The sequence below is a fragment of the Roseospira navarrensis genome, assembly GCF_009601025.1.
Taxonomy (GTDB): domain Bacteria; phylum Pseudomonadota; class Alphaproteobacteria; order Rhodospirillales; family Rhodospirillaceae; genus Rhodospira; species Rhodospira navarrensis.
On sequence record NZ_WIVE01000009.1, the window covers coordinates 1 to 54005 of the forward strand.

Annotated in this window: 56 protein-coding genes and 1 riboswitch (1 of these 57 running past the window's edge); of the genes, 23 read left to right on the forward strand and 33 right to left on the reverse strand. The window is 71.0% G+C overall.

Annotated elements, in window-relative coordinates:
- Positions 1 to 374: 374 nt before the first annotated feature.
- The gene (locus GHC57_RS04610) at positions 375 to 986 is read left to right on the forward strand and encodes a nucleoside 2-deoxyribosyltransferase (protein WP_153341667.1); all 612 of its coding nucleotides are present in this window, start codon (positions 375 to 377) and stop codon (positions 984 to 986) included.
- A gap of 84 nt (positions 987 to 1070) precedes the next feature.
- Here the strand turns inward: GHC57_RS04610 and GHC57_RS04615 are convergent, their stop codons facing one another.
- The 3 genes from GHC57_RS04615 to GHC57_RS04625 all read right to left on the reverse strand — a co-directional run bounded on the left by GHC57_RS04615 (position 1071) and on the right by GHC57_RS04625 (position 2430).
- Entirely contained in the window at positions 1071 to 1316 is a 246-nt protein-coding gene (locus GHC57_RS04615; RefSeq protein ID WP_153341669.1) for a succinate dehydrogenase assembly factor 4, read from the reverse strand.
- An 89-nt stretch (positions 1317 to 1405) separates the two neighbouring features.
- Positions 1406 to 2206 (reverse strand): tRNA1(Val) (adenine(37)-N6)-methyltransferase, encoded by an 801-nt coding sequence (locus tag GHC57_RS04620; protein WP_343031106.1) that lies wholly within the window; start codon positions 2204 to 2206, stop codon positions 1406 to 1408.
- On the reverse strand, positions 2203 to 2430 hold the full coding sequence (locus GHC57_RS04625) for a putative signal transducing protein (RefSeq protein WP_153341671.1): 228 nt from the start codon (positions 2428 to 2430) through the stop codon (positions 2203 to 2205). The genes GHC57_RS04620 and GHC57_RS04625 overlap by 4 nt, the downstream gene beginning before the upstream one ends.
- Positions 2431 to 2829: 399 nt before the next feature.
- Here GHC57_RS04625 and GHC57_RS04630 point away from each other — a divergent pair, with 399 nt between their 5' ends.
- Positions 2830 to 3798, forward strand: coding sequence for a polyprenyl synthetase family protein (locus GHC57_RS04630; RefSeq protein ID WP_153341823.1), 969 nt, complete (start codon positions 2830 to 2832; stop codon positions 3796 to 3798).
- 201 nt (positions 3799 to 3999) lie between these two features.
- Here the strand turns inward: GHC57_RS04630 and GHC57_RS04635 are convergent, their stop codons facing one another.
- From GHC57_RS04635 to GHC57_RS04645, 3 genes are read right to left on the reverse strand one after another with little or no spacing between them, the layout of a single operon-like run.
- Positions 4000 to 4260 (reverse strand): hypothetical protein, encoded by a 261-nt coding sequence (locus tag GHC57_RS04635; RefSeq protein WP_153341673.1) that lies wholly within the window; start codon positions 4258 to 4260, stop codon positions 4000 to 4002.
- Positions 4260 to 4952, reverse strand: a complete 693-nt coding sequence (locus tag GHC57_RS04640; protein WP_153341675.1) for a hypothetical protein — start codon at positions 4950 to 4952, stop codon at positions 4260 to 4262. Before GHC57_RS04640 ends, GHC57_RS04635 begins: the two co-directional genes overlap by 1 nt.
- Before the next feature lies 1 nt (position 4953).
- Positions 4954 to 5712: a tetratricopeptide repeat protein gene (locus GHC57_RS04645; protein WP_153341677.1), complete on the reverse strand. Its 759-nt coding sequence runs from the start codon at positions 5710 to 5712 to the stop codon at positions 4954 to 4956.
- Between the two features lie 145 nt (positions 5713 to 5857).
- Between GHC57_RS04645 and GHC57_RS04650 the strand changes: the two genes are divergently transcribed.
- A complete protein-coding gene (locus tag GHC57_RS04650; RefSeq protein WP_153341679.1) occupies positions 5858 to 7423 on the forward strand; it encodes a cryptochrome/photolyase family protein in 1566 nt (521 codons plus the stop codon).
- Between the two features lie 10 nt (positions 7424 to 7433).
- On the opposite strand, the gene GHC57_RS04655 is transcribed toward GHC57_RS04650, so the two are convergent.
- Positions 7434 to 7892 (reverse strand): hypothetical protein, encoded by a 459-nt coding sequence (locus tag GHC57_RS04655; protein WP_153341681.1) that lies wholly within the window; start codon positions 7890 to 7892, stop codon positions 7434 to 7436.
- Positions 7893 to 8098: 206 nt separating this feature from the next.
- Positions 8099 to 8956, reverse strand: coding sequence for a pyridoxal kinase (gene pdxY / locus GHC57_RS04660; protein ID WP_153341683.1), 858 nt, complete (start codon positions 8954 to 8956; stop codon positions 8099 to 8101).
- A 179-nt stretch (positions 8957 to 9135) separates the two neighbouring features.
- Between pdxY and GHC57_RS04665 the strand changes: the two genes are divergently transcribed.
- On the forward strand, positions 9136 to 10032 hold the full coding sequence (locus tag GHC57_RS04665) for an HpcH/HpaI aldolase/citrate lyase family protein (RefSeq protein ID WP_153341685.1): 897 nt from the start codon (positions 9136 to 9138) through the stop codon (positions 10030 to 10032).
- Positions 10033 to 10118: 86 nt separating this feature from the next.
- Positions 10119 to 11198: a MaoC family dehydratase gene (locus GHC57_RS04670; protein WP_153341687.1), complete on the forward strand. Its 1080-nt coding sequence runs from the start codon at positions 10119 to 10121 to the stop codon at positions 11196 to 11198.
- A gap of 103 nt (positions 11199 to 11301) precedes the next feature.
- Here GHC57_RS04670 and GHC57_RS20220 read toward each other — a convergent pair whose 3' ends face one another.
- Positions 11302 to 12291, reverse strand: coding sequence for a DUF3426 domain-containing protein (locus GHC57_RS20220; protein WP_153341689.1), 990 nt, complete (start codon positions 12289 to 12291; stop codon positions 11302 to 11304).
- 151 nt (positions 12292 to 12442) lie between these two features.
- On the opposite strand from GHC57_RS20220, the gene ftsE reads away from it, so the two are divergent.
- From ftsE to GHC57_RS04700, 5 genes are all read left to right on the forward strand, one after another.
- On the forward strand, positions 12443 to 13243 hold the full coding sequence (gene ftsE, locus GHC57_RS04680; protein WP_170294684.1) for a cell division ATP-binding protein FtsE: 801 nt from the start codon (positions 12443 to 12445) through the stop codon (positions 13241 to 13243).
- A gap of 36 nt (positions 13244 to 13279) precedes the next feature.
- The gene (locus GHC57_RS04685; RefSeq protein WP_153341691.1) at positions 13280 to 14173 is read left to right on the forward strand and encodes a cell division protein FtsX; all 894 of its coding nucleotides are present in this window, start codon (positions 13280 to 13282) and stop codon (positions 14171 to 14173) included.
- A gap of 23 nt (positions 14174 to 14196) precedes the next feature.
- Positions 14197 to 14901: an ElyC/SanA/YdcF family protein gene (locus tag GHC57_RS04690; protein WP_153341693.1), complete on the forward strand. Its 705-nt coding sequence runs from the start codon at positions 14197 to 14199 to the stop codon at positions 14899 to 14901.
- The gene (locus tag GHC57_RS04695) at positions 14898 to 15620 is read left to right on the forward strand and encodes a lysophospholipid acyltransferase family protein (protein ID WP_153341695.1); all 723 of its coding nucleotides are present in this window, start codon (positions 14898 to 14900) and stop codon (positions 15618 to 15620) included. The genes GHC57_RS04690 and GHC57_RS04695 overlap by 4 nt, the downstream gene beginning before the upstream one ends.
- 253 nt (positions 15621 to 15873) lie before the next feature.
- Positions 15874 to 18279, forward strand: coding sequence for an adenosylcobalamin-dependent ribonucleoside-diphosphate reductase (locus tag GHC57_RS04700; protein ID WP_153341826.1), 2406 nt, complete (start codon positions 15874 to 15876; stop codon positions 18277 to 18279).
- A gap of 313 nt (positions 18280 to 18592) precedes the next feature.
- Here GHC57_RS04700 and hflC read toward each other — a convergent pair whose 3' ends face one another.
- Complete coding sequence (gene hflC / locus GHC57_RS04705) at positions 18593 to 19486, reverse strand: protease modulator HflC (protein ID WP_153341697.1); 894 nt, start codon at positions 19484 to 19486, stop codon at positions 18593 to 18595.
- Complete coding sequence (hflK, locus tag GHC57_RS04710) at positions 19483 to 20700, reverse strand: FtsH protease activity modulator HflK (protein WP_153341699.1); 1218 nt, start codon at positions 20698 to 20700, stop codon at positions 19483 to 19485. Before hflK ends, hflC begins: the two co-directional genes overlap by 4 nt.
- A gap of 223 nt (positions 20701 to 20923) precedes the next feature.
- Here hflK and apbC point away from each other — a divergent pair, with 223 nt between their 5' ends.
- On the forward strand, positions 20924 to 22039 hold the full coding sequence (gene apbC, locus GHC57_RS04715) for an iron-sulfur cluster carrier protein ApbC (RefSeq protein ID WP_153341701.1): 1116 nt from the start codon (positions 20924 to 20926) through the stop codon (positions 22037 to 22039).
- Here the strand turns inward: apbC and GHC57_RS04720 are convergent.
- The 6 genes from GHC57_RS04720 to GHC57_RS04745 form a co-directional block, all read right to left on the reverse strand.
- Complete coding sequence (locus tag GHC57_RS04720; protein WP_153341703.1) at positions 22032 to 22763, reverse strand: DUF72 domain-containing protein; 732 nt, start codon at positions 22761 to 22763, stop codon at positions 22032 to 22034. The genes apbC and GHC57_RS04720 overlap by 8 nt on opposite strands.
- 12 nt (positions 22764 to 22775) lie before the next feature.
- Entirely contained in the window at positions 22776 to 23792 is a 1017-nt protein-coding gene (locus GHC57_RS04725; RefSeq protein WP_211369119.1) for a class I fructose-bisphosphate aldolase, read from the reverse strand.
- A 76-nt stretch (positions 23793 to 23868) separates the two neighbouring features.
- The gene (locus tag GHC57_RS04730) at positions 23869 to 24567 is read right to left on the reverse strand and encodes a hypothetical protein (RefSeq protein ID WP_153341707.1); all 699 of its coding nucleotides are present in this window, start codon (positions 24565 to 24567) and stop codon (positions 23869 to 23871) included.
- Positions 24568 to 24698: 131 nt separating this feature from the next.
- Positions 24699 to 26024: an MFS transporter gene (locus GHC57_RS04735; protein WP_170294685.1), complete on the reverse strand. Its 1326-nt coding sequence runs from the start codon at positions 26022 to 26024 to the stop codon at positions 24699 to 24701.
- 126 nt (positions 26025 to 26150) lie between these two features.
- Complete coding sequence (locus GHC57_RS04740; RefSeq protein ID WP_153341711.1) at positions 26151 to 26729, reverse strand: DUF6064 family protein; 579 nt, start codon at positions 26727 to 26729, stop codon at positions 26151 to 26153.
- Between the two features lie 3 nt (positions 26730 to 26732).
- Positions 26733 to 27701, reverse strand: a complete 969-nt coding sequence (locus tag GHC57_RS04745) for an aldo/keto reductase (protein WP_211369120.1) — start codon at positions 27699 to 27701, stop codon at positions 26733 to 26735.
- A 171-nt stretch (positions 27702 to 27872) separates the two neighbouring features.
- Here GHC57_RS04745 and pfkB point away from each other — a divergent pair, with 171 nt between their 5' ends.
- The gene (gene pfkB / locus GHC57_RS04750; protein WP_153341713.1) at positions 27873 to 28847 is read left to right on the forward strand and encodes a 1-phosphofructokinase; all 975 of its coding nucleotides are present in this window, start codon (positions 27873 to 27875) and stop codon (positions 28845 to 28847) included.
- Here the strand turns inward: pfkB and ureG are convergent.
- The 7 genes from ureG to GHC57_RS04785 are packed head-to-tail and all read right to left on the reverse strand — an operon-like array spanning position 28807 to position 33904.
- Positions 28807 to 29448, reverse strand: coding sequence for an urease accessory protein UreG (gene ureG, locus GHC57_RS04755; protein ID WP_153341715.1), 642 nt, complete (start codon positions 29446 to 29448; stop codon positions 28807 to 28809). The two genes, pfkB and ureG, sit on opposite strands and share 41 nt — an antisense overlap.
- Positions 29445 to 30194, reverse strand: coding sequence for an urease accessory protein UreF (locus GHC57_RS04760; RefSeq protein WP_343031109.1), 750 nt, complete (start codon positions 30192 to 30194; stop codon positions 29445 to 29447). The genes ureG and GHC57_RS04760 overlap by 4 nt, the downstream gene beginning before the upstream one ends.
- Positions 30151 to 30657, reverse strand: a complete 507-nt coding sequence (locus tag GHC57_RS04765) for an urease accessory protein UreE (RefSeq protein WP_343031110.1) — start codon at positions 30655 to 30657, stop codon at positions 30151 to 30153. Before GHC57_RS04765 ends, GHC57_RS04760 begins: the two co-directional genes overlap by 44 nt.
- Before the next feature lie 12 nt (positions 30658 to 30669).
- Positions 30670 to 32379, reverse strand: coding sequence for an urease subunit alpha (gene ureC / locus GHC57_RS04770; RefSeq protein ID WP_153341721.1), 1710 nt, complete (start codon positions 32377 to 32379; stop codon positions 30670 to 30672).
- 43 nt (positions 32380 to 32422) lie between these two features.
- Positions 32423 to 32695 (reverse strand): urease subunit beta, encoded by a 273-nt coding sequence (locus GHC57_RS04775; RefSeq protein WP_153341723.1) that lies wholly within the window; start codon positions 32693 to 32695, stop codon positions 32423 to 32425.
- A 13-nt stretch (positions 32696 to 32708) separates the two neighbouring features.
- Positions 32709 to 33011: an urease subunit gamma gene (locus GHC57_RS04780; RefSeq protein WP_153341725.1), complete on the reverse strand. Its 303-nt coding sequence runs from the start codon at positions 33009 to 33011 to the stop codon at positions 32709 to 32711.
- A gap of 26 nt (positions 33012 to 33037) precedes the next feature.
- On the reverse strand, positions 33038 to 33904 hold the full coding sequence (locus GHC57_RS04785; protein WP_153341728.1) for an urease accessory protein UreD: 867 nt from the start codon (positions 33902 to 33904) through the stop codon (positions 33038 to 33040).
- A 207-nt stretch (positions 33905 to 34111) separates the two neighbouring features.
- On the opposite strand from GHC57_RS04785, the gene GHC57_RS04790 reads away from it, so the two are divergent.
- On the forward strand, positions 34112 to 35347 hold the full coding sequence (locus GHC57_RS04790; protein ID WP_343031111.1) for a diaminopropionate ammonia-lyase: 1236 nt from the start codon (positions 34112 to 34114) through the stop codon (positions 35345 to 35347).
- Entirely contained in the window at positions 35344 to 36612 is a 1269-nt protein-coding gene (locus GHC57_RS04795) for a M20 family metallo-hydrolase (RefSeq protein ID WP_153341733.1), read from the forward strand. Before GHC57_RS04790 ends, GHC57_RS04795 begins: the two co-directional genes overlap by 4 nt.
- 38 nt (positions 36613 to 36650) lie before the next feature.
- Here the strand turns inward: GHC57_RS04795 and GHC57_RS04800 are convergent, their stop codons facing one another.
- A complete protein-coding gene (locus tag GHC57_RS04800) occupies positions 36651 to 36956 on the reverse strand; it encodes a HigA family addiction module antitoxin (RefSeq protein ID WP_153341735.1) in 306 nt (101 codons plus the stop codon).
- Positions 36957 to 37321: 365 nt separating this feature from the next.
- On the opposite strand from GHC57_RS04800, the gene GHC57_RS04805 reads away from it, so the two are divergent.
- Both GHC57_RS04805 and GHC57_RS04810 read left to right on the forward strand, forming a co-directional pair.
- Complete coding sequence (locus GHC57_RS04805) at positions 37322 to 39637, forward strand: ATP-dependent helicase (RefSeq protein ID WP_153341736.1); 2316 nt, start codon at positions 37322 to 37324, stop codon at positions 39635 to 39637.
- Between the two features lie 370 nt (positions 39638 to 40007).
- Positions 40008 to 41309, forward strand: a complete 1302-nt coding sequence (locus GHC57_RS04810) for an alpha/beta hydrolase (protein WP_246152137.1) — start codon at positions 40008 to 40010, stop codon at positions 41307 to 41309.
- Between the two features lie 25 nt (positions 41310 to 41334).
- Here the strand turns inward: GHC57_RS04810 and GHC57_RS04815 are convergent, their stop codons facing one another.
- Genes GHC57_RS04815 through GHC57_RS04835 form a run of 5 tightly spaced genes read right to left on the reverse strand, consistent with a single transcriptional unit; the run spans position 41335 to position 44383 of the window.
- A complete protein-coding gene (locus tag GHC57_RS04815) occupies positions 41335 to 42021 on the reverse strand; it encodes an energy-coupling factor ABC transporter ATP-binding protein (RefSeq protein ID WP_153341738.1) in 687 nt (228 codons plus the stop codon).
- The gene (gene cbiQ, locus GHC57_RS04820; RefSeq protein WP_153341740.1) at positions 42005 to 42799 is read right to left on the reverse strand and encodes a cobalt ECF transporter T component CbiQ; all 795 of its coding nucleotides are present in this window, start codon (positions 42797 to 42799) and stop codon (positions 42005 to 42007) included. Before cbiQ ends, GHC57_RS04815 begins: the two co-directional genes overlap by 17 nt.
- On the reverse strand, positions 42796 to 43413 hold the full coding sequence (locus tag GHC57_RS04825) for a cobalt ABC transporter permease (RefSeq protein ID WP_153341742.1): 618 nt from the start codon (positions 43411 to 43413) through the stop codon (positions 42796 to 42798). The genes cbiQ and GHC57_RS04825 overlap by 4 nt, the downstream gene beginning before the upstream one ends.
- A gap of 14 nt (positions 43414 to 43427) precedes the next feature.
- On the reverse strand, positions 43428 to 44057 hold the full coding sequence (cbiM, locus tag GHC57_RS04830; protein WP_153341744.1) for a cobalt transporter CbiM: 630 nt from the start codon (positions 44055 to 44057) through the stop codon (positions 43428 to 43430).
- A gap of 23 nt (positions 44058 to 44080) precedes the next feature.
- Positions 44081 to 44383 (reverse strand): hypothetical protein, encoded by a 303-nt coding sequence (locus GHC57_RS04835; protein ID WP_153341746.1) that lies wholly within the window; start codon positions 44381 to 44383, stop codon positions 44081 to 44083.
- 194 nt (positions 44384 to 44577) lie between these two features.
- Positions 44578 to 44807: riboswitch (cobalamin riboswitch) on the reverse strand.
- 92 nt (positions 44808 to 44899) lie between these two features.
- Between GHC57_RS04835 and GHC57_RS04840 the strand changes: the two genes are divergently transcribed.
- Positions 44900 to 45226, forward strand: coding sequence for a metal-sensing transcriptional repressor (locus GHC57_RS04840; protein ID WP_153341748.1), 327 nt, complete (start codon positions 44900 to 44902; stop codon positions 45224 to 45226).
- Positions 45227 to 45244: 18 nt separating this feature from the next.
- Positions 45245 to 46078, forward strand: coding sequence for a nickel/cobalt efflux transporter (locus tag GHC57_RS04845; RefSeq protein WP_153341750.1), 834 nt, complete (start codon positions 45245 to 45247; stop codon positions 46076 to 46078).
- Positions 46079 to 46148: 70 nt separating this feature from the next.
- Here GHC57_RS04845 and GHC57_RS04850 read toward each other — a convergent pair whose 3' ends face one another.
- Positions 46149 to 47060: a LysR family transcriptional regulator gene (locus GHC57_RS04850; RefSeq protein ID WP_153341752.1), complete on the reverse strand. Its 912-nt coding sequence runs from the start codon at positions 47058 to 47060 to the stop codon at positions 46149 to 46151.
- 110 nt (positions 47061 to 47170) lie between these two features.
- Between GHC57_RS04850 and GHC57_RS04855 the strand changes: the two genes are divergently transcribed.
- The gene (locus tag GHC57_RS04855; RefSeq protein WP_153341754.1) at positions 47171 to 48808 is read left to right on the forward strand and encodes an NADH-quinone oxidoreductase subunit L; all 1638 of its coding nucleotides are present in this window, start codon (positions 47171 to 47173) and stop codon (positions 48806 to 48808) included.
- On the forward strand, positions 48805 to 51363 hold the full coding sequence (locus GHC57_RS04860) for a YbcC family protein (protein WP_153341756.1): 2559 nt from the start codon (positions 48805 to 48807) through the stop codon (positions 51361 to 51363). Before GHC57_RS04855 ends, GHC57_RS04860 begins: the two co-directional genes overlap by 4 nt.
- A gap of 61 nt (positions 51364 to 51424) precedes the next feature.
- Here GHC57_RS04860 and GHC57_RS04865 read toward each other — a convergent pair whose 3' ends face one another.
- A complete protein-coding gene (locus tag GHC57_RS04865; protein WP_153341759.1) occupies positions 51425 to 51658 on the reverse strand; it encodes a hypothetical protein in 234 nt (77 codons plus the stop codon).
- A gap of 186 nt (positions 51659 to 51844) precedes the next feature.
- On the opposite strand from GHC57_RS04865, the gene GHC57_RS04870 reads away from it, so the two are divergent.
- From GHC57_RS04870 to GHC57_RS04880, 3 genes are all read left to right on the forward strand, one after another.
- Entirely contained in the window at positions 51845 to 52021 is a 177-nt protein-coding gene (locus tag GHC57_RS04870; protein ID WP_153341761.1) for a DUF1328 domain-containing protein, read from the forward strand.
- 57 nt (positions 52022 to 52078) lie between these two features.
- The gene (locus GHC57_RS04875; RefSeq protein ID WP_153341763.1) at positions 52079 to 52351 is read left to right on the forward strand and encodes a hypothetical protein; all 273 of its coding nucleotides are present in this window, start codon (positions 52079 to 52081) and stop codon (positions 52349 to 52351) included.
- Between the two features lie 210 nt (positions 52352 to 52561).
- Entirely contained in the window at positions 52562 to 53224 is a 663-nt protein-coding gene (locus GHC57_RS04880) for a hypothetical protein (RefSeq protein ID WP_153341765.1), read from the forward strand.
- A 174-nt stretch (positions 53225 to 53398) separates the two neighbouring features.
- On the opposite strand, the gene GHC57_RS04885 is transcribed toward GHC57_RS04880, so the two are convergent.
- On the reverse strand, positions 53399 to 54005 hold the 3' portion of the coding sequence (locus GHC57_RS04885) for a sodium:calcium antiporter (RefSeq protein WP_153341767.1). Its footprint extends 431 nt past the window's final position; the window shows 607 of its 1038 coding nt (coding positions 432-1038); its start codon lies off the right edge, out of view; its stop codon occupies positions 53399 to 53401.

The following is a 54005-nucleotide window of genomic DNA, read 5'->3' on the forward strand; positions in this document are numbered from 1 at the left end:
TAACCCCCCCCCCCCCCCATTCCCAATGGTTTGCCTAACCCCCTCCCCAACGGGGGATCCCGGGCTTCGCCCTGACCCCCCCCGGGGGGGGCCCGGGCCCGGGCCCACCCCCCGGGCCCCCCCCCCCCCCGCGGCGGCGAGGCCGGGCGACGGGCCGAACGCGCACCATACGCAGGCCTTGGGGCCCTGGCAAGAGGGCAATCACGCGTGGCGTCGGGTCCGGGTCTGCGGGGCTCGCCCTCTCGGCGCCCCATTGATGACAGGGCGGGAACCTCGTTATGCTGTGGTGCAGCAAAACGGGGCCCGGTCCGCAACAGAGGGCGGGCCGCGCCCCCCCCCCGTTCCCGCCGCCCGCACATCCCATGAGGTGACCGATGGCCGAGGCCCGCCCCCGCGTCTATCTCGCCGGCCCCGAGGTGTTCCACCCCGAGGCCCGCGCCCTGGGGGCCCGTAAGGCGGCGATCTGCGCGTCGGCGGGCCTGGAGGGCGTGTTTCCGCTGGACGGCACGCCGACCGGGGAACCGGACCCGACCCATGAGGGCGGGCTGGCGATCGCCGCCCACTGTCTCGCGACCATGGATGCGTGCGACGCCCTGATCGCCAACATGACCCCGTTCCGGGGTCCGAGTGCCGATGCCGGCACGGCCGTGGAGATGGGCTACATGCGCGGGCGCGGCCGGCCGGTGTTCGCCTACAGCAACACCGCGCTGCCGTACATCCAGCGCGTGGCGGTCGCCCTGGGGGGCGAACTGCCCCGGCGCGAGGACGGCACCCCGGTGGATCCGGAGGACATGGCCGTCGAGCCCTTCGGCCTGGCGGACAACCTGATGCTGGACGGCGTGGTGACCGACTCGGGCGGCGCGGCGCGGGTGGTGGTGCGGGAGACCCAGTTCCTCGCCCGCTGGACCGACATGACGGCGTTCGAGGCGGCGGTGCGGCGGGCGGCCCAGCACCTGCTGGGGGCCCTTAACACGAACGGCGGGTGAGTCATCCTGGCCGGGCTGGCCACGGGCTACAACGCAACGGTTCTCGTCAGATGCCGCTGGTATAAGACCGCCGGCTGACCGGGATCAGAAATCCGTGCAGCGGCCCTTCTGTTCCCAGTCGCGGTAGCGCGTCGGTTCCAGGCCCTTGGGGCCGCCCACCTCCACGGTGTCCGTCGGCGGGGCGCCGTCCTCCAGCGAGGCCCGCCGGATCGCGCGCTTGGCGTGGGCGACATCGCCCCTTGCCGGACCCGGCGGGGTCTCGGGCGTCAGCGGCAGCGGCAGCGAGTCGCCCCATCCGGCGGCGGGGTCCGGGCGGTTTCGGTCGGTCATCAAGCGGAGCCTTTCGTTCTAAGCGGCGACGAAACGGCCGTATCGGTTTCATCGCCTCCGCATCAGGATCGGCACCCGACGGGGCGGATTCAACCCCCCGAGTGGCCCCGCAGGACCGCATCCAGGGCGGCCCCGCCGCGCAGCACGGCCTCGGCCGCCGGGGTATGAGCGCCGTCCGGGCCATGCAGCACAAGCCCGGGGTGCAGGGTCGCCGGGCCGCGCACACCCAGGCGCGCCCGCACGATCACCCGCCGGGCGGGGCGGGGCACGCCGTCCGCGCCGGGACCGGGCCACAGCGGCAGCACCTCAACCGCGCCCGCCCGTCCGGTCAGGGCCGCCAGCAGCGCGTCCAGCCGGTCGGCGCGGTGGATGACCACCAGCCGGCCCTTTGGTCTCAGGCGGTCCAGGCAGGCGCCGATCCAGGCGGCGAGGGGAATGTCGGTGGCGTGCGCCGCCGCGCGCCCCGGGTCCGGGGGCCGTGTGCCGTCCTCCATGTAGGGCGGGTTGGTCAGCACGGCGTCGAAAGGGCGGGCCGTCACCGGGGTCGGCGGGGCCAGCAGGGTGCCCCGGACCATCTCCAGCCGCGCATCCCACCCGTTCAGCGCCGCCGAGCGCGCGGCCAGCGCGGCCGTCTCCGGGTCGGTCTCAAGCCCGGTCACGGCGACATCCGTCCCCGCCCGCGCCAGCAGGCAGAGCGCGGCCGCGCCGGTGCCCGCGCCCGCGTCCAGCACGCGCCGCACGGGACCGGGTCCGTCCAGGGGCACCGCCGCCGCCAGCAGCACCGGGTCCATGGCCACCCGGTAGCCCCGCGCCGGCTGCAACAGGCGCACCCGTCCGTCCAGCAGGCCGCACTCTTCCGGGGTGTCCGGCCGGTCGGGGGCGAGGCTCACGGCTCGGGGTCCTCGCGGGCCTGCTCCAGGACCCAGCGGGCATGGGGCAGCCGGTCCGCCGGCACCCACACCCGGGCGCGGATGGCGCCCACCGCGCCGCCCAGGGCCGCGCTGGTGTGGCGGTCGGTCACGGTGGCCGCGATGTCCTCCTGGCGCAGGCAGGCCAGCAGCCAGGACAGAAACACCGGGTCTTCCACCACCGTCAGTTCCGCCAGTGCGTCCATCGTCAATCGGCTCCCGGCTTTTCACATGAATTCGGAGATGACCCGGACGGATCCGTTTCATCGTCTTCGCCGCCTCGCGGCGCCGGCCCGGTCGGGCCGGTCACACAGTCATCATCGCGACGGCCCGCCAACCCGGTGCGGCGGCCGCGTGCGTCGGGGACGCCATGACCCTTGACCCCGATTGAAGCGCGCACCTATGCTCCGGTCGCCCGCACCGGGGCGTCAAGTCCCGCGTGCCCGTTGGGCCTGTCCGGCCCGCCGCGCCGGGCCCCGGTTCGCCCCGGGCCGCGCGGCCCCCTCTGATCCTTGCCCCTGGTCGCCACAGTGAACGCCTCGACACAGTCCACGCCACCCGACGCTTCTCCCGAGGACGGCCGCAAGGTCGCCTTCGATGCCCTGATGGATCTGGTCGGGGAGGACCTGAAGCAGGTCAACCAGACCATCCTGGACCGCATGCACAGCCCGATCGCGCTGATTCCCCAGCTCGCCGGGCATATCATCGCGGCCGGCGGCAAGCGTCTGCGCCCGCTGCTGACCCTGGCGGCGGCCAAGCTGGTCGGCTACGAGGGCGACCGGCATATTACGCTGGCCGCCTGCATCGAGTTCCTGCACACCGCCACCCTGCTGCATGACGATGTCGTGGACGAAAGCGACAAGCGGCGCGGGCGCGATACGGCGAATGCCATCTGGGGCAACAAGCCGAGCGTGCTGGTGGGGGACTTCCTGTTCGCGCGCTCGTTCGAACTGATGGTGCAGGACGGCTCGCTGGAGGTCATGGGCATCCTGTCCCGGGCGTCGGCGGTGATCTCGGAGGGCGAGATCCACCAGTTGTTGACCGCCAACAACATCGAGACGACGGAAACCGACTATCTGGACGTGGTCGGCGCCAAGACCGCCGCCCTGTTCGCGGCCGCCACCCGCATCGGCGGTGTCGCCGCCGGCCGGCCGGTGGCGGAACTGGACGCGCTGGAAGCCTACGGCCGCAACCTGGGCATCGCGTTCCAGATCGCCGACGACTTCCTGGACTATTCGGCGCGCGAGGCCGAACTGGGCAAGTCCATCGGCGACGACTTCCGCGACGGCAAACTGACCCTGCCGGTCATCCACGCCATCGCCCAGGCGGACGACGAGGAGCGGGCGTTCTGGGCGCGCTGCCTGGAAGAGCAGGACTTCAGCGATCCGGAGGCCGAGGCCGATCTGGCCCACGCCATGACCCTGCTGGCCCGGCACGACGCCCTGAAGGTGACGGTGGCCCGGGCGCATGAATACGCCGAGGCGGCGCGCCGGTCGCTCGACATGTTCCCGGACAGCCGCGTGAAGACCATCCTGAACGAGGTCGCCGACTTCAGCGTGGCCCGCGCGTACTGATCCCGATGGGCGGCGGCCGTGCCGAAAACCACCGTGCCAAGCCGCGCCGCCCCCTTTGCCTGACACCGGCCGACGTAAAGGTTCACCTTTTTTGTCGGCCGGCCGGCCCGACAGGGCCGGCGCCGCGAAGCGGCGGAGGCGATGAACCGGACGAGTCCGGCTCATCGCCGATCAGTATGACGCCCTGTTCGGCGACCGGCATCAATCGCGGAACAGTCCCGCGTAGCTGCGCGCGACGGTTTCCCAGCGGGTGGCGCTCACCTTTTCGGCCCGGCTGGCGGATCCGGGCGGAAAGCGCGCGGTCAACGCCTCCAGGAAGGCGTCGGCGGCGGCTTCGGGCACGGTGCCGGTCAGGTCTTCCGCCGCGCGCAGGGCGTCGGCCGCCTCGTGATCCCTCACCACGCGGTAGCGTTCCGGGAAGGTGCCTGTGGTCTCGTTGAAAACGAACAGGTAGCAGGGCATCACGGGCTCTCCGGGGCGGGCTGGTGGCGACCCTCGGCGTGGCTTTCGGCCAGCCAGACGAAGAAGTCGCGGTCAAAGGCGCTGCTGAAGGCATCACCGACGTCGATGTCGGTGGGGGGGGCGTAGCTCAGGTCCACGTCCAGCGAGTCCCCGCGCCACAGACGGAACACGGACCGCCGCCGCCCCGGCGTCACCGTGCAGCGCACGGAGTCGTCCAGGGGGATCCGCCGGTCATCCAGGAAGAAGACCGGCCCCTGCGCCGTGTCGAACATCCCGGCGAACCCGCCCGGGACGGACACGTAATAGCCCCGATCCAGGCGCGGCGCTTGGCTGCGATCCGTTTCAGCGCCGCCGGGGCCCGTGCGCGGCAGGCGCAGCACACGGGCGTGCACATCGTGGTGGGGCAGCCACAGGGTCTCCGGGGCGCTGACCGGGGGGGCGGCAAGTGTCGGCGGGGCCGCCGGATGCGGGGCGACGAGCCGCACCACCGCCAGGATCGCGGCCATCTGGGCGACCATCAGGCCCACCATGGCGACCACCATCAATCCGGAATAGCGCAGGCCGACCGCCCGGTGCCAGTCCGCCAGGACGTCGAAGGGAAACGTCTCGGTCGCGAACAGGATCAGGTTGACCGGCGCCAGCACCGCGACAAGACCGATCAGCCAGCGGCGGCGCACGGGCCGCGCCGTCATGTCAGGGCGACCCGGTCGCGGGGGGCGCGGCCAGCCGCGCCCGGGCCTCGGAAAGCGCGGCCGGGGACATACGCCGTTCCAGCGCGTCCAGCGGGCCGCGTGCCGGCGTGTGGCCCTGCGCCAGCGCCCGCCGGAGCCACACATACGCCTCGATGGCGTCGTGCGGCTGCCCGGTGCCTTCCAGATGGAGCAGGCCCAGGTTCACCTGGGCCTTCAGGAACCCCTGCTCGGCCGCGCGCCGGTACCACACACGGGCGGCCTCTCGGTCGAGGGCCACGCCCTCGCCGATCTCATGCATGCGGGCGAGGTTGAACTGGGCGCGGGCCACACCCTGTTTGGCGGCGGCCCGGTACCACCGCGCGGCTGCGGTCCGGTCCCGGGGAACGCCGTCGCCGCCGTCGTGCAGCAGGGCGAGATTGAACTGGGCCTGGGCGTCGCCCTGCTCGGCGGCGCGGCGGTACCAGCGGGCGGCGGCGGCGTCATCCTCCGGCACGCCCACGCCGCTGTCGTACATGACCCCCAGATTGAACTGCGCCTGGACGCTGCCGGACTCGGCGGCCTGCTCGAACAACCGGGCGGCCTCGGCGTGGCGGCCTTGCTGATACAGGGTGATGGCCTCGCGCAGGGGGGAGTCCGCGTGGGCCGCAGGGGGGGCCGCGTGAGTCCCGGCGATCAGGCCGAGCCCGACCATCAAAGCGGCGAACGGGCGTCGCCGTGGCAGGGGCCAAGGGGTCTTGGGTCTCCCAAGCCGTCCGATCATCGAAAGGGCTCCTGGTTCCGTGCAGTGACAAGAGGCATCCTATCCCACCCCGCCCGCACGGGAAAACCAGGATGCCGCCGCCGTCCGTACACCGACCCCGTGCCGTTCTCACGGCACCCGCCCGACCCGCGAGATGACCCGCCCCATGACCGACTCTGCCGAAACGCCCGCGACCGGCCGCCTGATCCTGGTGTTGGGCGACCAGCTTTCCCCCGCCGCCGCGGCCTTGCGCGACGGTGATCCCGCCCGCGACCGCGTGCTGATGGCGGAGGTGATGGGCGAGGCCACCTATGTCCGCCATCACAAAAAGAAGATCGCCTTCGTCTTTTCCGCCATGCGGCATTTCGCGGCCGAACTGGCGGCGGCGGGATGGGCCGTGGACTACGTCCCGCTGGATGATCCGGACAGCACGGGCACGCTTGCCGGAGAGGTCGCGCGCGCCCTGGACCGTCACCCGTGCGACCGGGTGGTGGTCACGGAACCGGGCGAATGGCGGGTGCTGGCCGACCTGGCCGCGCTGAGAAATCGTCTGCCCGTGCCCCTGGACCTCTGGGAGGATGACCGATTTCTCTGTCCCCGGGCCGACTTCGCGCATTGGGCCGCCGGACGCCGCCAGATGCGGATGGAGCACTTCTATCAGGACATGCGCCGCCGCACCGGCCTGTTGATGGACGGCGCGGCCCCCGCCGGCGGGCGCTGGAACTACGATAGCGAGAACCGCAAGCCGCCCAGGGCGGGGGTGTCCGCGCCCGGCCCGGCGCGGTTTCCGGTGGACGCCACCACACGGGCGGTGCTCGACCTCGTGGCCGCCCGCTTCCCGGACCACGTCGGCGACCTGGAGCCGTTCCGGTTCGGTGTGACCCGCGCGCAGGCCGAAGAGGCATTCGACCACTTTGTCGAAACCGGCCTGGCCCGCTTCGGCGCCTATCAGGACGCTATGGTGCGGGACGAGCCGTTCCTGTTCCACGCCGTGATCGCGCAGTATCTCAACGTCGGGCTGCTCGATCCGATGGCCGTGTGCCGCCGGGTCGAGGCCGCGTGGCGCGCCGGCGCCGTGCCCCTGAACGCCGCCGAGGGGTTCATCCGCCAGATCATCGGCTGGCGGGAGTACGTGCGCGGGATCTACTGGCTGACCATGCCCGGCTACATCGAGCGCAACCACCTGGGCCACACTGCGCCGCTGCCCGCGTTCTACTGGACCGGCGAGACCGACATGGCCTGCCTGCGCGCCTGCATCACCCAGACGCTGCGGGAGGCCTATGCCCACCACATCCAGCGTCTGATGGTCACGGGCAACTTCGCCATGCTGGCGGGCGTCGATCCCAAGGCGGTGCATGACTGGTATCTGGCGGTGTACGCCGATGCCTACGAGTGGGTGGAACTGCCGAACACGCTCGGCATGAGCCAGTTCGCGGACGGCGGGCTGCTCGGCTCCAAGCCCTACGCGGCCGGCGGCAACTACATCAACCGCATGTCGGACTATTGCAGCGGGTGCCGGTACAAGGTGAAGGACAAGACGGGACCCGACGCCTGCCCGTTCAATGTCCTGTACTGGGATTTCCTGGCCCGGCACCGCGATGCGCTCGGCCGCAATCCCCGGCTGGGGCCGGTGTACCGGACCTGGGACCGGATGGACGAGGACCACCGGCAGGCCGTGCGCCGGGATGCGGGGGTGTTCCTGGAGCGATTGCACGGGCCGAAGCGGTGCTGACCCGTGCCGGTCACTCCGGCAGGAACAGGCGCTGGGGCAGGCCGTAGGCGTCGCGCCAGCCGACCCAATGCACGTCCGTGGGGCCGATGACGTGGTCCACGAGACGCCAGCCGTCGGGGGTGCGCGCGACCAGCCCCATGACCACGTCGCTCATGGCATCGGCGCGCCAAGCCTCGGCGTACGGGGTGCGGGTCCAGTCCACCGCCCGGCCGCCGGGGCGCTGCGGCGTGCCCTGGAAGAAGGCCCAACGGCCATCGGTGCGCAGCACGTTCACCACGAACAGGACCCGACCGCCGAGGGCGGCCTCCACGGCCGGCCGCAGGGCATTCAGGATGGCCTTGCGGTCTGGGTCGCCCACCTGCGGGGTCCGGATGGCATCGCGGGCGTGGCCGGGGGGCGCGGCGGCGAGCGCCAGGAGCACGGGAACCAGCGGCAGGGCGAGGCGGGCACGGGCAGGAACGCGGGGCATCGGGGTGTCTCCGGAGGGGAAAAGAACCAGACACCCCCAGTCTGCCTCGGGGGATCGGGTCATGTCCCGCCCTTTCCCGCACGGTTTTTCCAACGGCATCTGACGATGCTTGGTGTAGCCCGTGGCCGGCCCGCTCCCCCACCCGGCCACCCAATACGAGGATCCTGTGGGTGGCCGGGTGGGGGAGCGGGCCGGTGCCGCTGGTCTTACAACCGGATCGGCCCCCATACCCGCGCGGGCTCGGCCATGGCGGCCCGGCCCGCCAGCAGCGCGAGCTCGCGCCCCCCGGTGGGAACCGTCGCCTCCAGCACGGCGAACAGGCCCGACACGGCGGCGCTCAGGGCCACCTGGGGGCGGGGATCCAGAAGCCAGTGATGCAGGAACAGGGCGGCCAGCAGATCGCCCGCGCCGTTCGGCGCCTGGGGAAAGCGCAGCCGGGGCGAGGCCACCACCCAGGCCGCGCCGCCGGCCGTCACCAGGCAGCGGGCCGCCGACGGTTCCGGTCCGTCCGGCGCGTCCACGCTGGTCACGACCACCACCGGCGGCCCGAGTGCCGACAGCGTCCTGGCGGCCTCCACGGTCGCGGCCAGATCGGGGCAGGGGCGGCCGGTCAGCACCTCCAGCTCGAAGCGGTTGGGGGTGGCGATGGTGGCCCGGGGAATCAGCAGCCGCCGCATGGCCTCGGGAATCGCGTCGTCCACGTAGAGCCCCGGGCCCGTGTCGCCCATCACCGGGTCGCACAGGTAGGGCAGGGCGGCGCGGTCCGCGCGGGCCGCGTCCACCACCTCGGCCACCGCCTCCGCCGTCCCGGGCTGGCCCAGATAGCCCGACAGCACGGCCTCGCGCGCCGGCCACGCCGCATGATCCGCCAGCCCGCGCAGGCAGGCCGCCACCAGATCGGGGGGGACCGCGCCGCCCTGGAACGCGCCGTGGCCGGGGTGATTGGAAAACAGGACGGTGTGCACGGGCCAGACATCGCGGCCCAGGAACTGGAGCGCGGGCACGGCGACAGCGTTGCCCACGTGCCCGGCGGAGACGTGGCTCTGGATCGACAGGACGGCCATGAGGCGAGAGAATTCCGGTTCGGAAACGGTGGCGGGTGCGGCGGGGCGGCGGTTTGCGCTGCGGTACGCAGCTTGCCACGTCCCGGCGTTCATTTATAGTGTGCCGCCCCGCGTCCCCGGTCACGCCCTGGGTGATGCCGGGTCCCGTCAGGACAGGAACGAACCGGAGGAATTCCATCATGGCTGCTCCCGCCCGTCCCCGCCGCAGCGTGCTCTACATGCCCGGGTCGAACACCCGTGCGCTGGAGAAGGCGAAGACGCTCGCCGCCGACGGCCTGATCCTGGACCTGGAAGATGCCGTCGCCCCCGACGCCAAGGTGGAGGCCCGCGCCAATGTGGTCGCCGCCGCCGCCAGCGGGGGCTATGGCAAGCGAGAGGTGCTGATCCGCACCAACGGGCTGAACACCCCGTGGGGCTATGCCGACATCGAGGCCGCCGCGAGCAGCGGCTGTGACGGCGTGCTGCTGCCCAAGGTGGAAAGCGCCGACACCGTCCGGCAGGTCGAGGCCATCCTGGAGGCCAAGGGCGCGCCCGAGACGACGCTGATCTGGTGCATGATGGAAACCCCGCTGGGCATGCTGCACGCGGCGGAGATCGCCGGCGCCTCGCCCCGGCTGGGCGGCTTCGTCATGGGCACGTCCGATCTGGCCAAGGATCTGCACTGCCATCACACGCCGATGCGCCTGCCCATGGTCACCTCGCTGGGTCTGTGCCTGCTGGCCGCCCGCGCCCATGGGCTGGCCATCCTGGATGGCGTGTACCTGGACCTGAACGACGCCGAGGGCTTCGCCGCCGCCTGTCGCCAGGGCCTGGAGATGGGCTTCGACGGCAAGACGCTGATCCACCCCAAGACCGTGGCCGCCGCCAACGACGCCTTCGCGCCGAGCGCGGACGAGGTGGCCTGGTCGCGCCGCATCATCGAGGCCCACGCCGAGGCCGAGAAGGCGGGGCAGGGCGTCGTGGTCGTGGACGGCAAGCTGGTCGAGAACCTGCACGTGGTGAACGCGCGCCGGCTGGTCGCGCTCGCCGATGCCATTGCGGCGCTTGAGGCCGATCTGGCCGCCGCGCAGGGCTGACCCCCGCCGGCCCCGCCGGCCCGTCGTCCGCTTCGTCCTATTATCCGCCCCCATGGCCATCCCCTTGGCCGTCCAGGAGAGTCCCGATGACCGCGAGTCCCCACTCGAAGACCAACCCCGGGAACTATTTCGAGGATTTCCACCTCGATCAGGAGATCGTCCATTCGACCCCGCGCACGGTCACCGAGGGCGACCAGGCGCTTTACATCGCGCTGTACGGGTCGCGCTTTCCGCTGCATTGCTCGGCGGAAATGGCCATGGACCTGGGCTATGACGACATGCCGCTGGAGGACATGCTGGTCTTCCACATGGTGTTCGGCAAGAGCGTCCCCGACATCTCGCTGAACGCCATCGCCAACCTGGGCTATGCGGAATGCGTCTTCGGTGTGCCCGTGTACGCCGGCGACACGCTGCGGGCCACGTCGCGCGTGATCGGCCTGAAGGAGAACTCCAACCGCAAGGCGGGCGTGGTCTACGTCCGCACCACAGGCGTGAACCAGGACGACGAGGTGGTGGTGGACTATGTGCGCTGGGTCATGGTGCGCAAGCGCCATCCCGGCGACGACAGCACCCCCCTCAATCCGCCGGAGATCCCGGAGCTGACCGACGTGGTGCCGGCCGCCGACCTGATCGTGCCCGACGGACTGGACCTGAACGACTACGACCCCGAACTGGTCGGACAGGAACATCTGTGGGAGGACTATGCGGTCGGTGAGCGAATCGACCACCATGGCGGCATGACCCTGGAGGACGCCGAGCACCAGATGGCGACGCGCCTGTACCAGAACACCGCCAAGGTCCACTTCAACCACATGTTCCAGGCCCAGGGCCCGATGGGCCGCCGTCTGATCTATGGCGGGCACATCATCAGTCTGGCCCGGGCGATGAGCTTCAACGGCATGGCCAACGGCTTCCGCGTGGCGGCCATCAACGCCGGCGCGCATGTGAACGGGTGCTTCGCGGGCGACACCATCCAGGCCTGGACCGAGGTGCTGGACAAGATGGAGCTGCCCGACCGCGCCGATGTGGGCGCGCTGCGCCTGCGCACGGTGGCCGTGAAGGACCGGGAGTGCGGGGACTTCCCGTACAAGGACGAGGACGGCCGGTACCAGGACGGCGTGGTGCTGGACCTGGACTACACCGTGCTGATGCCCCGGCGCGTGTAGCCGGGGGCGCGCGCCCTCCTGGAGGACGGGTTCGCCCCGAAGGCGGACCCCGCCAGGGGAGGTGCCGTACGCGGCGGTTCCATCCGGGTGGCGTCGCCGCGCGCTACTGCGCGGGCGGGGCCATCATGGGGTCGGCCGGGCGTTCGGTGAACGCCACCTCGATCTGCACGGCGTCGGGCAGCCGGTTGCGAAGGGTGATGCGGAACGGTGCCGTCTCGCCCGGTGGCAGCGCGTCCACGGGCGGCGGTGCGGTCATCTGCTGAACCATCGCGCCGGCCTCGTCGTTCAGCGTCAGACGCAGGCCCGGCACGGGCCGTTCGACCTCGCTGATATTGTTGATGAACCCGCGCACCACCAGGATCTCGTCGTCATCGACCATCTCGCGGGTGGGCACCACGTTCTCGAACTCCAGGCCGAGGCCCGGGCGGGTGAGCGGAATGCCGAGCGCGGTGTAGACCGGCTCGGCCGCGGGCACCACGCCCACGACGGTGTCGCGCAGGAAATAAAGCCCACCCAGCGCGCCGGCCACGACCACCACGCCCACCATCAGCCAGGAGGCCCAGGCCGGCGGACGGCGGCGGCCGCGCGCCTGATCGCCCAGGCGGCCGCGCAGCACGCCGGGCAAATCGTCGTCGCCGAACGTGTCGCGGTCGTCGGATGTCCGGTCGCTGCGGCCCGTGCGCTCCTTCTCCTGGGATTCCAGGCGGGCCAGGATGTCGTCGAAATCGAAGTCGTCACTGTCGTCGGCGGCCGATCCGGCTGCATCGCGGCCCGAGCCGTCCGGCCAGACATCGCGACCACGCCCCTCCGGCGGTTCGCTGGTCATGGGGGGCACGTCGTCCTCGGCCTCATCGACCGGGGGCGGCGGCGCCATGCCCAGATGCTCGGACAGCGGCCCATGATCGCCGGGCGGCGGCTCGGCGGGTGGGGCGGCGTCCGTGGCCGGGGTGGGCGGCGGGGTTTCGGTTCCGGGCGCCGGGTGCTGGTGCCACTTGTGACCGCACCGCGCGCACTTCAGCGTGCGCCCGGTTTGGCCGAGGGCCCGGTCCGGCACGGAAAAACGGGTTCCGCAGTTGGGGCAGGGAATTTTCATGCGGCAATCGGTTGGCGGCTAAAGCTATGATCGTTATAGAACTTGGCGAGAACAGGCACAAGCGACCGGGCGTGAAATCCGACAGTCTCCGCGGGGGAATGGGGCCGGCGGGACCACCCGGGCGCCACCGGGACGCAGGCAGGGCGGGGCCATGATGCGCGAGGCGGACGACGAAGGGCCGGAGGACGGTCTCGGCAGCGGCGGGGACGGCGCCGCCGTCGTGCGGTTCGATCAGGTCGGGTTGCGGTATGATCTGGGGCCGGAAATCTTTCGCGATATTGCGTTCACGCTGGACGCGGGCTCGTTCCACTTCCTGACCGGCAGTTCCGGCGCCGGCAAGTCTTCGTTGCTCGGGCTGTGTTATCTGGCGCTGCGGCCGACTCGCGGTGCGGTCACCCTGTTCGGCCGCGACGTGACCCGCGCTCCGCGTACCGTGCTGCCGCGCCTGCGCCGCCGCATGGGCGTCGTCTTCCAGGACTTTCGCTTGATCAATCACCTGTCCGCCATGGACAATGTGGCCCTGCCGCTGCGGGTGGCCGGGGTGCCCGAGTCCGACATCCGCCATCACGTCCCCGAACTGCTGGCCTGGGTCGGGCTGGCCGACCACCTGGATGCGCGGCCGCCGACTCTGTCGGGCGGCCAGAAGCAGCGGGTGGCGATCGCGCGGGCCGTCATCAACCGGCCGGACCTGCTGCTGGCGGACGAGCCGACCGGGAACGTGGACGACCGCATCGCCACGCGCCTGCTGCACCTGTTCGAGGAACTGAACAAGATGGGCACCACGGTCCTGATCGCCACCCACAACGAGCAGCTTGTGCGCCGGTTTCCCCATCCGCGCCTGCACCTGGACGCGGGCGGGCTGACCTGCCTGCCGCCGCTGCCGGCCACCGATCCCGCGCCCGCCGCCGCCGCCGGTCCGCAACGGCCGCGCGCCGGTCAGCGGCCCGTCTGAGCCCCACCCCGTCCGCGCCGAGTCCGGTCCGCCATCATGCACACCGACCTTCCCCTTGCCCGCGACCGATCCAGCACCCTGGTGACGGTGCTGGTCGCCGTGATGGTGTTCCTGGCCGTGCTGGCGGCGGCGGGGGGGCTGGCGCTGGACAACGTGCTGGACCGCTGGACCCGCGACGTGGCCGGTAACCTGACGGCGCAGATTCCACCCGTGCCCGGCCTGGGCGAGACCGCCAAGGCCGCGACCGACGAGCGGGTGGCGCGCGCCCTGGACGTGCTGCGCGCGCAGCCGGGGGTGGCGTCCGTGCGGGCGCTGAGCGGCGAGGAACTGACCGCCCTGATCGAGCCGTGGATCGGCGCCGGCGAGGTCCTGGAGGACCTGCCCATGCCGCGCCTGATCGACATCGTGATGCGCCCCGATGCGGTGCCGGAGGTCGATCCGGCGGCCATGGGCGAGGCTCTGCGTGCGGCGGTTCCCGGGGCCACCCTGGACGAGCACCGCCTGTGGCTGTCCCGCCTGCTGGACCTGGGCCAGGCCGTCGGGCTGCTGGGCCTGACCGTGGTGCTGGTGATCGGGGCCGCGACCGCCGTGGCGGTGATCCATGCCACGCACGCCGGACTGGCGACCCATCGCCCGGTGATCGAGATCCTGCACATGATCGGCGCGCAGGACGACTACATCGCGCGGCAGTTCGCCGCCCACGCGCTGTTGCAGGGGTTGAAAGGCGGGGCCGGGGGTTTCATGCTGGCCCTGCCGGTCCTGGCCGGGATCGGGGTGCTGGTCGGCCGCATGAAGGGCGGCCTGGTTCCGTCCGTCGGACTGACGGTGGTGGACTGGATCCTGCTGACCACGCTGCCCTTCGCGGCCGCGGGCCTGGCCATGGTGACGGCCCGTCTCACGGTGCTGCGCACCCTGGCCCGTATGCCGTGACCGTGCACAGGACGGACGAGCCCGTGCCCAGAGACCTCTCGCCCCGCGCCATGACCCGCAGGGTCCTGATCGTGCTGATCGTCCCGGTGGCCCTGGGCGTGGGGCTGCTGGCCGGCCTGATCTGGTATGCCGCCGACATTCCGGTGGCGTCTTCGGCCGAGGACAGCCGCCGCGTCGATGCCATCGTGGTGCTGACCGGCGGCAGCGAACGGCTGCTGGAGGGCATCGACCTGCTGAAGCGCGACCTGGGGGCCGTGCTGTTCATCAGCGGCGTGCCGTCCCTGGTGGAGCCGGAACACCTGTGGCAGGCTCTGGGCATCACCCCGGCCCCCGAGGTCGCCGCCCGCGTCGTGCTCGGCCACGCCGCCGCCGACACCCAGGGCAATGCGCTGGAAACGCGGGCCTGGGTGCGCGCCAACGGCATCCGCAGCCTGCGCTTGGTCACGGCCGCCTATCACATGCGGCGGGCGCTGCTGGAGTTCCGCGCCCTGATGCCCGAGATCACCATGATCCCGCATCCGGTCTATCCCCCGCACGTCAAGCAGGAGGAGTGGTGGCGCTTCCCCGGCACCGCCGGCCTGCTGGCGCGCGAGTACGCCAAGTATCTGGTGGCGCTGGCCCGGGTGGCGCTGGGGCTGCCGCCGGCCGACCTGCCGGAGGAGCCGCCGCCCGGGCTGCCCACGCACGCCCCTCTCGCCGCCGACCCGTCCGTCCCGGAGCCGACATGACCGTCCTGCGATCCCTGCTGTTCAACATCCTCTACGTGACCTGGACCCTGCTGCTGGGGATCCTCTATCTGCCCCTGCTGGCGGCGCCGCCGCGCGCCGTCCAGAGGGCCTGCAAGATCTGGCTGGCGGGCCTGCGCGGCATGGCCCGGGTGATCGCGGGCGTGCACTACCGGATCGAGGGGCGCGAGCACCTGCCGGCCCACGGCCCCGTGATCGTGGCCGCCAAGCACCAGAGCGCCTTCGATACCTTCCTGTTTCACGGGCTGCTGGACGATCCGGTCTATATCCTCAAACGGGAGCTGTTCCGCATTCCCTTCGTCGGGTGGTACATGCGGGCCGGCGGCATGATCGGGATCGACCGCGCCGCCGGGGCCCAGGCGCTGCGGGGCATGCTGCACGCCTGCGAGACGGCGCTGGCGGAGGGGCGACAGATCGTGATCTTCCCCGAGGGCACCCGCACCGCGCCCGGCGACAGCCGCCCGTATCATCCGGGCGTTGCCGCCCTCTACGCCCGTTTTCCGGACGTGCCGGTGGTGCCGGTGGCGCTGAACTCCGGCCTGCTGTGGGGCCGGCGGGCATTCCGCAAGGATCCGGGCACCGTGACCCTGCGCATGCTGCCGCCGGTGGAGCGCGGCCTTGATCGCCGGGCGTTTCTGAACACGCTGCACACCCGCATCGAAGAGGCCGTGGCCGCGCTGCCGCCTCCGGAACGGGAGTAAGCGGGTGGGTCCGACCCACCCGTTCAGGGAGGGATAGGCCTGTGGATAAGTCTGTGGATGCCGGCCGCCGACTCGCCGGCGTTCGGTCAGGCGGTTGGAACGAACCAGGAACATTGCTTGACGCATCGCGTCAGGGGTCGTACATCTTCTCCGCGTCTGCGCGCGGGCGCGATGACCAGACTTGGCCCCGCGATGCCGTCGCCCCCCGACACTCAGAGGACGCATTGCCGTGACGGAGCCCGTCTCGCCGCCCATGGCGCCGATCGCCCACCAGATCTGGGACATGAAGTACCGGCTCAAGACGCCGGCGGGCGAGCCTGTGGATAAATCGGTGGCGGATACGTTGGACCGCGTCGCCCGGGCGCTGGCCGCCGTCGAAGCGGACCCGGAGACCTGGCGGCAGCGGTTCCGCGCCGCCCTGGAGGACTTCAAGGTGCTGCCGGCGGGCCGCATCCTCGCCGGGGCCGGCACCGACCGCAAGGTGACCCTGTTCAACTGCTTCGTCATGGGCACCGTCCCGGACGACATGGGCGGCATCTTCGATCACCTGCGCGAAGCCGCGCTGACCATGCAGCAGGGCGGGGGCATCGGCTACGACTTCTCCACCCTGCGGCCGAAGGGCGCGCCTGTTCACGGGGTGGGCGCCGATGCCTCCGGCCCGCTGTCGTTCATGGATGTGTGGGACTCCATGTGCCGCACCATCATGAGCGCGGGCTCGCGGCGCGGCGCCATGATGGCCACCCTGCGGTGCGACCATCCGGATATCGAGGCCTTCATCGAGGCCAAGCGCGAGCCCGGGCGGCTGCGCATGTTCAACCTGTCGGTGCTGGCCACCGACGCCTTCATGGCGGCCGTGGAGGCCGATGCGGCCTGGGATCTGGTGTTCGACGGCGTGGTGCACCGCACCGTGCGCGCCCGCGACCTGTGGGATCGCATCATGCGGTCCACCTATGACTACGCCGAGCCGGGCGTCATCTTCATCGACCGCATCAACCGCAGCAACAATCTGTGGTACTGCGAGGAGATTTATGCAACCAATCCATGTGGTGAACAGCCGTTGCCCCCGTATGGCACCTGCCTGCTGGGCTCGGTGAACCTGGCCCGGCTGGTGCGCGATCCGTTCACGGCGGAGGCCCGCCTGGACCTGGACGCGCTGGCTGACGTCACCGCGACCGCCGTGCGCCTGCTCGACAACGTCATCGACGTCTCGCGCTATCCCCTGCCGGAGCAGCGCCGCGAGGCGGAGACCAAGCGCCGCATCGGCCTGGGCATCACCGGGCTGGCCGATGCGCTGATCCTGTGCGGGGCGCGCTACGGCTCGGATGCGGCGGTGGCCCTCACTCATGACTGGCTGGGGACGCTGCGCCGCGCGGCCTATGCGGCGTCCATTGATCTGGCGCGCGAGAAGGGGCCGTTCCCGCTGTTCGACCGCGACAAATATCTGGAGGGCGAGACCATCCAGGCCCTGGACGCGGACCTGCGCGCCGGGATCGCCGAATACGGCATCCGCAACGCGCTGGTCACCTCGGTCGCACCCACCGGCACCATCTCGCTGTTCGCCGACAACATCTCGTCGGGCCTGGAGCCGGTGTTCAGCTTCGCCTACACCCGCGCCGTGCTGCAGACCGACGGCAGCCGCCGGGAGGAGACCGTCTCGGACTACGCTTGGCGGTTGTTCCGCGTGATGAAGGGCGAGGACGCCCCACTGCCCGACGCCTTCGTGGATGCCCAGGCGCTCAGTCCGCGCGATCATCTGGTGATGCAGGCGACCGTCCAGCGGTACATCGACAGCGCCGTGTCCAAGACCATCAACGTGCCCGAGGACCTGCCGTTCGCGGCCTTCAAGGACGTCTACTGGCAGGCGTGGCAGAGCGGCTGCAAGGGCTGCACCACCTATCGGCCGAACCCGGTGACCGGCGCTGTGCTGACGGTCTCCGCGCCGTCGGTGTCGCCCGAGGCGCCGGCGCCGGAGGGCACGCCTGCGCCCGAACTGCCGCCCGAGGTGGCCGCGGATCCGGGCGACGATCTGGCCACCACCGCCGGCCCCGGCCTGACGGAGACCCGCGACCCGGCGGCGCGTCGGTCCGGCGAGGGCCGGGTGGTCCATCTGACCCGGCCACTCGACCGGCCGGAGGTGCTGCCCGGCCGGACCTACAAGGTCCGTTGGCCGGAGAGCGACCACGCCATCTACATCACCGTCAACGATGTGGTTGGCCCGGAAGGCCGCCGCCGCCCGTTCGAGGTGTTCATCAATTCCAAGAACATGGAGCATTACGCCTGGACGGTGGCCCTGACCCGCATGATCTCGGCCGTGTTCCGGCGCGGCGGGGATGTCCGCTTCGTGGTCGAGGAGCTGAAGGCCGTGTTCGACCCGCGCGGCGGCCAGTGGATGGGCGGGCGCTACGTGCCGTCGCTGCTGGCGGCCATCGGCGGCGTGATCGAACAGCACATGATCGAGACCGGGTTCCTGGGCGAGTCCGAGGACATCGCGACGGACCCATGGAGTGTGCAGGCCATGGAGGGCGACGGCGGTCCGGTGGTCGAGCCGACATCGCGTCCGGCGGGGATGCGGTTCTGTCCGAAATGCGGTCAGCCCACCCTGATCCGCCAGGAAGGCTGCGACACCTGCACGAGCTGCGGCCATTCCCGCTGCGGGTAGGGGACAGGTGCGGGCAGCATCCCGGCCATGGGCCATCATGGAGAAATCGGCGTCATCCTGACGAAGCGAAGCGACGGAAGGATCTCGGGCCGGAGTGTGAATGCTCTGGCCCGATGTCCCCGGCCCATCGAGATCCTTCGCAGCTTTCAGCGGCTCAGGACGACGCGAAAGGCGACGGCCAGGGCGCCTGCGTCGGAGGTCCCGCCTGCGGGGTCGACAAGACCCGCGTGCCAGAGAGTCCCCGCACACACGAACCCCCCGGCGCGGCGGGCGCACCGGGGGGTGTCGTTTTGGCCCGAACGGTCGGATCGGTCTATTGCGCCGGAGACGCCGTCCCCGCACCGCCGGTGATGTCGCCGAAGTAGCGGAAGAAGTCGCTGTCCGGCGACAGCACCATGGAGGTTTCGCCGTCGGACAGGGCGTTCCGATAGGCTTCCATCGAGCGATAGAACCGGAAGAACGACTCGTCGCGGCCGAACGCGTCGGCGTAGATGCGGATGGCCTCGGCGTCGCCCTGACCGCGGATCGCCTGGGATCGGTTCTGCGCCTCGGCGACGATCACGGTCTTCTCGCGATCGGCGCGCGCCCGGATCTGCTGGGCCAGCTCGCGGCCCTGGGCGCGGGCCTCGCGGGCCTCGCGTTCACGCTCCGAGCGCATCCGCTCGAAGATGGCCTGGCTGGTCTGCGTGGGCAGGTCGGCGCGCCGGATGCGGACGTCGGTCACCGCGATGCCCAGATCGCGGGCCTCGGCATCCACCTGCAGGCGGATCCGGTTCATGAGATCCGTGCGTTCCTCGGACAGAAGCTGGCTGAGGTTCACGTTACCCAGCACGCGGCGCAGGGCGGAGATGATGATGTCCGACAGGCGGGACCGCGCGTTGTTTTCGAACGTCACCGCCTGATAGAAGCGCACCGGATCCTCGATCTGCCACCGCGTGTACGTGTCCACCACGACGCGCTTCTGGTCGGCGAGGATCACCTCTTCGCCGGGCGGGTTCAGGCCCATGATGCGCTTTTCGTAAAAGACCACGTTCTGGACGAACGGAATCTTCACGTTCAGGCCGGGTTCCTTGATGACGCGGCGCGGGTCGCCGAACTGCATCACGATGGCCTGTTCGGTCTGATGCACGATGAACAGCGCGTTGGCGGCCACGAAGGCGCCGAGGGCGAGCACGGCCACAAGGCCGACGAGCAGATACTTTTTCATCGGGCGGCCTCCCCGTCCGTCGGGGCCATCAGGCTGCTGGCCGAGGGCGTGTTGCGGCCCCCGCCACCGGGCGTGGTCCCGGTCCCGTTCTGCCGCATGCGGTTCTGAAGCTCCGGCAGGGGCAGATAGGGCACGACGCCGCTGCCGCCTTCCGTGCCGATGATGACCTTGTTCACGCTGCCAAGCACCTGTTCCATGGTCTCCAGATAGATTCGCTCGGTGGTGACGGTCTTGTCCACGCTGTAGGCCTGATAGACCGAGTCGAAGCGGGCGGCGTCACCCTCGGCGCGGTTGACGATCTCTTCCTTGTAGGCTTCGGCCTGCTGCAGAAGCTGCTCGGCCTCGCCGCGCGCCTCGGGGATGATCGAGTTGCGGTAGGCTTCGGCCTCGTTGCGGAGCCGCTCGCGGTCGGCGCGGGCCCGCTGCACGTCGTTGAACGCGTCCACCACCTCACCGGGCGGGTCCACCTTCAGAAGCTGCACACGCACGACGCGGATGCCCGCCGCGTATTCGTTCATCAGGCTCTGCAGCGTTTCCTTGGTGTCTTCCTCGACCGTCTGGCGGCCCTCGGTCAGGGCGACCTGAATCGGGGTCTGGCCGATCACCTCGCGCATGGCGCTTTCCGCGGCCAACTGCACGGCTTCTTCGGGATCGCGCAGGTTGAAGAGGTAGTCCCCCGCCTCGTCGATCACCCACACCACCGAGAAGTCGATGTCGATGATGTTCTCGTCGCCGGTCAGCATCAGGCTTTCCTCGACCACGTCGCGGCGCGCGTCGGGATTGTTGCCGATCTGGCGAAAGCCGATCACGACCCGATTCTCGCGCGTGACCTTCGGCGTCAGCGCGGTCTCGATCGGGTACGGCCAGTGATAGTGCAGGCCCGGCTGCGTGGTGTACACGTACTCGCCGAAGCGCATGACCACGCCCTGCTCGTCCGTCTGCACCCGGTAGAACCCGGTCAGACCCCATAGCGCCACCAGAACCAGAATGCCCAGGCCCACGGCCTTGGGGCCGAGATTCTTGGGCATCAGGCCGCGCAGGCGCTCCTGGCCCTGCCGCAGCATCTCTTCCAGGTCCGGGGGCGGGTTCCGGGGACCGCCGCCCGAGGACCCGCCGCCGGTGCCGCGACCCCAGGGGCCGTTGCCCCCGCCGCCGCCGTTGCCGCCGCCGCCCCAGGGACCGCCGCCACCGCCGCCTTGCGGATTCCATGCCATTGACGATTATCCTTCCGCTTCCATGTTCCAGGCCTGAGGGTACGCACCCGGGCCACCGGCACACCCCGATTCCATCGGGATACCCTTAAAGCTGGCCCCGGTATAGGACACCTGGGCCGTTGCGGCAACGTCGCGCCCGGGGCCGGAGGGGTCGCAGCGCGGGTCCGGGGGCGCGTCGGTCGACGCCTCCGGGATATCGGACAGACGCAAGGAGTTTTCAAGCATGGCCACCGTAAGCCGGGACGACGTGATCGCCACCCTGAGCCGTCTCTCCGACCCGGAGACCGGCCGCGACCCCGTCGCGCTCGGATGGGTGCAGGGTGTGGCGGTCAAGGATGGCCACGTCACCGCCGCGCTGGAGGTCCCGCCGGAGCGTGGTCCCGCCCTGGAGCCGCTGCGCAAGGCGGCCGAAGCGGCGGTGCACGCCATGCCGGGGGTGCTGACCGCGACCATCGTGCTGACCGCCCAGCGCGCCCAGGGCAGCCAGCCCGGACCCGCCGGCCAGCCGCGCCAGGGCACCGCCGGCCGCGCCCAGTCCATCGCACCCCCGGGGGTGCGGCACATCATCGCCGTGGCCTCGGGCAAGGGCGGCGTGGGCAAGTCCACCACCGCCGCCAATCTGGCCCTGGCCCTGGCCGCGCGCGGCCAGCGGGTCGGGGTGTTCGACGCCGACATCTACGGCCCGTCCATGCCCCGCATGCTCGGTCTGGCCGGGCAGCGCCCGACGCTGGCCGATGACCGCATCCAGCCGCTCGAGTCGATGGGGCTGAAGGTCATGTCCATCGGCTTCATGATGAACGAGGAAGACCCGGTGGTCTGGCGCGGTCCCATGGTGATGGGCGCGCTGGAGCAGATGTTGCGCGACGTGGACTGGGGCGAGCTGGACGTGATGGTCGTGGACATGCCCCCGGGCACCGGCGACACCCAGTTGACCATGAGCCAGCGCGTGCCGCTGGCCGGGGCGGTGATCGTCTCCACGCCGCAGGACATCGCCCTGCTGGATGCCCGCAAGGGGCTGAACATGTTCCGCAAGGTGGATGTGCCGGTGCTCGGCATCGTCGAGAACATGAGCTACTACGTCTGCCCCAACTGCGGCCACCGCGAGGAGGTGTTCGCCCACGGCGGCGCGGAAAAGACGGCGGCACAGATGGGCTGCCCGTTCCTGGGCGCGATCCCGCTCGACATCGCCATTCGCGTGAACGCGGACGCCGGCACGCCGATCGTGGTGACGGACCCCGAGGGCGCGCACGCCAGGGCGTATCTGGCGATCGCCGACAGCATCCTGGCGCAGATCGACTCGGGCGCCCGTCCGGCCGCCCCAAAAATTCGGTTTACGTGACGTCCCCGACCATCTCCATCAGGCGGGCCGCGTTGCGGGGCGCGTGCCCGTCCTGATCGTTGTCGAAGAACACGTAGACGTCCTTTCCCTCGTCCCGCCAGGCGCGGGCCTGCGCGGCCCAGCCTCCCAGGGCCTCGTCGTCGTAGGACCCCTCGTAGGCTTTGCCCGGGCCGTGCAGGCGGACATAGGCGAAATCGGCGGTGGTCTTGACCGGCGAGGTCCGGCCGTCGATGTCGTAGACGGCGAACGCGGCAGAGTGGCGGGCCAGAACCGCGTCGATCTCGTCGGAGAACCAGCTTTCGTCGCGCGCCTCGACGGCGCACCGCAGGTCGTCCGGCACGGCCGCCAGCAGGGCGTCGAGGCGCTCAGGATTCGCGCGCCAGTTCGGCGGCAACTGGAACAGCAGCGGCCCCAAACGGTCGCCCAGCGACCGTGCGGCGTCCAGGAACCGGGCCAGGCTGTCCGCCGGGTCCTTCAGCTTCTTCATGTGGGTGATGTAGCGGCTGGCCTTGCAGGCGAACACGAACCCGTCCGGAGTCTGCGCCCGCCAGGACGCCAGCGTGTCCGGCGACGGCAGGGCGTAAAAGGTATTGTTGACCTCCACCGCCGGGAACCGGCCGGCGTACTGCGCCAGCCGGTCGGCGGGGCGGGTGCTCTCCGGATAGAACGGCCCGACCCAGTGGTCGTAGTGCCACCCGGAGGTTCCGATCAGGATGCGGGCCATGATCGAAGGTCCTCAGGCGACAAGTTGGCCCAGCGCGGCTTGCTGGTTGGCCTTGGCCCGGTCCAGGAACGCCGCCCGTGCCGCCCCGGCGTTGGCGTTGTCGCCCGCCCAGGTCTTCAGCGCGGCCTGTTGCAGCGCCCGGCCGTAGGAGAAGCTGAGCGGCCACGGCGCGCCCTCCAGCCGTGCCCGCCGGTTGATGGCATCCAGGTTGATGGTGGCCTGCTCGTCATCCTGGCCGCCGGACAGGAACACGATCCCCGGGACGGCCGCCGGCACGGTGCGGCGGAAACAGGCCAGGGTGCGTTCCGCCACGGTGTCCGGATCGGCCTGATCGGCGGCGTCCTTGCCGGAGATCACCATGTTCGGCTTGAGAAGCATCCCCTCCGGCCGCACGCCCTGGATGCGCAGGTCCTCGAACACCGCATGCTGCACGGCTTCGGTGGCCGAGAAACAGGCCGCGATGTCGTGGCCGCCGTCCATCAGCACTTCCGGCTCGACGATGGGCACCAAGCCGTTTTCCTGAGCCAGCGCGGCATAGCGCGCCAGAGCATGTGCGTTCACGTGGATGCTGCGCGCACTGGGCCGACCGTCGCCGATGCTGTAGACCGCGCGCCACTTGGCGAAGCGCGCCCCCAGGGCGGCGTATTCCTTGAACCGATCGCGCAGGCCGTCCAGACCCTCGGTCACGGTCTCGCCGCCGTCGGGCTCGGGCGCAAGCGGCTTGGCCCCCGTGTCCACCTTGATGCCGGGGATCATGCCCGCGTCCTCGATCAGACGCACCAGCGGGGTGCCGTCCGGGGCGGCCTGCCGGATGGTCTCGTCGTACAGGATCACGCCGCTGACATGCGCGCCGATGCCCGGCGTGCCCACCAGCATGTGGCGGTAGTCGCGGCGGCTGGTCTCCGTGGACTCCACGCCCACGGCGTCGAAGCGCTTGCGGATCGAGCCGGTGCTCTCGTCCGCCGCCAGCAGGCCCTTGCCGTCGGCGACCAGGGCGGTGGCGGTTTCGTGCAGTCGTGCGATGTCCAAGGGAGCCTCCCGTTCGGTGTCGTCTTCGGCGGATGGGGTCCCGCCCAGGGCGGGTGGGGCGGGGCGTTCCTTCACATCACCCGTCCGATGCCGGGGTGACATCGCCGTACACAAACGGCGTGGTCCCCACAACCATAGTGCGCGGGTAGGCGAAGGTCACCACCTCGTCGTCCCGCGCGACCGTGCCGGCCGTCCAGGGCAGGGCGTACATCGCCTGGGTCTGCGTCAGGTCCACCACGTAGGCAGTCAGGTCCCCGGCCGGATTGAACATCAGATCATCCACCGCGCCGGTGCCGTCCGCCAGGGTCACGCGCAGGTCCAGCAGCTCGCGGGCGGTCCAATCCATGGGCTCGGGGGCGGCGTCCGTCACCATCTCAAGACGGCTGGCGACCGCCTCGGTGTCCAGGCCCAGCTCCACCGAGCCGGTGGCGGGATTGATGTCCGCTTGGGTCCAGGGGACCTCGAACCAGCCCAGCGCGCCGTCCGTCCTGGCGGCGCGCACGACGATGGTCTCGATCAGGCCCGTGGTGCCGATGGTGGCGTCGTGGACGATGCCCACGGCATCGCCGTCGCGGCTCAGCACGGTGCCGCCCAGAATGCCGGACATGCGCCAGTCGCTGTACAGCGGCGTCGTGTCCCAGGTCTCCAGGCCCTTGGCGGGCGGGGACAACGCGGCGCCCCCATCGGAGGCGGCCGGCGCCGGGCCGGTCAGCGCGAGGGGCCCGGCGGCCAGGGCCAGGGCGAAGGCGGCGGGGGTGCGGATCATGCGGGTCATGAGTCACTCTCCCGTGTGGTGCGAACAGGGACGCCACGGGCACGCCCAAGGGTGTCGGCGCGCCGCCGTGGCGATGGGCTTGCCCAGGAAACTCATGACCCGGGGGGCGGGTTCCAGCCCCGCCCGCCCCGTCAGCGCGGCGCCGTCTCGCCTTTCGTGACGCCCGGCCCGTGCCGGTGCAGCAGATAGGCGGCGTGGCTGGTGTGCGGCACGGCGACGAACCCCTGCTTCACCTCCATGTCCGGGGCGGGCGCGACCAGCAGCCGCCAGACGCCCATGAGCAGGATCAGGACGCCGGTTCCTCCGATGAAGGCGAACAGGCCGGTCGGCCCCAGCGATCCCATCAGCACGCTGGCGGCGAAGGGGCCGAACACCGAGCCGAATCCGTAGATCAGGATCAGGCCGCTGGCCACGGCGATCAGGTCGTTGCGCTCGATCTGGTCGTTGGCGTGGGCCACGCAGAGCGAGTACACGGGCATCAGGGTGCCCCCCAGCAGGAACGACAGCCCCAGCAGACTCCACAGCGGCGCTTCGGGCCCCATCACCGTCATCCCGGCCGACACGGCGACCGAGGCGGCCGCCGCGGCCAGGGCCACAAGGCGGCGGTCCACACGGTCCGACAGCCATCCGAAGGGCCATTGCAGCGCCAGCGCGCCCAGCAGCATGAGACCGATGAGGGCGGCAATGCCGGCCTCGCTCAGGCCGATGCGCTGGCCGAAGGTCGGGGCCATGCCGAAGAACGCGCTGGCGGCCAGTCCCGTCAGGCCGGACCCGAACAGGGCGAAGGGCGAAATCCGGTAGAGCTGGGACAGCTTGGGCCGGTCGGCCGTGACGACGCCGGGAACGCCGGCCCGGCTGAGCGTGATCGGCACCAGCGACAGCGACAGGCACACCGAGACCAAGCAGAACAGCACGAACCCGCCGGGCGACGCCATCAGCAGCATGGGTTGGCTGGCGGCCCAGCCCGCGTAGAAGACGATCATGTACATGGCCAGGATGTGGCCGCGCTGGTCCCGGCCGGTGGCGCCGTTGAGCCATGTCTCTATGACGATCAGCAGGCCGGCATAGCTGGCGCCGTGCAGCGCGCGCAGAACCATCCAGACGGGCGGCGAGACGACGATCACGAACACCAACGACAGGGCCGATGCGATGGACGCCAGCGCGGCATAGGCGCGGATGTGGCCGACCGACTCGATCAGTCGGGGCGCGACCACCGTACCGATGGCGAACCCCGCGAAATACGCCGACATGATGAGGCCGATGGTGGTGTCGGACATGTTCTCCAGGCCGGCGCGCACGCCCACAAGGGTCGCCTGCAGCCCGTTGCCCGCGAGCAGCAGAGCCACCCCGGCCAGCAGCGCCCGGATCTGCCAGACGCGCAGGCCGCCCGGGTCCTCAGCCCGGGAGGTGTCAACGTGCGGTGTGTGCTCGGCGGTGGTGGATGCGGATGCGGTCACGGGCGGGCCTCGGTGCAATGTGCAGACGGAGCCGGTCCCACAGGACAAGGGCCGGCGCGCGTGCGAGTGAAACGCGCTTCGACCGATCCGGTTCCCGCGCCGCGCGCCCATCCGCTGGCGCGCCCGTCACGCCAGCACCCATGCGGTGAACGCCGCCCAGGCCAGCACGGCGGCCGGAATGACGCCGAGCAGGCCCGCCGTCCAGCGGCCGCCCGGTCCCAGGATCAGCGCGCCCAGGGTCAGCAGCGCCGTGGCCACGGGGGTGACGCCGGCCAGCCGCCAGGCCGCCGCCGAGCCCTCCCAGACGGCCATGCCCAGCGGGTAGACCCCCAGGGCGACGACGAGCAGTCCGATCCCGAACGACAGGCGCGCCCGCGATCGCTGCGCCACCGGCTCGGGACCCCGCCCGGCGTGCCCCAGCAGCAGCGCGGCTTGACCAAGGCAGGCGGCCCCGTGGGCGGTCGCCAGGAAACTGAGGTGGGTTAACTCGGCCATGTAGAACACGCCGCCGACCCAGGCCCAGAAGGCGGTCAGGATCAGCGCGGGCAGGCGGGTGGTGCGCGGGGTGGGGCGCGCCAGCACGACCAGCAGCGCCGCGATCAGCAGAACGGCGGCGATCTGCGCCGGCCAGATGCTCTCGTGATAGCCGGCAAGAAACGCCTGCAGGACCTCGGCCGAATAGGGCAGGGTCACCGAAACGGCCATCGCCTACAGCGTCTCCACGTACTGCGCCATGCGCGCCCGTGTCTTTTCGTCGGGCAGGCGGCCGGTGGCGGCCGCCATGTTCTCGCGCAGGTGCGGCAACTGCGAGGTGGCCGGAATGGCGCAGGTCACCGCCGGGTGCGAGACGATGAACTTGAGAAAGAAATCGGCCCAGGTCACCGCGTCCGCCTGCTCCTCCGCCCAGGGCGGCAGGGGCTTGTCCTGGAACAGGCGGAACAGGCCCTTCTGTCGATAGGGCCGGTTGGCGATCACGGCCATGCCCCGGTCCCGCGCCAGGGGCAGGATTCGGTCCTCCACGGCGCGATCCAGGATGTTGTAGGTCACCTGGATGAAGTCCAGGTCCTGGGTTTCCATGACACGGATCAGTTCGTCATGGCGCCGCCCATGCGAGGTGGTCACGCCGATGTAGCGCACCTGACCCTCCGCCTTCATCTCGCGCAGGGTCTCCAGGTGGCCTTCCCAGTTCTTCAGGTTGTGGACCTGCATCAGGTCGAACCCGTCCACGCCCCACAGGCGGCGCTGTTCGCCGATCTGCTCCGGACCGCCGCTGGTCCACGAGGTCCAGACCTTGCTGGCGGAGAACAGGCCGTCAGTGGTCTCCAACCGAGACAACCCGTAGCCCAGCACCTCGGCGGACGAGCCGTACATGGGCGAACAGTCGATCATGCGGCCGCCGCGCCGGAAGAACTCGCGCAGGATGCCGGTGCGGTGATCGCGAAGGGCCTGGTCATCGCCCACGTTGAAGGTGATCCAGGTGCCCATGCCGACCACGGGCACGGCTTCTCCGGTGGACGGGATGGTCTTGGTCAGGACATCGCCGAAGTCGGTCGGCCGCACGGGGCGGGCGAGGGCATCCATGGAGCGTCCGGCCCAGGCCAGCGCCGAGGCGCCGGCCAGTCCGGCCAGGAAGGCCCTGCGATCGGGGCGGCTGTCATCTCGTGGCGGAGGGGGCATGATCCAAACTCCCGGGGTTTCTTGCATACCCGGCAGGTTGGGGCCGGCCCGGGCCGAGTCAACGGGGCGCCAAGCCGTGCGGCGCGCGCAAGACCATCAAGGCCGGGATGACACGCCTGCTCGGGCTGGGCGATGCTAGGGCGAACCCGCCGGCCAAACTGACGAGCCCCCATGTCCCCCGCGCCCCGCACCATCGCCGTGTCCCTCAACCCCGCCGTGGATCGGTCGCTGACCGTGCCCGGCTTCGCCGTCGATCGCGTCAACCGGATCGCCGCCAGCCGGACCGATCCCGGCGGCAAGGGGGTCAACGTGGCCTGTTTCCTGGCCCATCTGGGGCAGTCCGTCGCGCTGGCCGGTCTGCTGGGACGGGAGACCGCCGCGCTGTTCACACGCCAGTTCGCGGCGATGGGGGTCACCGACATCACCGTGCCGGTTGCCGGGGCCACGCGGACCAACCTGAAGATCCTCGATCCGGACGCGGGCACCGTGACCGACCTGAACGGACCGGGCCCGGCCGTGACGGCGGCGGATGTCACGGCGGTGCGTCGGGCGCTGGAGCACGCGAGCGCGGGCGGCCTGGACTGGCTGGTGCTGTCGGGCAGCCTGCCCGACGGCCTGCCGCCCGACACCTATGCGGACCTGATCGCCTGGGGCCGCGCGCGGGGGGCCCGCGTGGTGCTGGACACCAGCGGGGCCGCGCTGGCCGAGGGCATCGGCGCCGGCCCGGATATCCTCAAGCCCAACCGGGCCGAGCTGGAAGCCCTGATGGGGCACGCGCTGCCGGACATGACCGCCGTGGTCGCGTCGGCAGGCCGGCTGGTGGCCGGCGGGGTGGGGCTGGTGGTCGTCTCGCTCGGCCCTGGGGGTGCCGTGGTTCGGGATCGGGACGGCGCCTGGCTCGCCGTGCCGCCGGCCGTGCCGGTCGCGAGCACCGTCGGGGCGGGCGATGCCCTGGTGGCGGGCCTGATCCACGCCACCGCGCAGGGCCTGCCCGTGCCCGAGGCCGCCCGGGTGGCGGTCGGGGTCTCGGCCGCCGCCTTGGGCGAGATCGGCCCGCGCCTGCCTGCCCTGGATCACATCGAGGCCCTGGCCGCGCGGGTCACCGTCACGCCGCTGGAGACCGATCGGGCAGGCCCCCGGCGGTGATGATGAACGAGACGATGGCGTCCAGGCCGTCGCCGGTCTTCAGGTTGGTCATGACGAACGGCCTTTCCCCGCGCATCCGCCGCGCATCGGCGTCCATCACGTCCAGGCGCGCGCCCACCAGCGGCGCGAGGTCGGTCTTGTTGATGACCAGCAGGTCCGACCGGGTGATGCCCGGCCCGCCCTTGCGCGGGATCTTTTCCCCGGCCGCCACGTCGATCACGTAGATCGTCAGGTCCGCCAGTTCCGGACTGAACGTTGCGGCCAGATTGTCGCCGCCGCTCTCCACCAGGATCAGATCCAGGTCCGGGAACCGCCCGCGCATGGTGTCGATGGCGGCCAGGTTCATCGAGGCATCCTCGCGGATGGCGGTGTGCGGACAGCCGCCCGTCTCCACCCCCATGATGCGCGCGGCGGGCAGGACGCCGGCCTCGGTCAGGATGCGCTGATCCTCGCGGGTGTAGATGTCGTTGGTGATGGCGGCGATGCCGTAGCGGGGCGCCATGGCCCGGCACAGGTGTTCCAGCAGCGCGGTCTTGCCGGAGCCCACCGGGCCGCCGACGCCGACGCGCAGCGGGTTGGAGGAGGACGCGGGATCGGTCATGAGCGGAACAGCCTCGTGTACTGGGTTTCGTGGGCCATGCTGGTCCAGTCCACCATGGGCGCGGCGCTGCCCCGGTCGGACCAGGGACGGACGAGCGCGGCCTCGGTGGCCTGGATGAACACCGGAACGAGCGCGGCCTGGGCCTGCTGACCGGCGGTCTGTCCCAGCGGGATCAGGCGCACACCGGCGGAGATCAGGTTCGCCCCCAGCGCATGCAGATAGCCGGCCAGCACGGGGCGCAGCGGCAGGCCGTGGCAGGCCGCCGCCAGCCCGACCGCGACCGGATAGGCGACATCGAGACCCGCATCCGTCAGCACGGCCCGGGCCTTTGCGATGCCCTCGGCCGGCCAGCCGTCTGTGATGGCGCGCAGGAACGCCGCGCCCTGGGCGGAGGCTTCCAGCGCCATCTCGGCCGTGGCGCGCTGGGCGGCGGCCTCCTCCGCACTCTCCCGGAGCGCGGCCCAGTCGCGGGCCGCGACCGCCCGGTGACTCTCCCGCAGGCAGTCGGCATCCAGCCGCCCGGATCCCTGTGCGACGATCCAGCCCACCCAGTCCATCAGGCTGTCCCGGTCGTGGACCAGACCGGCCTCGACGGCGGCTTCAAGGCCGTGGCTCCAGGTGAAGGCCCCGACGGGAAAGGCCGGCGACAGCCACGCCAGCAGGCGATGCAGCGCCGGGTCCGCGAGGGGCATGTCGGTGGGCTCAGTCATGGTGGTGACCATGCCCGTGACTGTGCCCATGCCCATGCCCATGCCCCCCGCCATAGGCGCCGCCTTCCGGTGAGAACGGCGCCTCGTGCCGGGTCAGGATGCCGCCCAGCCCGCGCGCCATGTCGGCGATGACATGATCGTCGGCGATGCGCAGGGTCAGGCCGTCCGTCAGCACCTCGACCGGCAGATGCCGGTTGCCCAGGTGCCACGCCATGCGGGCGGCGTGGCGGGTGTCGGAACAGGCGATGTCGAGCACCGGCTCCGCCCGCGCCACGACCCGAATGAACCCGCCGTCCCCCAGATCCAGGCCGTCGCCGTCGCGCATGGCCACCGCCGCCGGCAGATCGAGCAGGAAGGGGGTCCCCGCGTCGTCGATCAGACGCACGCGGCGCCGGTGCCGCTCGGCACAGGCGAGGGTGACGGTCCCGCCGGTTCGGGCCTCGGGCCAGGTGCCGGCGGGATGGTGGCGGACGGCGCGGCGGTCCGGGGCGGCACTCACGGTCATCGCCTCCTAGAACAGGAAGTAGCGCTGGGCCATGGGCAGCACCTCGGCCGGTTCGCAGGTGAGCAGGGTTCCGTCCGCCCGCACCTCGTAGGTCTCGGGATCGACCTCGATGTGGGGGGTGGCGTCGTTCAGCACCATGTCGGCCTTGGTCACCGACCGACAGCCGCGCACCGCCAGCAGCGGCCGTTGCAGGCCCAGCGCCTCGCCGATGCCGGCCTCCAGGGCCGCGCCGGAGACGAACGTCACCATGCTGTGGGTCAGCGAGCGCCCGAATCCGCCGAACATGGGCCGGTAGTGGACCGGCTGCGGTGTCGGGATGGAGGCGTTGGGATCGCCCATGGCGGCGAGCGCGATGGTGCCGCTCTTGAGCACCAGATCCGGCTTCACGCCGAAGAAGGCGGGCTTCCACAGCACCAGATCGGCGAGTTGGCCGACCGCCACCGAGCCCACATGGTCGGCGATGCCGTGCGCGATGGCCGGGTTGACCGTGTACTTGGCGATATAGCGGCGGACCCGCAGGTTGTCGTTGTCGCCGGTCTCCTCCGGCAGGCGGCCGCGCTGGACCTTCATCTTGTGCGCCGTCTGCCAGGTGCGGCAGATCACCTCGCCCACGCGCCCCATGGCCTGGCTGTCCGACGCGATCATGGAGAACGCGCCCATGTCGTGCAGGATATCCTCGGCCGCGATGGTCTCCTTGCGGATGCGGCTTTCGGCGAAGGCCACGTCCTCGGGAATGGCCGGGTCCAGGTGATGGCACACCATCAGCATATCCAGATGCTCGTCGATGGTGTTGACGGTGTAGGGGCGGGTGGGGTTGGTCGAGGACGGCAGCACGTTGGCGTCCCCGGCCAGCTTGATGATATCCGGCGCATGGCCGCCGCCCGCGCCCTCGGTGTGGAAGGCGTGGATGGTGCGGCCCTTGAAGGCGGCGCGGGTGGTCTCGACGAAGCCGCTTTCGTTCAGGGTGTCTGTGTGGATGGCGACCTGGATGTCGTGCGCCTCGGCCACCGACAGGCAGCAGTCGATGGCGCTGGGGGTGGTGCCCCAGTCCTCGTGCAGCTTCAGGCCGATGGCCCCGCCCCGAACCTGCTCTTCCAGGGCCGCCGGCAGGCTGGCGTTGCCCTTGCCGAAGAAGCCCAGGTTCATGGGCAGGCCCTCGGCCGCCTGCAGCATGCGCGCCAAGTGCCACGGGCCGGGGGTGCAGGTGGTGGCGTTGGTGCCCTCGGCCGGGCCGGTGCCGCCGCCCAGCATGGTGGTGATGCCCGAGGCCAGGGCCTCGTCGATCTGTTGCGGACAGATCCAGTGAATGTGCGCGTCGATCCCCCCGGCCGTCAGAATGCGGCCCTCGCCCGCGATGGCCTCCGTGCCCGGGCCGATGATGATGTCCACGCCCGGCTGGATGTCCGGGTTGCCGGCCTTGCCGATGGCGGCGATGCGGCCGTCCTTGAGGCCGATATCGGCCTTGTAGATGCCGCCGTGATCCACGATCAGGGCGTTGGTGATGACGGTATCCACGGCCCCGGCGGCGCGGGCGGTCTGGGACTGCCCCATGCCGTCGCGGATCACCTTGCCGCCGCCGAACTTGACCTCCTCGCCGTAGGTGGTCAGGTCGCGGTCCACCTCGATCACAAGGTCCGTGTCGGCCAGACGCAGGCGGTCCCCGGTCGTCGGGCCGAACATGGCGGCGTAGGCGCCGCGGTCGATCTGCATGGCCATGGCTCTACCCCTCCAGCGGCCCCTGGACCGCGCCTGTGAACCCTTAGACGGTGCGGCTGCCGACATAGGCCACCAGCGTGACCTCGCGGCTCTGGCCCGGCTCGAAGCGGACGGCCGAGCCCGCCGGCACGTCCAGCCGGAAGCCGCGCGCGGCCTCGCGGTCGAAGGACAGGGCGGCGTTGGTCTCGGCGAAGTGATAGTGGCTGCCCACCTGCACCGGCCGGTCGCCGGTGTTGGCGACGGACAGGGTGCGGGTCTCGCGCCCGTCGTTCAGGGTCAGCACGCCGACGGCGGGAAAAAGCTCTCCGGGGATCATGGCCGGTCCCTCTCTAACGAATGGGCTGATGCACGGTCACCAGCTTGGTGCCGTCGGGGAAGGTCGCCTCGACCTGGATTTCGGGGATCATCTCGGGGATGCCCTCCATGACCTGATCGCGGGTCAGCACCTGACCGCCCGCGCGCATCAGGTCGGCGACCGAGCGGCCATCGCGCGCGCCCTCGACCACGGTGTCCGTGATGAGGGCGACGGCCTCCGGATGGTTGAGGCGCACGCCGCGATCCAGGCGCCGGCGGGCGACCTGCGCGGCCATGGCGACAAGCAGTTTGTCCTTTTCCCGGGGCGTGAGGTTCATGGGTCGGAAGCCCCCCTGTTCGCTGTTCAGATGGACCAGAGTCGCGGCAGGGATGCCGCATGGCCGCCGCCGGCCTGCCGCAGCAGGGTCCAGACGTCGGCGAACGCGCCCAGCGCCGCCACGGTGGCGGGTGCCAGGATACGACAGATCATCAGGCCGTTGACCGTCGTGCAGCCGGCCCGGACCCGGTCGTGAGTCTCCAGGCGGGTGCGGACGGCGTCGGTCAAGGCGGCCTCCTGGCCCGGCAGGCGCGCGATCAGCGTGGCCAGGGCCTCGGCCCCCGCGAACCCGGCCGGGGCCTGGCCCGCGCGGGCAAGATCGCCCTCCAGGTGCAGGGCATCGGCCCAGACAAGCCGACCGCTGATGCGCACCGCCCAGGTGTCGCGGATCAGACCGCGCGTGAGGGTCTCGCCGTGGGCACGCCGCCCGAGGACCACGATCTCGCCCGCCAGCACATGCGCCGTGGGGTCCAGGTTCAGCACCGTCTCGCGCCGCAGCCGGGCGCGGTCGAAGACGATGGTTTCGCGCGGCAGCCACTCCAGCCAGCTTTCGGCCCCGGCGGTGAGGGAGACCGACACCTCAGCCGCGTCGCCCGTGCCGGAGCGGTAGACCTTCTCCGCCGCCTGGGCCATGACCATCGCCCGCGCGCCTTCGACCACCGTCACCGAAACCGACAGCCGGTCGCCCGCCACCAGCCCGCCGCCGGTGTTGGCGACGCAGGCGGTCAGGGGCTCGCCGGGCACGGGATGCGGGAACAGGGCGCGCAGAGGCGCCGCCTGGTCCAGATCGACCAGTCGGGTCACCGGGCCGTCGCCGCGCAGCACGAGGCCAAGGCGGCCCACGGCCGTCTGACGGCGGATCGCCGCATCCGTGCGGGCGCCGTCGGGGCTCACGCCACCGTCTCCCCAACTCGCAGTGTCATGCCGCCTTGCCCCCCTTGCGGGTCGTGTCCCGTCTTGCGGTCATCCGTTACGATACGCATGGTTCGGGGTCTGTGCCATGGGCTTGGTCGTCACGGCCCTGGCCCGGCGCGCCGACCGTTTCCACGCCCGCGCCCGTTCCCGGTAATCATGACGTCCATTGATCGAGAGAGTTCGCCCGTGACCGCTGTCCCGTCCCGCCTTCTCACCGCCCATCCCGTCGCTCATGTCGCCAACCCCCGCGCTGAAGGGGGGCGCCCCATCGGCCCGCGCGAACGCGCGGTGCTGAGCCCGGAGGGGTTCGCCGCCGCGCGCGACGAGATCCGCGTCTGGCCCGGTTACGCCGAAACGCCCCTGCGCCGCCTGGACGGGCTGGCCGCCGCCGCCGGTCTGGGCGCGCTGGTCGTCAAGGACGAGGCCCCGCGCTTCGGCCTGGGCAGCTTCAAGGCGCTCGGCGGGGCCTATGCGGTGCTGCGGGTGCTGCGCCGCCTTCTGGCCGACCGGGGCGTGACGGAGCCGGTGACGGTGGCCGATCTGATCGCCGGCCGCTGGCGGGAGGATGTGGCCGAGTTGACCGTCTGTTGCGCCACCGACGGCAACCACGGTCGCTCCGTGGCGTGGGGCGCGGGGCGCTACGGCTGCCGCTGCGTGATCTATGTGCACGCCACCGTCAGCCGGGCGCGGTGCGAGGCCATCGCCCGGTTCGGGGCCGAGGTCCGGCGCGTGCCGGGCACCTACGACGACTCGGTGCGCAAGGCGGCCGACGACGCCGCCGCCAACGGCTGGGTGGTGGTCTCCGACACCTCGTATCCGGGCTATATGGAGATCCCCCGCGACGTCATGCAGGGCTATACGGTGATGGTGGACGAGGCCATTCGGCAGATGGACGCGCCGCCCACGCATGTGTTCGTCCAGGGCGGCGTGGGCGGTCTGGCCGCCGCCGTGGCTGCGCAGACCTGGGAGGTCTGGGGTGCAGAGCGGCCGCGCATCATCACCGTGGAGCCGGACCGGGCGGCTTGCCTGTTCGAAAGCGTGCGGGTCGGCTATCCCAAGGCCGTCCACGGCGACCTGGACACCCTGATGGCCGGGCTGGCCTGCGGCGAGGTCTCGCTGCTGGCCTGGGAGGTGCTGGAGGCCGGCCTCCATGATGCCCTGACCGTGCCGGACGCCGCCGCCGTGGAGGTCATGCAACTGCTGGCCGCCGGTCGCCACGATCCCGCGTTCGTGGCCGGCGAGAGCGCCACGGCCGGGCTGGCGGGATGCCTGCTGGCGATGGCCGACCCGGCGCTGAAGGCCGCGCTCGGCCTGGACGCCACCAGCCGCGTGCTGGCGTTCTCCACCGAGGGCGCCACCGACCCCGCGCTCTATGCCGAACTGGTCGGCCGCCCCGCCGAGACGGTGGAGGCGATGCCATGACGACGACCCGGCGGACTCATCAGGCGGTCCGGCTGGACTGGCCCCGCCTGCGCGCCCGCCTGGACGCGTTGGGGCGGGTGGGGGCATTGGACGGCGGCGGTGTCTGCCGCCTCGCCCTGACGCCCGAGGACAAGGCGGGCCGCGATCTCGTCGTGGGCTGGATGCGAGACCTTGGCCTGCATGTGACCATCGACGCCATCGGCAACATCATCGGCCTGCGGCCGGGCCTGGAGGACGGTGCGCCGGTCATGGCCGGGTCGCACATCGACACCGTGCGCACGGGCGGGCTGTACGACGGCAACCTGGGTGTGCTGGCGGGGCTGGAGGTGGTCGCCGCCCTCAACGACGCCGGCGTGACCACCCGCCGGCCGCTGGCCGTGGGCGTGTTCACCAACGAGGAGGGGGCGCGATTCGCGCCGGACATGATGGGCAGCCTGGTTTATGTGGGCGGCCTGCCGCTGGCCGAGGCCCTGGCGGTCGAGGGCATCGACGGCCGGACGGTGGGCGATGCCCTTTCGGCCATCGGCTATGCCGGGCCGGCGCCCGTCGGCACGCCGGCGGTCCATGCCTTCGTGGAACTGCACATCGAGCAGGGGCCGGTTCTGGAGGAACAGGGCATCGCCATCGGCGCCGTGGAGGGAGTGCAGGGCATTTCGTGGACCGACGTGATCGTCGAGGGGACATCCAACCACGCCGGCACCACGCCCATGCGTCTGCGCCGGGATGCGGGATATGTGGCCACGGCGGCCGCGGTGGTCGTGCGCGATCTGGCTGCCCGCATGGGCGGCGATCAGGTGGCCACGGTGGGGGCGCTGGAGTTGACGCCGAACCTCATCAACGTGGTGCCCGGCCGGGCGCGCTTCACGCTCGACCTGCGCAACACCGACGAGGCGCGGCTTCAGGCGGCCGAGCAGGTCGCCTTCGCCGAAATCGACCGTCTGGCCGCCGCCGAGGGCTGCACCGTCACCCGCCGCACCCTGGCCCGGTTCGAGCCGGTGACCTTCGATCTCGCCATGGTGGACCGGGTGGAGGCCGCCGCCCGGGCGCGCGGGCTGTCCGTGCGGCGGATGCCCTCGGGGGCTGGTCATGACGCCCAGATGATGGCGCGGGTCTGCCCGACCGGCATGATCTTCGTGCCCTCCGCCGGGGGCATCAGCCACAACGTCACCGAACACACCGACGACGCCCACCTGGAGGCCGGGGCGTCCGTGCTGCTCGACCTGCTGGTGGATCTCGCCGAGCCCGTCGATCCCGCCCCCGGATGATCCGTGGGCGCTTGGCGGCCGAACGCGGCGGAGAGATCTCAGGCCACGTCCTTGTGCAGCGGCTGCACGTCGCGCTCGATCTCGCCGGCGAGCACCTGACCCGTCACGTGCAGGTCGAAGCGGCTTTGCAGGTTCATCCAGTACAGCGGCGAGGTGCCGAAATAGCGCGCCAGCCGCAGAGCCATGTCCGCCGTGATGGAGCGCTGCCCGGCCAGCACATCGTCCAGCCGGTTCGCGGGCACGCCCAGATCGGTCGCGAGGCGGTCCACGTCCAGGCCGTGCGGCACCAGGAATCGCTTGCGGAGGACGGTACCCGGGTGCTGGGAGCTGTCGGAGTGCGACATGTGTCGTGTCCACCTGCGTGTGGGATCGGACCGATGACGAGCGCGCCCCTCGGACGCCCTGACTTGCGCGGCCGTCCCCCGAGGGCGCGCATGCCGTCCGTTGTCGAGGGGGCCGTTCTGCGGAAGAGGAAGACTCGGCGATTCTGCAAGCCGGATCCCGAAGCTAGGGAGCGGGCGCGCGGGAGTCAATTTGGAGCCCGTCCGGACCGGCATTGCGGCGGGCCGCTCGCCCGGATATGGTGGTCGAACGACCTTGCCGCACCATATTTCGCAATGACTTGGGCCCTGCCGCGCCTGTCGCCAGGGCCGGGGCCGTCCCGAGTCTGCAGGCCGCGGCCGCATCCCCGCCACCGTCCGGAGCCGTCATGACCGACCCGTTCGACCTGACCGACGAAGACTTTGACGCGGCTACCGGCGCGCCCGGCGATGAGGCGACGCCCGAGCCGCCGTGGCTGGCCGGCCTGAACCCGGAACAGCGCCGCGCGGTGGAAACCCTGGACGGTCCGGTCCTGGTGCTGTCGGGGGCTGGCACCGGCAAGACCCGCGTGCTGACCACCCGGATCGCCCACATCCTGCACCAGCGCCGCGCCCAGCCCTGGCGGGTGCTGGCCGTGACCTTCACCAACCGCGCCGCGCGGGAAATGCGCGAGCGACTCGCCGGCATGATCGGCCCGGTGGCGGAGAGCGTCTGGCTGGGCACCTTCCACGCCCTGTCCCTGCGCATCCTGCGCCGGCACGCCGCGCTGGCCGGGCTGCGCGACGGGTTCTCCATCCTGGACGCCGACGACCAGCTTCGCCTTCTCAAACAGCTCATGGCGGACGCCGGGCTGGATGCCAAGAAGGACCCGCCCAAGGCGATCATGGGCCGCATCCAGCGCTGGAAGGACCGGGGTTTGACGCCCGACCGCGTGCCGGAGGAGGACCGGCGCGGCACCGGCGCGCAGCGCGCGGCCATGCTCTACACCCGCTATCAGGCGCGGCTGTTGGAACTGAACGCCTGCGACTTCGGGGACCTGCTGCTGCACACCCTGGGCATCTTCCAGGCCCACCCGGAGGTCGCGGCCGAGTACCAGCGCCGGTTCGACTACATCCTGGTGGACGAGTACCAGGACACCAACGTGGCGCAGTATCTGTGGCTGCGCCTGCTGGCCGCCGGGCACCGCAACCTGTGCTGCGTCGGCGACGACGACCAGTCCATCTATTCCTGGCGCGGGGCGGAGGTGGGCAACATCCTGCGCTTCGAGCAGGACTATCCGGGTTCGGCCGTGATCCGGCTGGAGCGCAACTACCGCTCGACGACCGCCATCCTGGGCGCGGCCTCCGGGCTGATCCGGCACAACGCCGACCGCCTGGGCAAGGACCTGATCGCGGCCGGCGCGGCCGCCGCCGATCCGGACGCGCCGCCGGTGAAGGTGCGCGGCCTGTGGGACGGCGAGGCCGAGGCCCGCTGGGTGGTGGAGGAGATCGAGGCCCTGAGCCACGAGGGCTTGCCGGCCGCCGGCACCGCCATCCTGGTCCGCGCGGCTTTCCTGATGCGCGCGTTCGAGGAACGGCTGATGACCTGTGGCGTGCCCTATCAGGTGGTGGGCGGCCCCCGGTTCTACGAGCGCCTGGAGATCCGCGACGCCCTGGCCTATCTGCGGCTGGTCGCCCAGCCCGACGATGATCTCGCCTTCGAACGCATCGTCAACACGCCCAAGCGCGGGCTGGGCGAGGCCAGCCTGCAGTCGCTCCAGGTCATGGCCCGCAAGGCCGGGATGCCGCTGCTGGCCGCCGCCCGCGATCTGGCCGACAGCGACGAGTTGACCAAGCGCGCCCGCAAGGCGCTGGCGGGCTTCGTCGCCGACGTGGAACGCTGGCGGGCGCTGGTGGGCGGCATGCCGCCGGCCGAGCTGTGCGCCACCATCCTGGAGGAGTCCGGCTACGCCGCCATGTGGAAGGCGGACAAGAGCCCGGAGGCCCCGGGCCGGGTCGAGAACCTGGAGGAGCTGGTCGGCGCCGTCACCGAGTTCGAGACCCTGGACGCCTTCCTGGAACACATCGCCCTGGTGATGGAGACGGAAAGCAAGGGCGCGGCTGCCGGGGTGACCCTCATGACCCTGCACGGCGCAAAGGGCCTGGAGTTCGACGTCGTGTTCCTGCCGGGCTGGGAGGAGGATGTCTTTCCCCACAAGCGCGCGCTGGAGGAGGGCGGGCAGGCCTCGCTGGAGGAGGAACGCCGGCTCGCCTACGTGGGCCTGACCCGGGCGCGCAAGCGGGCGTTCGTGTCGTTCGCGGCCAACCGGCGCATCTTCAACAACTGGCAGGCCGCCATGCCGAGCCGGTTCGTGGATGAACTGCCGGACGACTGCGTAGAAAAGACCAGCGATACCGGCCTGTACGGCGCCGTCACCGCCGGGTTCGCCGAGGAAATGGGCGGCTGGGGCACGCGCCATCCGCGCCGGTCCATGACCGGAGGCCAAGGCGGGGCAGGGGGCGGTGCGCGCGTTGCACCCGGCACAGGGTCCTGGAAGGTGCGCGACCGCACCGGCGACGGCCTGGACATCACGGTCGGCCAGCGGGTGTTTCACCAGAAGTTCGGGTATGGCCGCGTGCTGTCCAGCGAGGGCGGCAAGCTGGCGGTGGACTTCGAGAAGGCCGGGGTCAAGACCGTGGTGGCGGGGTTCGTCGAGGCGGTGTGACCGCCGTCCCCGCCGGGTCGGAGTATCAACCAAAGAGAGCGGTACGGGGTCGCGCGGTCGCCGTATTCGGTGCGGCTGCGCGGTCTTGCGTGGTATTTTGAGTCGATTTGTATCAATCCATCGCCGTTTGGCAGAATATTGAAGATATACGACCTATAGGGCTCGATAGTGCATTGTGTCATGGTTTCATTGTCCGGTATAGTGTCGCGCAGGTTTCCGGCGCATCGCGCAGTCGTCCGTGTCTGCGCGTAAAAGATGCGTCTGCTCGACGGGGCCGGTCACGCCCACGCCAGTCCCTGGCCGCCCGCATGTCCGTCACGTCGCTCCCGGCACGCCGAGCCGTGCCCGACGAGGGAAGGAGGACCCTGCCATGGACGTGGATTTCGATGCCGACCGCCGCGACCTTCGCGACTACGAGACCTGGGCCAAACGCGCCGAGGCGGCCAAGGTGGCCTATGTGCCGTTCGGCGGCGGGCCGTACTACGGCTACGAGGTCGGCGTGATCGACGCCATGCACGAACTGGGCATCGTGCCGGACGCCATGCTGCCGGGCTGCATCGGCGACTTCATCGGGCTGTACTACCTGATGGCGCTGGTCGAGGGCCGCGCACCCACACACTACATCGACGCGTTCTCAAAGACCGGCCTGATGCAGGAGAAGGACTACGTCAAGGCGCCGATCCCGCCCGTGTTCGCCATGCGCGTGGCCCAGTGGATGCGCGGCTTCGCCCAGTACTACACCACGCCCCAGGCCTATCAGAACCTGTTCGCGCCGGAACTGTTCCCCGACGTCATGAAGACCGGCATGGACTATCTGTCCAACCCGACGGATCGCAATCTGGGCATCTTCACCCGCAGCCTGTGCGTCTGGCACCCGATGACACGCCTCGCCCTGGGCGGCTACTTCTTCGCGCCCATCGGACCCTTCGCCGATCTGTACAATCCCGAGGATCCGGACGGCTGGATCAACCCGCCGATCAACTGGACCAGCGTCTACCGGGATGCCGCCCCCGTCTACATCATGAGCCTGCTCAAGGTGGGCGCACCCGAGGTGATCCAAGCCACCAACTGCATCGGCCATCCGGACTTCGCGCCGGTCGATGGCCGCCGTCTGGCGTCCGGCAGCAATCTGCCCTGGCTGATCGCCGAAACCTACATCGACGGCAGCTACTACCGCGAAAGCGCCGTGCGCGATGCGGCCACCCTGACCCCGGCCGCGCTCGACTCGCTGCCGTCCCTGGAGGTCTGCATCTGCGTGCAGATCATGGACAGCAACGACACCGACATGCTCAGCATCAACAACGGCAACCACAACAACTATGCGCTTCAGGTCACCGAGATGGTGGCCACCATCGGGGACGACGACATCAAGCAGGCGGCGGCCTACCAGAAGGCCAAGGGCCGCGACACGGAGTGGATCGTCATCGAGGCCCAGTCGGACGCCAAGCCGTTCTGGACGCACGAGAACGTGGCCCGCTGCCGGCGCGAGGGCTACGAGATCGCCATGCACAAGTTCATGACCAGCGAAAAGCTGCGGCCCTACATCAAGACCCCGCCGGCCCGCACGCCGCCCAACCCGGCGCATGCGGGGAAGCGCGTCAGCGTGCTGCGCCAGCCCGACACGGCGGTGCAGGCCCCGGCGCCCGCGCGTGGCTTGAAAGCGGTGAAGTAGGGGGAGGGCCGATCGCCGATCGGGATCAACCCGTGCCCCGGGCGTGACGGCAGGTGGGGTCAGGCGCCGCCAGCCGTCCGCCCTGCAGGCGGAGCGTCCGCGTCACGACCTTGCGGCGGAAATGGGGGTCGTGCGAGACCACGATCATGGCCTGGGGCAGGCTGAGAAGCACTGCCTCCATGCGGGCCGTGGTCTCCTCGTCCAGGGCGTTGGTGGGCTCGTCCAGCAGCAGCACGTCCGGGTCCATGGCCATCACGCAGGCGAGCGAGACCAGCCGCTTCTCGCCGCCCGACAGCTTGTGCGTGACGCGGCCCTCGAACCCGGCCAGGCCGACGACGTCCAGCACCCGGGCCACGGTTTCCAGCGCCTGGGCGCGGCTCTGGCCCAGGTTCAGCGGGCCGAAGGCCACATCCTCGGCCACCGTGGGGCAGAAGAGTTGGTCGTCGGGGTCCTGGAACACATAGCCGACGCGGCGGCGCACCTCGTGGAAGTCGGCTTCGGCGTGACGCTCGATTCCGAAGGCGACGACGCGGCCCGCCTGCGGCCGCAGCAGCCCGACCAGGATTTGCAGCAGCGTGCTCTTGCCGGCGCCGTTGGGCCCGGTGATGGCCAGCCGGTCGCCGGGGCCCAGGGTCAGGTCGGCTCCCGCCAGCACCGGCGGCCGGTGCGGGTACGTGAAGTGGAGGCCGGTGCCCTCAAGCAGCAGGGACATGGGCGAAATCCAGGATCAGCAGCCCGGCCAGCACCGGAATCAGGCCGGCCGCGAACACCCCGTCGCGGGCCGAAAAGCGCAGCGTGTCCAGCAGCGGCAGGCGACCCGTGAACCCCCGGCACTTCATGGCCTGGAGGATGCGCTCCGACCGCTCCAGGGCGCGCACCAGCAGCATGCCGATCAGGTAGCCCAGGCTGCGCAGGGTGTGCCCGTTGGTGCGGGGGCGGAACCCGCGGGCCCGCATGGCGCGGCGCAGGCGGTGGTATTCGGCCTCGATGACCGCGATGTAGCGGACCGTGAACAGCAGCAGATGGACCAGGCGTTCAGGCACACGCAGGCGGGCCAGCGCATGGCCCAGCGTGGTGGGATCCATGGACCCCACCAGAGACAGCAACGCCAGCGCGACGGCATTGGCTTTCAGCGCGATGGCCGCCGCCTGTTCCAGCCCCGCCCAGGAGGCGGGCCAGCCCAGCACCGTGAACGCGGCCGGGCCGGGGACCGTGAAGGGTAGCATCACCAGCAGGACCACGATGAAGCCGTCCATCATGGCCATGCGGCGCAGCGTCGGGCCGGCCGGCAGCCGGGCGGCTCCCATGGCCAGCCCGGCCATCACCAGGGCGATCAGCATCAGCCACAGGCTGGTCAGGGCGACCGCGACCAGGGCGAAGCCGGCCGCCGCCAGGATCCGGGTGCGGGGGTCGAGCGCCTGGATGAGTCCGTCCGTCCGGGCGCTGTCCCCCGGGGACGTCGGCGCACTGCGGCCCAGGATGTGACTCATTCCGCCGCTGCCGGCCGTGTGGTGGCGTGCCCCTTGGGGCGCTCGGTCCGGCGCTCGCGTCGCGCCATCAGGAAGAAGGCCAGCCCGAACAGCCCGATGATATACCCGATGCCGCCCAGAATGGTCTGAAGGTCGTTCTTTTCCTTGTAGGCTGCGATTTCCCGGCGCAGCGGGCGGACCTCGTCCCGGACGGCGTCGGCGATCATCGCCTTCAGGTCCGCCGGCACAGGCGCGGCGGCCGGGATCGTGGCAGCGGGTGCGGCGGCCGGGGCGGCGCCCCCGGCGACGGCCGGCACCTCGGCCGCGTCCAGGCGGAAGGTGACCACATGCCCGGCGCCCAGGTCTGCCTCGAACACATGGGTGACCTGACGGGTCGGGGTGTAGACGAAGAAGCCGTCGGCGTCGGTGCGGGTCTCGCCCATCAGCGCGCCGGTCTCGTCGAACACCGTCACGGGCGTGTCGGCGGCCATCTCGCCGTTGGAAAACCCGACCTCGCCTTCGATCACGTCACCGGAGGGGAAGGCCCCCGCGATCACCTTGTGGGCCAGGGCGGGGGACCCGGCCAGGATCAGCACGAAGGCGACGGTGGCCAGACTGGCCGCGAAACGAGTCATGGGACGGTCCCTCCTCAGGCCGGGCGCAGGGTGGCGGGGCCCGCCAGGGCGGCGAACAGCTCCGGCTTGGCGCGATGGATCAGGGTGACGGCGGCGGCGCAGACCAGGCCCTCGATCACCGCGACCGGAAGGTGGGCGATCACCACCAGCTTGGCGGCGGCCAGGAAGGCATCGCCCGACAGCCACAGCACCAGGGCGACGGTCAGCGCGGTCAGCACGATGGCCAGGGATCCGGCGGCCAGCCCGGCCAGGGCGGCGAGACGGGCGTCGGGCCCGCTGACCGCCGGGCGCAACGCAAGGCCGACCATCACCGCCGGCAGCGCGATGGCGACCGTGTTCACGCCCAACACGGTGACTCCGCCGAAGCCGAAGAACACGGCCTGCAGCAGCAGGCCCACGAACAGCGCCGGAAAGGCGGCCCAGCCGAGCACCAGCCCGGCCAGACCGTTCATGATGAGATGCACGCTGGACGGCCCGATGGGCACGTGGACCAGCGCGGCGACGAAGAAGGTCGCGCTCAGCACCCCTGCGGCCGGGATCTTCTCCAGGGTGAGCGACCGCAGGCCCAGGGCAAGCCCGCCCGTGGCCACGACGGCACCGCCGATCAGCACCGGGGCGCTCAGGGCTCCATCAACGATATGCATGGCGACCTCCTCCGGTGCAGGGGCTATTGCAGGTCGTAGGCACGGATCCAGATCACCGCGTCCTGGCTCAGCGCCTTGCCCTCGTGGTCGGTGTCCGGGCCGGAGCCCAGCGCCGCGAAGCCCGGGTTGGTGGTGCTGGTGGCCTCCATGTCCATCACATGGCCGTTCTCGAACGGATGCCAGAAGATCAGCTTGACCGGCACGTCGCCCGGGCGGTCGATCTGCACCGTCGGCGTGTAGCTGAGCTGAAAATGGGCCCCGGCGGCGGCCGGCAGCAGAAGGGCCGCGCCTAAGGCGGTGGCGAAGGCGGTCTTGCGAAGGGTCATGTGAGCGTCGCTCCCAAGGCGCGCACAGGGGCCGCCGTGTCCGGGCCGGCCCGTGCGGACAATGAAAGGACGGTCGGGGAGAATGCGGCGCGGAGAGGGGCGACAGGGGATCACGAGCGAGACTCGGGGCTGCCGCCGGCTTCCAACGCCAGACGCGCACCCCGGCGTCCGGTGAACCCGCGCCGGCCCTTGCGGAACGGCACGCCTCGACGGCAGGTCTCCTGGCTCGCGGGTCGTCGCACGGACATCGCCTTCCCGGACCGGCGGGGTGTTCGCCCGGTGGGTCCAGTGGCCTGATGACGCCGGCTCTCCGCTTACAGTTGCGGGGGCAGCCACGGATTAGGTCCCTGATGGGTACGCCGCACCGTGTTCCCTTTTCACCCGGGCCGCGTGGCGCCCGGGAACCGTCGATGCATTCAGAAAACCCCTTCGCCGATGGGGTGTCAAGGTGCCTTTGACGGGAACCCCTCCCGGGGGATAGGATCGTGCCTTGACCCCAGCATTGCACGGTGCCCCATGTCCGCACAGCCCGAGACCCTCCCCGAGATTCTCCCCGAGACGGCGCAACAAAACGCGCCGGCGGCCCACGCCACCCACGCCGATATCGTCAAGCGCCTGCGCCGGGCCGAAGGGCACCTGCGCAAGATCAGCGCCATGATCGAGGAGGAACGCCGCTGCGTGGACGTGGCCCAGCAACTGGCGGCGGTCGAGGCGGCGGTGCGTCAGGCCAAGCAGGTCTTCATCCGCGACCACATCGACCATTGCCTGGACGGTGTGCTGCGTGACGGACCGGACGCCAAGGCCGTGCTGGCCGAGTTCAAGGACATCTCCCGCTATCTCTAGGCACAGGACCCGCGCGCCATGGATCTTGCCGTCGCCATCTCCGAGGGGACCTTTCAACCCGCGTTTCTGGCCGGGACCGCGCTGGCGCTGGGCGCGCTGCATGGGCTGGAACCCGGTCATTCCAAGACCATGATGGCCGCGTTCATCGTCGCCGTGCGGGGCACGGTGGGGCAGGCCGTGTTGCTGGGCCTGTCGGCGGCCGTGTCGCACACCCTGATCGTTTGGATTCTGGCGCTGCTGGCGCTGCGCTTCGGGGAGTCGATGATCGGCGAGGATCTGGAGCCCTGGTTCATGATGGCGTCGGGCGCCATCATCCTGATGATTGCCGCCTGGATGGGGCACCGCGCGCGGCGGTCTGCCGCGCCGGCTCATCACCATGACCACGATCATGACCACACCGGGGCTCATCATCATGACCATCATCATCCCGACCCCGGGGAGGGGATAAAGGATGCGCATGCGGAGGCTCATGCCCGCGCGATCGAAACCCAGTTCGGCGGCGCTGCGGCGGCCGGCGGGCGCGCGACCACTGGTCAGGTGGTGCTGTTTGGCCTGACCGGCGGGCTGATCCCCTGTTCGGCGGCGATCACGGTGCTGATTGTGTGCCTGCATCTGGACCGCATCTGGTTGGGTGTCGGGCTTGTGGGCGCGTTCAGCGCCGGCCTCGCCGCCACCCTGGTCGCGGCCGGTGTGGTCGCCGCCGTGGGCCTGCGCGCGGTCTCGCGGCGCACCCGTCGCCTGGACCGATGGCTGGCCTGGGCCCCATCCGTCTCCGCCCTTCTGATTGGGTTGATCGGCCTGGGCATGATTGTCCTGGGCTGGAGCCATGTGGCGTCCGGGTCCGGGGTCTGATACCGCCCGACTGCGCCGGCGCCGCGAAGCGGCGAAGGCGATGAACCGGACGAGTCCGGGTCTACCCCGATCAGTATGAGGGGGGCGGCACGGGCTGCGCGGTGGCGTCGATGGGGCGGCCCAGCACCTCCCGCAGCAGGGGATGGGGAAACCGCCGGTCCAGCGTGACGGCGTGGAACGTCTCGATCAGGCCCGGCAGGTCGCCCGCTACAACCAGGGTGCCGGCCGCGACCTCGCCGCGCATGACGATGGGCGGGGCGACCGCGAGCCCCAGATCCTCGCGGGCCAGGGCGCGGATCATGGCCATGTCGTCGGCCTCGGCCACGATGCGGGGGCGGACGCGCAGGCGGACCAGCAGGCTGTCCAGGCTGGCGCGGATGCCGCTGTCGAAGGACGGCACGATCAGGGGGTGGCGCTCCAGAAGGTCGGTCACCGATGCGCCCGGATGCACCCGCGTCGGCGGCCCCACCAGGGCCACCCGCTGTTCGGCCACGGTGTGCGTGACCCAGGGGGTGGCGGCGTCGCGCAGGGGGGCGCGGTTGGTCAGCACCACGTCCAGTTCGTGGGATTCCAGCGCGGGCAGAAGGGTGGCGAGGCTGCCCGTGCGGACCACCAGTTCGACATCGTCCCGGCCCAGGATCGGCCGCAGGAAGCCCACCTGGAAGTTGCGGGACAGCGTGCTCAGCGCCCCCACCCGCAGGACCTGACGGGGCGGGGCCACGCCGCCCTTCAGGGTCTCCACCAGTTCCGCGCCGGCGGCGAAGATGGTGTCGGCGTGATCCAGGGCCACCCGTCCGGCCTCCGTCAGCACCAACTGTTTGCCGCGCCGCTCGAACAGGGCGTGGCCGAGGCGGTCCTCAAGCTTCTGAATCTGGCTGGAGAGCGCGGACTGCGAGACGTTCAGCCGCGCCGCCGCCCGGGTCAGGTTGCCTTCGTGGGCGACGGCCCAGAAATAGCGCAGATGGTGATAGTTCAGCGGCATGGCCGGGCTTATCTCCGAAACAGAACGATACGTTTCAATCATTGTATTTAAGTTTAGCAAAGGGGCATGCCACCTGACACGGCAGCGTCAAGCCGTTTCGGGAGGAGATCATGTCACCCGACCTTGCCCTCTGGGGTTTCCTGGCCCCCCTGGCCCTGATCGCCGTCGCCGTCGTGGCGGGGCGCGATCCGGCCCCCCGGCCCCGCCGGGTTCTCGCCGCATCCCGGGTCGCGACCGTTGGCGCCCTGGGCCTGGCCATCGCCGCCGCCCTGTTCGTGGCGGTGCAGGGTCCGGCCACCTCGCCGTTGATCGGCGCCAACGGCCTCGGCCTGTCGATGCGGCTGGACGCGCTGAGCGTCACCCTGTTCCTGCTGGTCGCCTTCGTCGGTGTGCTGGTGGTCCAGTTCAGCCGCAACTACATGGATGGCGACCCGCGCCAGGGGCCGTTCATCGGCGGTCTGTGCCTGACCCTCGCGTCCGTCATGCTGATGGTGACGGCCGGCAATCTGGTGCTGTTCGCGGCGGCCTGGATCGCCACCAGCCTCGCGTTCCATCGCCTGCTGGTGTTCTACCCGGAGCGGCGCAAGGCGCTGCTGGCGGCCCGCAAGAAATGGATCGTGGCCCGCCTGGGCGACGTTTGCGTGGTCGGCGCGGCGGTGCTGCTGGCCGGGGCGTTCGGGACCACCGACATCGCCACGCTGCTGGAGCGGGCCTCGGCCGCGTCGGACGCGGCCATCCCGGCCACGGTGGGTGTGGCGGCCGTGCTGATCGCGCTTGCCGCGCTGCTCAAGTCGGCCCAGTTCCCGACCCATGGCTGGCTGACCGAGGTCATGGAGACGCCGACCCCGGTGTCCGCCTTGCTGCATGCCGGGCTCATCAACGCCGGCGGGTTCCTCGCGATCCGGTTCGCCGATGTGCTGCTGTTGGCGCCGGGCGCTCTGTACGTGCTGGCCATCGTCGGCGGCGTCACCGCCCTGTTCGGCGCGGCCGTCATGCTGACCCAACCGAGCGTGAAGGTCTCCATCGCCTGGTCCACGGTGGCCCAGATGGGGTTCATGCTGCTGCAGTGCGGCCTGGGCCTGTTCACGCTGGCGGTGCTGCATCTGGTCGCGCACTCGCTCTACAAGGCGCACGCCTTCCTCTCCTCGGGCAGCGTGGTGGAGATCAAGCGCGCCGCCTGGATCCCCGACGCCACCCCGCCCCGCGCCGGCCGTGTGCTGGTGAGCGTGGGGCTGGCGCTGGCCCTGTACGCCGGACTCGCCTGGGTCTCCGGCAGCATCGCCGACAAGCCCCTCCAACTGCTGGCCATGGGCGCGATCCTGGTCATGGCCCTGACCGTGCTGTTCGCGCAGGCCATGGTGGGGGTGCGCCGCCCGAGCCCCTACGTGGTCGGCCGCACGGTGGCCATGGGCGGCGTGGTGACGGTGGCCTACTTCGCCCTCCACGCCGGTGCCGGGGCTCTGCTGGGTGGGGCCGTGCCGCCGCCGCCGCCCGCCGACTCCGTCGCCATCGTGGTGATGGGGCTGCTCATCGCCGTGTTCACCGCCATTACCGTGCTGCAGATCGTCGAGCCGTCGCGGACCACCCGCCCGGCCTGGCAGGCGGCCCGCGTCCATCTGGCCAACGGGCTGTACGCCAACGCCCTGTTTGACCGCCTGATCGGGGCCATGGACCGGGCGCGCTTCACGCCCGCGCCGGCCGCGCCCGTGTCCCTGTCCACCGAGCCCGAGGGGAGGACCTCGTCATGAGTGCCACCGCGATTGCTTCCGCCGCGCCGCTGTCCTCCGCCGCCATCCCGGCGACGGCCCGCCCCGACCCCGCCGCCGTCCGTGAGGCCGCGGCCCGGGCCGGTGGCCGGATCGCCCCGGTCTGGCCGCTCAAGACCTTCGTGGCCGTCAACCCGTGGCACGGGCTGCACGACCACGGCTTCGCCCAGACCGCCGCCGTCATGGATCGGGCGGCCGGGGCGCGCCTGACCATGCCGCGCCGGTTCTACCTGGACGCCCTGGATGCGGGCCGGATCACCATGGACGACCTCGCGGCCGCGCTGCGGGAGGCGCCGGCCACGCCGGGTCTTCCCCGGGATGCCGCCGCGCTGGTCGAGGCGACCCGCGCGACACCCGAGGGTCCCGCGCCCGACCCGCTGCCCACGGTGGCCGATGTCGCCACTTCGGTGACCGGCGAGGACTGGGCGGGCTTCGTCGTCGAGCGCGTTTCCGCCTGGGCGGCCGACCAGTTCGACGAGGGCCAGGCGCCCTGGTCGCTCGCCGGCCGGGCCGACGGCCCCTACGCCGCGTGGCGGCGCATGGCCGTGTTCGACCGCACGCCGGAGGTCATGGGCCTGACGGGCGCGCGCGGGGCCGTTGCCGCGCGCCTGCCGGAGACGGCGGACGCCGCCCTGACCGAGGGCGTTCAGCGGCTCGGGCTGGGGACCGAGCACCTGGACGCCTACTTCCACCGGCTGCTGATGAGCGTCGGCGGCTGGGCCGCCTATGCCCGCTACAAGGTGTGGGACAAGGCCCTGTACGGCAAACCGGACGAGACGCTGACCGAAGTTCTGGCCGTCCGGCTGGCCTGGGATGTGGTCCTGCATGCCTGCCTGGGCAGCCGGCCCGGGTTCGACGCCGCCTGGGACGAGGCCCGGGCGCGCGCGGCGGCCCCCGCCGCGCCGTCGGCCGAACAGACCGTCGATGTGGTGTTGCAGACCGCCTATGACCTCGCGTGGCAGCGGACCCTGACGGATCGGCTCGCCGGGCCGCGCGCCGCCGGGGCCGGGGCGACGGAGCGCCCGCGCGTGCAGGCGGCGTTCTGCATCGATGTCCGCTCCGAGGTCTATCGGCGGGCGCTGGAAAGCCTGTCGCCGGAGGTGGAGACCATCGGCTTCGCGGGCTTCTTCGGCTTTCCCATCGAGTACGTGCCGGTCGGCCACACCCACGGGGGGCCGCAATGTCCGGTGCTGCTGACCCCCCAGGTCACGGTGTGCGAGACCGTCACGGGCGCCACACCGGACGAGGACGCCGAGATCCACGGCCTGCGCCTGATGCGGCGGCGCGCGGGCAAGGCATGGAAGTCGTTCAAGATGGCCGCCGTGTCCTCGTTCGCCTTCGTCGAGACGGTGGGGCTCGCCTATCTGCCCAAGCTGGTCACCGATACGTTCGGCTGGTCACGGACCGTGCCGCATCCGTCGTCGGACGGGCTGGACGACGAGGTCAAGGCCCGCCTCGCGCCGAATCTCGATGCCGGCACCCTGATCGGGCGCCCGACCGGCTTCACCGACGAGACCCGCACCGACATGGGTCAGGCCATGCTGACGGCCATGTCCATGACCGAGGGGTTCGGGCGGCTGGTGCTGCTGGTGGGACACGGCTCCACGACCGTGAACAATCCGCACGCGGCGGGGCTGGACTGCGGCGCGTGCGGCGGCCACACCGGCGAGGCCAACGCCCGGGTCGCGGCCGGGGTGCTCAACGATCCGGCGGTGCGCGCGGGCCTGCGGGCGCGCGGCATCGATATTCCGGCGGACACGGTGTTTCTGGGCGCGCTGCACGACACCACCACGGACGCGCTGCGGATCTTCGATCGCGAGACCGTGCCGGCCTCGCACGCCGACGATCTGGCCGCGCTGGACGGCTGGCTGGAGCGGGCCGCCCGCCTGACGCGGGCGGAGCGCGCCGGGATCCTCAATCTGGACCCCAACGCGCCGGTGGACGCCCAGGTGCTGGCGCGCGCCCGGGACTGGAGCCAGGTCCGGCCCGAGTGGGGTCTGGCCGGCTGCGCCGCCTTCATCGCCGCCCCCCGGTCGCGCACGGCCGGGCTCGACCTGGGGGGCCGCAGCTTCCTGCACAGCTACGACTGGAGGCGGGACGAGGGCTACGGCACGCTTGAACTCATCATGACGGCGCCGATGGTGGTGGCGAGCTGGATCAGCCTGCAGTACTACGCCTCGACGGTGGACAACCGCGTCTACGGCAGCGGCAACAAGACGCTGCACAACGTGGTCGGGACCCTGGGCGTGCTGGAGGGCAACGGCGGCGACCTGCGGGTGGGGCTGCCGATGCAGTCCATCCACGACGGCGAACGGCTGATCCACGACCCGCTGCGCCTGTGCGTGGTGATCGAAGCGCCCATCGCGGCCATGAACGGCATCATCGAGACGCACCCGCTGGTCCGGGATCTGCTGGACAACGGCTGGCTGTTCCTGTTCGCGATGGACGAAACCGGCGCGATCGCCCATCGGTACGAGGGCGGCCTGCGCTGGCGGCCGGTGCGGGATCCGACGGCGGGGCTGCGCGTGGCCTCCTGATCCCGGATACGGCGCGGGCGGGCCCTGACCGCCACAATAGCGCGGTCGGGGTCCCGTTGCGTCAGGGACGGTCCGGCTGGCCCTCGCCGCCGGGCTGAAGGGCCCGATCGACCTCCGCGCCCACCGCCTCGCCGATCTGCTCGACGGCCCGGCCCATGTCTTCGATGGCCTCGCGGGTCTGCTGCGCGGCCGCTTCCTGCGGCGTGGGCTCGGGCCGGACCAACGCGTACCCGCCGTACAGGGCGAGGCCGAGAACGGCCACGAGGCCAAGGCCCGCCAGCGTGGTCTTCAGCATGATCGATCTCCTTGTCCGGTTGATGGGCGGATGGGTCCGTCTCGGCGGTTTCAACGCGCCGGACGCCGCCGGGTTCCGGACCTTCGCGCCGATGGACTCCTTTTGAACGGGCCGGGCCGCGGAACCCCGGGCGCGGCCCCGGCGTTGTTCCGGGACCAGACCGTTTGGAAAGAGAGAGAGGTTATCATGCTTGGATGGACCATTGCTTTTCTGCTGATCGCCCTGGTCGCGGGTGTTCTGGGCTTCGGCGGCATCGCCGGGGCGTCGGCCGGGATCGCGCAGATCCTGTTCATCGTGTTCCTGGTGCTGTTCGCGGCCGGTGTGGTCGGGTCGGTGTTCAACGGCCGCCGGTCCCGTCTGTGATCCGGTTCAGGGTCGCGACGCCGCGTCGGCGCCCCCCAGAGACACAGGAGGGTCAAGATGGGCATGACCACCAACCGCTACACCCAGGCCGCCCGGGAAGACGTTCAGGCGCTGAAGGAGAAGTGGGACGACATGCGCCAGCATGTGCCGTCCGACGGCGGAGACGACACGCCGGACTCCCGCATCGCGGACACGGTGTGGCAGGACTTTGAGGCGCAGTCCAACACGCTGCGTGAGGCCGGGTCCAACGCCTCCGACGAGACGCAGAGCGCCTATGAAGCGGCGCGGGACAAGGTGGCCCGCATCATCGAGTCCGACAAGAGCCGGTAAGCGGGCATCGTCCCGACCCGGATGTCGGCGCGGCCGGTCCTTCGGGGCCGGCCGTTTCGATTCAGGCCAGGTTCCCCCCGGTTCCCCAGGTTCCCATGCAACGCGTGTCCGGGTGTTGGCGTTGACGGACCAGAAGCGGATCGGGGACCGCTGGCCCCGGTTCAAATCGGATCGAAGACGGATCTGCAACCGCGAACACGGAGGTGCATCATGACCCGCACACTCACCGCGATCGTCGTTGCGACGGGCACCCTGGGCCTGACCGCCGCGCCGGCGCTGGCCCAGGAACAGCCGTATCAGAAGCCCGATGGGTCCTGGATCAGCCTGAGCGGCACCGTGGTGACGACCGGCCCCTCGGCATTCGTCATGGACTACGGGGACGGTGTCATCACCGTCGAGATGGATGACTGGGACACCGACGCCGACGCCTTCGGCCTGGTGGACGGCGACAAGGTCACGGTGTACGGCGCCGTGGACGAGAACACGTTCGCCGCCGACACCATCGAGGCCAGCCGGGTGTTCGTCGAGGACCTGAACACCACCTTCCACGCCAGCAGCCTGGACGAGGAAGAGATGATGGCCTCCTGGCCCGTGGGGCCGCCGGTGGTCATCAGCCAGACCCGGACCATCGGCACGGTGACGTCGGTCGATGAGCCGGCCGAGGAATTCGTGCTGGATGTGGGTCCGACCGAATTGACCGTCGAAGTCGATACCCTGGCCTACAACCCGCTGGACGACCAGGGGTTCCAGCAGATCGACGGGGGCGACCGGGTCAGCGTCACCGGCATGATGGACAGCGACTTCATGGAAGGGCGCGTGCTGGAGGCCGACTCGGTGGTGACCCTGGAGGAGGACGCTGAGTCCCAGTCGTAATCCGAAAAGTCGTAATCCCACGGGTCGCAATCCCAAGGGATGATCCCGTTTCCTCTCCTCGCGCCCCAGAAGGGCCGTCCGCCGGGAGCCGGTTTTTCGCCGGGTCCCGGCTTTTTTCCGTGATGCCCCTTTTTCTGGGGCGCCCGGATCCCGCCCCCAGGAGCAGGGCCAGCATCACCGCATCACCTGGACGGCGATGGCCAGCCCGTAAAGCCCGAGCACGCCCACGCTCTCGAAGCCGATGCCGGCGATGCCCTGGCGTTCCCGCACCACCAGGCCCAGCAGCAGCACCATGCTCATGGCGGCGCCGATGGCCAGCCAGAACAGGTCGGCCGTGCCCACGGCGTGATACAGCGAGCCGTCGCGGTAGGCCACGTCCGAGGCGGTCAGGAACAGCACGTCGAAGGTATTGCCGCCGATGATCCCGCCGATGGCGAGCTGAAGGGCGCCGCGCCGCACCGCCGCCAGCGTGGTGACCAGCTCGGGCAGCGAGGTGGTGACGGCCGTCAGCAGGGCGCCGATGGCGGTCTCGGAAATGCCCAGCAGGTCGGACAGCCGGCCGCCGGTCTTGGAGATCACCCAGCCCGCGACCCCCAGCACCAACGCCAGGACCATGAACTGCCCGATCAGCGGGCCGGTGCCGCCGCCGGACCCGGGCGGGGCCTGATCCTCCTCCGGTTCGTCCTCGCGGGTCTCAAGCGTCCGTTCGGGGTGCCACATGGGGGCCTGTCGCACCCGCGAGGCGGTCCGGGTGCCCAGGACATAGACGATCACCAGCACC

What these genes read in the sequence shown, in the direction of transcription:
- GHC57_RS04610 (WP_153341667.1), top strand. Translation starts at nt 375, where the DNA reads ATGGCCGAGGCCCGCCCCCGCGTCTATCTCGCCGGCCCCGAGGTGTTC.
- GHC57_RS04615 (WP_153341669.1), bottom strand. Translation starts at nt 1,316, where the DNA reads ATGACCGACCGAAACCGCCCGGACCCCGCCGCCGGATGGGGCGACTCG.
- GHC57_RS04625 (WP_153341671.1), bottom strand. Translation starts at nt 2,430, where the DNA reads ATGGACGCACTGGCGGAACTGACGGTGGTGGAAGACCCGGTGTTTCTG.
- GHC57_RS04630 (WP_153341823.1), top strand. Translation starts at nt 2,830, where the DNA reads ATGGATCTGGTCGGGGAGGACCTGAAGCAGGTCAACCAGACCATCCTG.
- GHC57_RS04635 (WP_153341673.1), bottom strand. Translation starts at nt 4,260, where the DNA reads ATGCCCTGCTACCTGTTCGTTTTCAACGAGACCACAGGCACCTTCCCG.
- GHC57_RS04640 (WP_153341675.1), bottom strand. Translation starts at nt 4,952, where the DNA reads ATGACGGCGCGGCCCGTGCGCCGCCGCTGGCTGATCGGTCTTGTCGCG.
- GHC57_RS04645 (WP_153341677.1), bottom strand. Translation starts at nt 5,712, where the DNA reads ATGATCGGACGGCTTGGGAGACCCAAGACCCCTTGGCCCCTGCCACGG.
- GHC57_RS04650 (WP_153341679.1), top strand. Translation starts at nt 5,858, where the DNA reads ATGACCGACTCTGCCGAAACGCCCGCGACCGGCCGCCTGATCCTGGTG.
- GHC57_RS04655 (WP_153341681.1), bottom strand. Translation starts at nt 7,892, where the DNA reads ATGCCCCGCGTTCCTGCCCGTGCCCGCCTCGCCCTGCCGCTGGTTCCC.
- pdxY (WP_153341683.1), bottom strand. Translation starts at nt 8,956, where the DNA reads ATGGCCGTCCTGTCGATCCAGAGCCACGTCTCCGCCGGGCACGTGGGC.
- GHC57_RS04665 (WP_153341685.1), top strand. Translation starts at nt 9,136, where the DNA reads ATGGCTGCTCCCGCCCGTCCCCGCCGCAGCGTGCTCTACATGCCCGGG.
- GHC57_RS04670 (WP_153341687.1), top strand. Translation starts at nt 10,119, where the DNA reads ATGACCGCGAGTCCCCACTCGAAGACCAACCCCGGGAACTATTTCGAG.
- GHC57_RS20220 (WP_153341689.1), bottom strand. Translation starts at nt 12,291, where the DNA reads ATGAAAATTCCCTGCCCCAACTGCGGAACCCGTTTTTCCGTGCCGGAC.
- ftsE (WP_170294684.1), top strand. Translation starts at nt 12,443, where the DNA reads ATGATGCGCGAGGCGGACGACGAAGGGCCGGAGGACGGTCTCGGCAGC.
- GHC57_RS04685 (WP_153341691.1), top strand. Translation starts at nt 13,280, where the DNA reads ATGCACACCGACCTTCCCCTTGCCCGCGACCGATCCAGCACCCTGGTG.
- GHC57_RS04695 (WP_153341695.1), top strand. Translation starts at nt 14,898, where the DNA reads ATGACCGTCCTGCGATCCCTGCTGTTCAACATCCTCTACGTGACCTGG.
- GHC57_RS04700 (WP_153341826.1), top strand. Translation starts at nt 15,874, where the DNA reads ATGGCGCCGATCGCCCACCAGATCTGGGACATGAAGTACCGGCTCAAG.
- hflC (WP_153341697.1), bottom strand. Translation starts at nt 19,486, where the DNA reads ATGAAAAAGTATCTGCTCGTCGGCCTTGTGGCCGTGCTCGCCCTCGGC.
- hflK (WP_153341699.1), bottom strand. Translation starts at nt 20,700, where the DNA reads ATGGCATGGAATCCGCAAGGCGGCGGTGGCGGCGGTCCCTGGGGCGGC.
- apbC (WP_153341701.1), top strand. Translation starts at nt 20,924, where the DNA reads ATGGCCACCGTAAGCCGGGACGACGTGATCGCCACCCTGAGCCGTCTC.
- GHC57_RS04720 (WP_153341703.1), bottom strand. Translation starts at nt 22,763, where the DNA reads ATGGCCCGCATCCTGATCGGAACCTCCGGGTGGCACTACGACCACTGG.
- GHC57_RS04730 (WP_153341707.1), bottom strand. Translation starts at nt 24,567, where the DNA reads ATGACCCGCATGATCCGCACCCCCGCCGCCTTCGCCCTGGCCCTGGCC.
- GHC57_RS04740 (WP_153341711.1), bottom strand. Translation starts at nt 26,729, where the DNA reads ATGGCCGTTTCGGTGACCCTGCCCTATTCGGCCGAGGTCCTGCAGGCG.
- GHC57_RS04745 (WP_211369120.1), bottom strand. Translation starts at nt 27,701, where the DNA reads ATGCCCCCTCCGCCACGAGATGACAGCCGCCCCGATCGCAGGGCCTTC.
- pfkB (WP_153341713.1), top strand. Translation starts at nt 27,873, where the DNA reads ATGTCCCCCGCGCCCCGCACCATCGCCGTGTCCCTCAACCCCGCCGTG.
- ureG (WP_153341715.1), bottom strand. Translation starts at nt 29,448, where the DNA reads ATGACCGATCCCGCGTCCTCCTCCAACCCGCTGCGCGTCGGCGTCGGC.
- GHC57_RS04760 (WP_343031109.1), bottom strand. Translation starts at nt 30,194, where the DNA reads ATGGGCATGGGCACAGTCACGGGCATGGTCACCACCATGACTGAGCCC.
- ureC (WP_153341721.1), bottom strand. Translation starts at nt 32,379, where the DNA reads ATGGCCATGCAGATCGACCGCGGCGCCTACGCCGCCATGTTCGGCCCG.
- GHC57_RS04775 (WP_153341723.1), bottom strand. Translation starts at nt 32,695, where the DNA reads ATGATCCCCGGAGAGCTTTTTCCCGCCGTCGGCGTGCTGACCCTGAAC.
- GHC57_RS04780 (WP_153341725.1), bottom strand. Translation starts at nt 33,011, where the DNA reads ATGAACCTCACGCCCCGGGAAAAGGACAAACTGCTTGTCGCCATGGCC.
- GHC57_RS04795 (WP_153341733.1), top strand. Translation starts at nt 35,344, where the DNA reads ATGACGACGACCCGGCGGACTCATCAGGCGGTCCGGCTGGACTGGCCC.
- GHC57_RS04800 (WP_153341735.1), bottom strand. Translation starts at nt 36,956, where the DNA reads ATGTCGCACTCCGACAGCTCCCAGCACCCGGGTACCGTCCTCCGCAAG.
- GHC57_RS04805 (WP_153341736.1), top strand. Translation starts at nt 37,322, where the DNA reads ATGACCGACCCGTTCGACCTGACCGACGAAGACTTTGACGCGGCTACC.
- GHC57_RS04810 (WP_246152137.1), top strand. Translation starts at nt 40,008, where the DNA reads ATGGACGTGGATTTCGATGCCGACCGCCGCGACCTTCGCGACTACGAG.
- GHC57_RS04815 (WP_153341738.1), bottom strand. Translation starts at nt 42,021, where the DNA reads ATGTCCCTGCTGCTTGAGGGCACCGGCCTCCACTTCACGTACCCGCAC.
- cbiQ (WP_153341740.1), bottom strand. Translation starts at nt 42,799, where the DNA reads ATGAGTCACATCCTGGGCCGCAGTGCGCCGACGTCCCCGGGGGACAGC.
- GHC57_RS04825 (WP_153341742.1), bottom strand. Translation starts at nt 43,413, where the DNA reads ATGACTCGTTTCGCGGCCAGTCTGGCCACCGTCGCCTTCGTGCTGATC.
- cbiM (WP_153341744.1), bottom strand. Translation starts at nt 44,057, where the DNA reads ATGCATATCGTTGATGGAGCCCTGAGCGCCCCGGTGCTGATCGGCGGT.
- GHC57_RS04835 (WP_153341746.1), bottom strand. Translation starts at nt 44,383, where the DNA reads ATGACCCTTCGCAAGACCGCCTTCGCCACCGCCTTAGGCGCGGCCCTT.
- GHC57_RS04840 (WP_153341748.1), top strand. Translation starts at nt 44,900, where the DNA reads ATGTCCGCACAGCCCGAGACCCTCCCCGAGATTCTCCCCGAGACGGCG.
- GHC57_RS04845 (WP_153341750.1), top strand. Translation starts at nt 45,245, where the DNA reads ATGGATCTTGCCGTCGCCATCTCCGAGGGGACCTTTCAACCCGCGTTT.
- GHC57_RS04850 (WP_153341752.1), bottom strand. Translation starts at nt 47,060, where the DNA reads ATGCCGCTGAACTATCACCATCTGCGCTATTTCTGGGCCGTCGCCCAC.
- GHC57_RS04855 (WP_153341754.1), top strand. Translation starts at nt 47,171, where the DNA reads ATGTCACCCGACCTTGCCCTCTGGGGTTTCCTGGCCCCCCTGGCCCTG.
- GHC57_RS04860 (WP_153341756.1), top strand. Translation starts at nt 48,805, where the DNA reads ATGAGTGCCACCGCGATTGCTTCCGCCGCGCCGCTGTCCTCCGCCGCC.
- GHC57_RS04865 (WP_153341759.1), bottom strand. Translation starts at nt 51,658, where the DNA reads ATGCTGAAGACCACGCTGGCGGGCCTTGGCCTCGTGGCCGTTCTCGGC.
- GHC57_RS04870 (WP_153341761.1), top strand. Translation starts at nt 51,845, where the DNA reads ATGCTTGGATGGACCATTGCTTTTCTGCTGATCGCCCTGGTCGCGGGT.
- GHC57_RS04875 (WP_153341763.1), top strand. Translation starts at nt 52,079, where the DNA reads ATGGGCATGACCACCAACCGCTACACCCAGGCCGCCCGGGAAGACGTT.
- GHC57_RS04880 (WP_153341765.1), top strand. Translation starts at nt 52,562, where the DNA reads ATGACCCGCACACTCACCGCGATCGTCGTTGCGACGGGCACCCTGGGC.